The 57,671-nt window shown below is 64.5% G+C and carries 43 protein-coding genes, 1 other RNA gene, 1 pseudogene and 1 riboswitch (2 of these 46 running past the window's edge); of the genes and pseudogenes, 28 read left to right on the top strand and 17 right to left on the bottom strand.

Annotated elements, in window-relative coordinates:
- Nucleotides 1-193: the 5' end (the start) of a DUF721 domain-containing protein gene (locus tag XpruCFBP8353_RS07270; protein ID WP_101362642.1), read on the bottom strand. Its footprint begins 254 nt before the window's first position; only the first 193 of its 447 coding nucleotides appear in the window; the start codon lies at nucleotides 191-193; its stop codon lies beyond the left edge, outside the window.
- Here XpruCFBP8353_RS07270 and XpruCFBP8353_RS07265 point away from each other — a divergent pair, their 5' ends adjacent.
- The 4 genes from XpruCFBP8353_RS07265 to XpruCFBP8353_RS07250 all read left to right on the top strand — a co-directional run bounded on the left by XpruCFBP8353_RS07265 (nucleotide 194) and on the right by XpruCFBP8353_RS07250 (nucleotide 5,923).
- Entirely contained in the window at nucleotides 194-1,135 is a 942-nt protein-coding gene (locus XpruCFBP8353_RS07265; RefSeq protein ID WP_101362641.1) for a M23 family metallopeptidase, read from the top strand.
- 155 nt (nucleotides 1,136-1,290) lie between these two features.
- A complete protein-coding gene (gene secA, locus XpruCFBP8353_RS07260) occupies nucleotides 1,291-4,029 on the top strand; it encodes a preprotein translocase subunit SecA (RefSeq protein WP_101362640.1) in 2,739 nt (912 codons plus the stop codon).
- A 449-nt stretch (nucleotides 4,030-4,478) separates the two neighbouring features.
- Nucleotides 4,479-4,847, top strand: coding sequence for a VOC family protein (locus XpruCFBP8353_RS07255; protein ID WP_101362639.1), 369 nt, complete (start codon nucleotides 4,479-4,481; stop codon nucleotides 4,845-4,847).
- Nucleotides 4,848-4,975: 128 nt separating this feature from the next.
- Nucleotides 4,976-5,923 carry a Nudix family hydrolase gene (locus XpruCFBP8353_RS07250; RefSeq protein ID WP_101362638.1) on the top strand — a complete coding sequence of 316 codons (948 nt, stop codon included), beginning with the start codon at nucleotides 4,976-4,978 and terminating at the stop codon, nucleotides 5,921-5,923.
- Nucleotides 5,924-6,002: 79 nt separating this feature from the next.
- Here XpruCFBP8353_RS07250 and XpruCFBP8353_RS07245 read toward each other — a convergent pair whose 3' ends face one another.
- From XpruCFBP8353_RS07245 to XpruCFBP8353_RS07235, 3 genes are all read right to left on the bottom strand, one after another.
- Nucleotides 6,003-6,632 carry a hypothetical protein gene (locus XpruCFBP8353_RS07245; RefSeq protein ID WP_101362637.1) on the bottom strand — a complete coding sequence of 210 codons (630 nt, stop codon included), beginning with the start codon at nucleotides 6,630-6,632 and terminating at the stop codon, nucleotides 6,003-6,005.
- A gap of 170 nt (nucleotides 6,633-6,802) precedes the next feature.
- Nucleotides 6,803-7,630: a methylenetetrahydrofolate reductase [NAD(P)H] gene (gene metF, locus XpruCFBP8353_RS07240; RefSeq protein WP_101362636.1), complete on the bottom strand. Its 828-nt coding sequence runs from the start codon at nucleotides 7,628-7,630 to the stop codon at nucleotides 6,803-6,805.
- Nucleotides 7,631-7,669: 39 nt separating this feature from the next.
- Nucleotides 7,670-9,052, bottom strand: coding sequence for a glycoside hydrolase family 2 TIM barrel-domain containing protein (locus tag XpruCFBP8353_RS07235; RefSeq protein WP_101362635.1), 1,383 nt, complete (start codon nucleotides 9,050-9,052; stop codon nucleotides 7,670-7,672).
- A 489-nt stretch (nucleotides 9,053-9,541) separates the two neighbouring features.
- On the opposite strand from XpruCFBP8353_RS07235, the gene XpruCFBP8353_RS07225 reads away from it, so the two are divergent.
- Nucleotides 9,542-10,519 (top strand): NAD(P)H-quinone oxidoreductase, encoded by a 978-nt coding sequence (locus tag XpruCFBP8353_RS07225; RefSeq protein ID WP_101362634.1) that lies wholly within the window; start codon nucleotides 9,542-9,544, stop codon nucleotides 10,517-10,519.
- Between the two features lie 241 nt (nucleotides 10,520-10,760).
- Entirely contained in the window at nucleotides 10,761-12,518 is a 1,758-nt protein-coding gene (locus tag XpruCFBP8353_RS07215; RefSeq protein WP_101362633.1) for a S53 family peptidase, read from the top strand.
- Between the two features lie 37 nt (nucleotides 12,519-12,555).
- Here the strand turns inward: XpruCFBP8353_RS07215 and XpruCFBP8353_RS07210 are convergent, their stop codons facing one another.
- Nucleotides 12,556-13,002 (bottom strand): VOC family protein, encoded by a 447-nt coding sequence (locus XpruCFBP8353_RS07210; protein WP_101363066.1) that lies wholly within the window; start codon nucleotides 13,000-13,002, stop codon nucleotides 12,556-12,558.
- A 353-nt stretch (nucleotides 13,003-13,355) separates the two neighbouring features.
- On the opposite strand from XpruCFBP8353_RS07210, the gene XpruCFBP8353_RS07205 reads away from it, so the two are divergent.
- A complete protein-coding gene (locus tag XpruCFBP8353_RS07205) occupies nucleotides 13,356-14,291 on the top strand; it encodes a Gfo/Idh/MocA family protein (RefSeq protein WP_101362632.1) in 936 nt (311 codons plus the stop codon).
- A 406-nt stretch (nucleotides 14,292-14,697) separates the two neighbouring features.
- Here the strand turns inward: XpruCFBP8353_RS07205 and XpruCFBP8353_RS07200 are convergent, their stop codons facing one another.
- Nucleotides 14,698-16,068: an alpha-amylase family protein gene (locus XpruCFBP8353_RS07200; RefSeq protein ID WP_162301001.1), complete on the bottom strand. Its 1,371-nt coding sequence runs from the start codon at nucleotides 16,066-16,068 to the stop codon at nucleotides 14,698-14,700.
- Nucleotides 16,069-16,462: 394 nt separating this feature from the next.
- On the opposite strand from XpruCFBP8353_RS07200, the gene XpruCFBP8353_RS07195 reads away from it, so the two are divergent.
- Nucleotides 16,463-16,538, top strand: a non-coding RNA gene (locus XpruCFBP8353_RS07195) — sX9 sRNA.
- Nucleotides 16,539-16,548: 10 nt separating this feature from the next.
- Here XpruCFBP8353_RS07195 and XpruCFBP8353_RS07190 read toward each other — a convergent pair.
- Nucleotides 16,549-17,187: a hypothetical protein gene (locus XpruCFBP8353_RS07190; protein ID WP_243391063.1), complete on the bottom strand. Its 639-nt coding sequence runs from the start codon at nucleotides 17,185-17,187 to the stop codon at nucleotides 16,549-16,551.
- Between the two features lie 172 nt (nucleotides 17,188-17,359).
- Here XpruCFBP8353_RS07190 and XpruCFBP8353_RS07185 point away from each other — a divergent pair, with 172 nt between their 5' ends.
- From XpruCFBP8353_RS07185 to XpruCFBP8353_RS07165, 5 genes are all read left to right on the top strand, one after another.
- On the top strand, nucleotides 17,360-17,905 hold the full coding sequence (locus XpruCFBP8353_RS07185; RefSeq protein ID WP_101362629.1) for a DUF2058 domain-containing protein: 546 nt from the start codon (nucleotides 17,360-17,362) through the stop codon (nucleotides 17,903-17,905).
- A gap of 231 nt (nucleotides 17,906-18,136) precedes the next feature.
- On the top strand, nucleotides 18,137-18,694 hold the full coding sequence (locus tag XpruCFBP8353_RS07180) for a DUF3228 family protein (RefSeq protein WP_101362628.1): 558 nt from the start codon (nucleotides 18,137-18,139) through the stop codon (nucleotides 18,692-18,694).
- Between the two features lie 150 nt (nucleotides 18,695-18,844).
- Complete coding sequence (locus tag XpruCFBP8353_RS07175; protein ID WP_101362627.1) at nucleotides 18,845-19,531, top strand: sulfotransferase family protein; 687 nt, start codon at nucleotides 18,845-18,847, stop codon at nucleotides 19,529-19,531.
- A 488-nt stretch (nucleotides 19,532-20,019) separates the two neighbouring features.
- Nucleotides 20,020-20,952: a sulfotransferase domain-containing protein gene (locus XpruCFBP8353_RS07170; protein WP_101362626.1), complete on the top strand. Its 933-nt coding sequence runs from the start codon at nucleotides 20,020-20,022 to the stop codon at nucleotides 20,950-20,952.
- 31 nt (nucleotides 20,953-20,983) lie between these two features.
- Nucleotides 20,984-21,766 (top strand): class I SAM-dependent DNA methyltransferase, encoded by a 783-nt coding sequence (locus XpruCFBP8353_RS07165; protein ID WP_101362625.1) that lies wholly within the window; start codon nucleotides 20,984-20,986, stop codon nucleotides 21,764-21,766.
- A 236-nt stretch (nucleotides 21,767-22,002) separates the two neighbouring features.
- On the opposite strand, the gene ahcY is transcribed toward XpruCFBP8353_RS07165, so the two are convergent.
- Nucleotides 22,003-23,445, bottom strand: coding sequence for an adenosylhomocysteinase (gene ahcY / locus XpruCFBP8353_RS07160; RefSeq protein WP_101362624.1), 1,443 nt, complete (start codon nucleotides 23,443-23,445; stop codon nucleotides 22,003-22,005).
- Between the two features lie 31 nt (nucleotides 23,446-23,476).
- Nucleotides 23,477-23,590: riboswitch (S-adenosyl-L-homocysteine riboswitch) on the bottom strand.
- 137 nt (nucleotides 23,591-23,727) lie between these two features.
- Between ahcY and XpruCFBP8353_RS07155 the strand changes: the two genes are divergently transcribed.
- From XpruCFBP8353_RS07155 to XpruCFBP8353_RS07130, 6 genes are all read left to right on the top strand, one after another.
- Nucleotides 23,728-26,247, top strand: a complete 2,520-nt coding sequence (locus tag XpruCFBP8353_RS07155; RefSeq protein WP_101362623.1) for a S9 family peptidase — start codon at nucleotides 23,728-23,730, stop codon at nucleotides 26,245-26,247.
- A 496-nt stretch (nucleotides 26,248-26,743) separates the two neighbouring features.
- On the top strand, nucleotides 26,744-29,458 hold the full coding sequence (ppc, locus tag XpruCFBP8353_RS07150) for a phosphoenolpyruvate carboxylase (protein ID WP_101362622.1): 2,715 nt from the start codon (nucleotides 26,744-26,746) through the stop codon (nucleotides 29,456-29,458).
- A 137-nt stretch (nucleotides 29,459-29,595) separates the two neighbouring features.
- Nucleotides 29,596-30,168 (top strand): TetR/AcrR family transcriptional regulator, encoded by a 573-nt coding sequence (locus XpruCFBP8353_RS07145; protein ID WP_101362621.1) that lies wholly within the window; start codon nucleotides 29,596-29,598, stop codon nucleotides 30,166-30,168.
- Complete coding sequence (locus XpruCFBP8353_RS07140) at nucleotides 30,165-31,202, top strand: Lnb N-terminal periplasmic domain-containing protein (RefSeq protein ID WP_101362620.1); 1,038 nt, start codon at nucleotides 30,165-30,167, stop codon at nucleotides 31,200-31,202. Before XpruCFBP8353_RS07145 ends, XpruCFBP8353_RS07140 begins: the two co-directional genes overlap by 4 nt.
- A gap of 8 nt (nucleotides 31,203-31,210) precedes the next feature.
- A complete protein-coding gene (locus XpruCFBP8353_RS07135) occupies nucleotides 31,211-33,226 on the top strand; it encodes an esterase/lipase family protein (protein ID WP_407071305.1) in 2,016 nt (671 codons plus the stop codon).
- Between the two features lie 188 nt (nucleotides 33,227-33,414).
- Nucleotides 33,415-34,617, top strand: coding sequence for an OmpA family protein (locus XpruCFBP8353_RS07130; protein WP_101362618.1), 1,203 nt, complete (start codon nucleotides 33,415-33,417; stop codon nucleotides 34,615-34,617).
- Nucleotides 34,618-34,762: 145 nt separating this feature from the next.
- Here XpruCFBP8353_RS07130 and XpruCFBP8353_RS07125 read toward each other — a convergent pair.
- Nucleotides 34,763-35,113 (bottom strand): annotated as a pseudogene (locus XpruCFBP8353_RS07125) (hypothetical protein).
- Here XpruCFBP8353_RS07125 and XpruCFBP8353_RS07120 point away from each other — a divergent pair.
- Together XpruCFBP8353_RS07120 and XpruCFBP8353_RS07115 are read left to right on the top strand one after the other, a co-directional pair.
- Nucleotides 35,112-37,883, top strand: coding sequence for a TonB-dependent receptor (locus XpruCFBP8353_RS07120; RefSeq protein ID WP_101362617.1), 2,772 nt, complete (start codon nucleotides 35,112-35,114; stop codon nucleotides 37,881-37,883). The pseudogene XpruCFBP8353_RS07125 and the gene XpruCFBP8353_RS07120 sit on opposite strands and share 2 nt — an antisense overlap.
- A complete protein-coding gene (locus XpruCFBP8353_RS07115; RefSeq protein WP_101362616.1) occupies nucleotides 37,873-39,471 on the top strand; it encodes a histidine-type phosphatase in 1,599 nt (532 codons plus the stop codon). The genes XpruCFBP8353_RS07120 and XpruCFBP8353_RS07115 overlap by 11 nt, the downstream gene beginning before the upstream one ends.
- 452 nt (nucleotides 39,472-39,923) lie before the next feature.
- On the opposite strand, the gene metK is transcribed toward XpruCFBP8353_RS07115, so the two are convergent.
- Nucleotides 39,924-41,135, bottom strand: coding sequence for a methionine adenosyltransferase (gene metK / locus XpruCFBP8353_RS07110; RefSeq protein WP_005910819.1), 1,212 nt, complete (start codon nucleotides 41,133-41,135; stop codon nucleotides 39,924-39,926).
- Between the two features lie 252 nt (nucleotides 41,136-41,387).
- On the opposite strand from metK, the gene XpruCFBP8353_RS07105 reads away from it, so the two are divergent.
- Nucleotides 41,388-42,488, top strand: coding sequence for a metal-dependent hydrolase (locus tag XpruCFBP8353_RS07105; RefSeq protein ID WP_101362615.1), 1,101 nt, complete (start codon nucleotides 41,388-41,390; stop codon nucleotides 42,486-42,488).
- Here XpruCFBP8353_RS07105 and XpruCFBP8353_RS07100 read toward each other — a convergent pair.
- The 5 genes from XpruCFBP8353_RS07100 to XpruCFBP8353_RS07080 all read right to left on the bottom strand — a co-directional run bounded on the left by XpruCFBP8353_RS07100 (nucleotide 42,482) and on the right by XpruCFBP8353_RS07080 (nucleotide 49,641).
- Complete coding sequence (locus XpruCFBP8353_RS07100) at nucleotides 42,482-43,309, bottom strand: methyltransferase domain-containing protein (protein WP_101362614.1); 828 nt, start codon at nucleotides 43,307-43,309, stop codon at nucleotides 42,482-42,484. The two genes, XpruCFBP8353_RS07105 and XpruCFBP8353_RS07100, sit on opposite strands and share 7 nt — an antisense overlap.
- A gap of 27 nt (nucleotides 43,310-43,336) precedes the next feature.
- Nucleotides 43,337-44,335 (bottom strand): tRNA dihydrouridine synthase DusB, encoded by a 999-nt coding sequence (gene dusB, locus XpruCFBP8353_RS07095; protein WP_101363065.1) that lies wholly within the window; start codon nucleotides 44,333-44,335, stop codon nucleotides 43,337-43,339.
- Between the two features lie 89 nt (nucleotides 44,336-44,424).
- Nucleotides 44,425-46,770 (bottom strand): glycoside hydrolase family 98 domain-containing protein, encoded by a 2,346-nt coding sequence (locus XpruCFBP8353_RS07090; protein ID WP_101362613.1) that lies wholly within the window; start codon nucleotides 46,768-46,770, stop codon nucleotides 44,425-44,427.
- 530 nt (nucleotides 46,771-47,300) lie between these two features.
- Nucleotides 47,301-48,251 (bottom strand): ribokinase, encoded by a 951-nt coding sequence (locus XpruCFBP8353_RS07085; protein WP_101362612.1) that lies wholly within the window; start codon nucleotides 48,249-48,251, stop codon nucleotides 47,301-47,303.
- Nucleotides 48,252-48,342: 91 nt separating this feature from the next.
- Nucleotides 48,343-49,641 carry a NupC/NupG family nucleoside CNT transporter gene (locus XpruCFBP8353_RS07080; protein ID WP_101362611.1) on the bottom strand — a complete coding sequence of 433 codons (1,299 nt, stop codon included), beginning with the start codon at nucleotides 49,639-49,641 and terminating at the stop codon, nucleotides 48,343-48,345.
- Nucleotides 49,642-50,177: 536 nt separating this feature from the next.
- Between XpruCFBP8353_RS07080 and XpruCFBP8353_RS23365 the strand changes: the two genes are divergently transcribed.
- The 6 genes from XpruCFBP8353_RS23365 to XpruCFBP8353_RS07055 all read left to right on the top strand — a co-directional run bounded on the left by XpruCFBP8353_RS23365 (nucleotide 50,178) and on the right by XpruCFBP8353_RS07055 (nucleotide 56,410).
- A complete protein-coding gene (locus tag XpruCFBP8353_RS23365; protein WP_133125629.1) occupies nucleotides 50,178-50,393 on the top strand; it encodes a hypothetical protein in 216 nt (71 codons plus the stop codon).
- Nucleotides 50,394-50,850: 457 nt separating this feature from the next.
- Nucleotides 50,851-51,819 carry a potassium channel beta subunit family protein gene (locus tag XpruCFBP8353_RS07075; RefSeq protein WP_101362610.1) on the top strand — a complete coding sequence of 323 codons (969 nt, stop codon included), beginning with the start codon at nucleotides 50,851-50,853 and terminating at the stop codon, nucleotides 51,817-51,819.
- A gap of 252 nt (nucleotides 51,820-52,071) precedes the next feature.
- A complete protein-coding gene (hemP, locus tag XpruCFBP8353_RS07070) occupies nucleotides 52,072-52,311 on the top strand; it encodes a hemin uptake protein HemP (protein WP_207759614.1) in 240 nt (79 codons plus the stop codon).
- Between the two features lie 276 nt (nucleotides 52,312-52,587).
- Entirely contained in the window at nucleotides 52,588-54,819 is a 2,232-nt protein-coding gene (locus tag XpruCFBP8353_RS07065) for a TonB-dependent hemoglobin/transferrin/lactoferrin family receptor (protein ID WP_101362608.1), read from the top strand.
- Nucleotides 54,820-54,824: 5 nt separating this feature from the next.
- On the top strand, nucleotides 54,825-55,457 hold the full coding sequence (locus XpruCFBP8353_RS07060) for a ChuX/HutX family heme-like substrate-binding protein (RefSeq protein ID WP_101362607.1): 633 nt from the start codon (nucleotides 54,825-54,827) through the stop codon (nucleotides 55,455-55,457).
- Nucleotides 55,458-55,486: 29 nt separating this feature from the next.
- Complete coding sequence (locus XpruCFBP8353_RS07055; RefSeq protein ID WP_101362606.1) at nucleotides 55,487-56,410, top strand: DUF6607 family protein; 924 nt, start codon at nucleotides 55,487-55,489, stop codon at nucleotides 56,408-56,410.
- 94 nt (nucleotides 56,411-56,504) lie between these two features.
- On the opposite strand, the gene XpruCFBP8353_RS07050 is transcribed toward XpruCFBP8353_RS07055, so the two are convergent.
- Both XpruCFBP8353_RS07050 and XpruCFBP8353_RS07045 read right to left on the bottom strand, forming a co-directional pair.
- Nucleotides 56,505-56,858: a DMT family protein gene (locus XpruCFBP8353_RS07050; protein WP_101362605.1), complete on the bottom strand. Its 354-nt coding sequence runs from the start codon at nucleotides 56,856-56,858 to the stop codon at nucleotides 56,505-56,507.
- A gap of 82 nt (nucleotides 56,859-56,940) precedes the next feature.
- A protein-coding gene (locus tag XpruCFBP8353_RS07045; protein ID WP_101362604.1) for an ABC transporter permease crosses the window boundary here: on the bottom strand, nucleotides 56,941-57,671 show its 3' portion. 154 nt of this gene lie beyond the right edge of the window; 731 of the gene's 885 nt are visible here — the last part of the coding sequence; its start codon lies beyond the right edge, outside the window; its stop codon occupies nucleotides 56,941-56,943.

The following is a 57,671-nucleotide window of genomic DNA, read 5'->3' as shown; positions in this document are numbered from 1 at the left end:
CTCGGACATTGGCTAACCGGCAACGGGTGGCTAGATGAGGTGGTAACAGGGGGCGCAACTGCCGGTCCAGCGCATCGAGCCACAAGGCTCGGCGCAAGGGGTCGCCAGCCTTTTCCCCCAACGCGGCCTCGATGGCCGGTTGTGGGACGGAAGGGTTGCGTGCGTTGGACTTGGGCTTGGACATGACACTCATATGGCGTTGAACAAAGTTGTAATCAAATCTCGCGAGACCCGGGCGCAGCGGTTGGCCCGACAGTTCCAGGGTTTTGCCGCGGATCGGCCGATGGTGGTGCTTGGTGCGGTACTGGGCCTGGGCATGCTGATCGGCGTTGGCGCAAGCACCGCCACCGGCATGGTGACCAATTCCGCGCTGCAGGCCAAGGTTGCGCAGCAACAGGCCGAGCTGGCCCAGGCGCAGCGCGCCTCGCAGGCACAGGTCAATGCACTGGCCGCCCGTCTGGGCGAGCTGCAGGCGCAGGCCACCCGCCTTAACGCGTTGGGCGAGCGCCTGACCGAGATGGGCAAGTTGAAGGACGGCGAGTTCGACTTCGACGAGCCGGTCGGCGTCGGTGGCGGCGATGAGCCGGTCAGCGACATGCCGGTGAAGGAGTTCAAGGAGGCGCTCGGGCAAGTGGAGCAGCAGTTCTCCGCCTCCGGCCAGCAACTGAATGTGTTGGCCTCGCTGATGTTCGATCATCAGCTCGAGCAGAATTCGGTGCCTTCGCGGATGCCGATCCGCAACACCTATATCACCTCGGGCTTTGGCGGTCGCGCCGATCCGTTCGACGGTGGTTCGGCCTTCCACAAGGGTGTGGACTTCCACGCCAACGTGGGCGACCCGGTGCTGGCCGTCGCCGATGGCGTGGTCAGCTACGCCGGCGTGCGCGGCGGCTACGGCAACGTGGTCGAAGTGGATCACGGCAATGGCTATGTGACCCGCTATGCGCACAACTCGCGCCTGGTGGTGAAGGTGGGCGATCTGGTGCGCGCCGGCCAGCAGGTAGCGCGTGCCGGCTCCAGTGGTCGCTCCACCGGCGCACATGTGCATTTCGAGGTGTGGGCGGACGGGCGCGTGGTCAATCCGCGCAAATTCCTGGGTGAAACCACGCCGGTAGGACGTCAGGGGCGCGGTTGACGAAGGCGCGGGCCGCGCTTGATTCGTGAAGGCCCGCCCCAAGCTACAATAGGGTGTTGCCATCGACAGGGCGCAGTGCGCCCTGTTTCGTTTACGGCGGCCGGGTCTTGGGGACCGGCGTCGGTCAAACCGTTCCTTTTCAACCGGTTTCTTCAATGATCAACAGTCTGCTTACCCGTGTCTTTGGCAGTCGTAACGAACGCCAGCTGCGCCAGCTCAACCGCCTCGTCACCCAGATCAATGCGCTGGAGCCGACGATCGAGAAGCTCTCCGACGCCGAGCTGCAAGCCAAGACCCCGGAGTTCAAGCAGCGGCTTGCCGCCGGCGAGTCCCTGGACAAGATTCTTCCCGAAGCCTTTGCGGTGTGTCGCGAGGCCAGCCGCCGCGTGCTCGGCATGCGCCATTACGATGTGCAGCTGATCGGCGGCATGGTGCTGCATCTGGGCAAGATCGCCGAGATGCGCACCGGCGAAGGCAAGACCCTGGTGGCCACGCTGCCGGTGTACCTCAACGCACTGCAGGGCGAGGGCGTGCACGTGGTCACGGTCAACGACTACCTGGCCCGCCGCGACGCTGCGCAGATGGGCAAGTTGTACAACTGGCTGGGCCTGAGCGTGGGCGTGGTGTACCCGGGGATGCCGCATGGCGACAAGCGCGAAGCCTACGGCAGCGACATCACCTACGGCACCAATAACGAATTCGGCTTCGACTACCTGCGCGACAACATGGCGCTGTCGCGCGCCGACCGTTACCAGCGCAATCTGCATTACGCGATCGTCGACGAAGTCGATTCGATCCTGATCGACGAAGCGCGCACCCCGCTGATCATCTCCGGCCCGGCCGACGAATCGCCGGAGCTGTACATCCGCGTCAACCGCATCGTGCCGCAGCTGACCAAGCAGGAAAGCGAAGAGAGCGAGGGCGATTACTGGATCGACGAAAAGGGCAAGCAGGTGCATCTGTCCGAGGCGGGCATGGGCCACGCCGAAGAACTGCTGATGCAGGCCGGCATCCTGGAAAACGCCGAAGACGGCCTATACGCTGCGCAAAACCTGAGCGTGGTGCATCACCTCAACGCGGCGCTGCGTGCGCATGCGATCTATCAGCGCGACGTGGATTACATCGTGCGCGATGGCGAAGTGGTGATCGTGGACGAATTCACCGGCCGCACCCTGTCCGGGCGTCGCTGGTCCGATGGTCTGCATCAGGCGGTCGAAGCGAAGGAAGGCGTACCGGTACAGCGCGAGAACCAGACGCTGGCCAGCATCACCTTCCAGAACCTGTTCCGCATGTACAAGAAGCTGTCCGGCATGACCGGCACGGCCGACACCGAAGCCTACGAATTCCAGAGCATCTACGGCCTGGAAGTGGTGGTGATCCCGACCAACCGCCCGACCGTGCGCAAGGACCATCCGGACCAGGTGTTCCTCAACCGCAAGGGCAAGTTCAACGCGGTGCTGGCCGATATCGAAGACTGCGCCAAGCGCGGCCAACCGGTGCTGGTGGGTACCACCTCGATCGAAACCTCGGAGATGCTGTCCGAGCACCTGCGCAAGGCCGGGGTGAAGCACGAAGTGCTCAACGCCAAGCAGCATGAGCGCGAAGCCACCATCGTGGCCAACGCCGGCCAGCCGGGCGCGGTGACCATCGCCACCAACATGGCCGGTCGCGGTACAGACATCGTACTGGGCGGTTCGTTGGAAACCGAACTGCATGCCATGGGCGAAGACATCAGTGACGACCAGCGCTTCGCTGCCAAGACCGAATGGCAGCGTCGTCATGACGCGGTCAAGGCCGCCGGTGGCCTGCACATCATCGGTACCGAACGCCACGAGTCGCGCCGTATCGACAACCAGCTGCGCGGCCGTGCCGGTCGTCAGGGCGACCCGGGTTCGTCGCGCTTCTATCTGTCGCTGGAAGACAACCTGATGCGCATCTTCGCTTCGGACTGGGTCCAGAAGGCGATGCGCATGATGGGCATGAAGGAAGACGACGTCATCGAAGACCGCCTGGTCAGCCGGCAGATCGAAAAGGCGCAGCGCAAGGTGGAAGCGCACAACTTCGACATCCGCAAGAACCTGCTGGACTTCGACGACGTCAACAACGATCAGCGCAAGGTGATCTACGCCCAGCGCGATGAATTGCTGGACGCCGAGTCGGTCAAGGACAACGTCGATGGCATCCGCGGCGATGTGATCTATGACCTGGTCGCGCGCTTCGTGCCGCCCAATTCGGTCGACGAACAGTGGGACCTGAAGGGCCTGGAAGCCACGCTGGAGTCGGAGCTGGGCATGGGCTTGTCGCTGACCGACATGGTGCGCACGCAAGAAGAGATCGATGCCGAGCAGATCGCCGCCAAGGTGCAGACGGCGGTGGATGCGCACTTCGCCGAGAAGGAAGCGGCCGTGGGCAACGACACCATGCGCGCGCTGGAAAAACATGTGATGCTGACCGTGCTCGATCAGGGCTGGAAGGAGCATCTGGCCAAGATGGATTACCTGCGCCAGGGCATCTATCTGCGCGGTTATGCACAGAAGCAGCCCAAGCAGGAATACAAGAAGGAAGCCTTCGAGCTGTTTTCCGAGATGCTGGAAAACGTCAAGCGCGAGGTGATCAATTTGCTGGCGCGCGTGCGCATCCGCAGCGAAGAAGAAGTGGCCGAACTGGAAGAGCAGGAACGTCTTCAGGCGCAGGCGCGCTTGATGGCCTCTCAGTTCCAGCACCAGGAGGCGGGCGGCTACGGCGCCGACGAGGAAGTGGAGCAGATGCAGGGCGGCAACGCACCGGTCCCGGTCTCGCAGGTCACCCGCGACGAGCCCAAAGTCGGCCGTAACGATCCGTGCCCGTGCGGCAGCGGCAAGAAGTACAAGCACTGCCACGGTCAACTCAGCTGATGCTGAGTTGACCGTGGTGCAGCCCGCCTGGCGGGCTGCACACCAGGCATCCGCGTAGCGGACGCCTGGTGCACGGTCCTTGCTTCCGATCCCCGCGCCCTTGGCGCGCCCCCTTACCAAGGGGGCTTTGCTTACGGATGGGATCCTGAGGCGGTCTTGAGCAGGAAAGGGGATATCGCAGACCGGGTGCGAGGCTACGCTCAGGTTTCGCCGCCTTTGGCCAACTCCCTGCGAAGGCATGGCTTGCATCGTTGCCAGGCAAGGTCGGGACACCAACCGCATAGACGCTGGAAGCGTCCGCGAGCTGTCTTGCGGTGGGCCTCGGCAGGGCAGGCCAGCCAAGCGTTGTCCATCTCTTGTGGCGGCAACGGCGCCTTCCGCATACAAGCGTCTCCGCCGGTGCCGCTGCTGAGCGTATGCTCGATCCACGTCCTGCGTGGAGTGCGGTCATGGCACTGCTGTCCAGCCAGCAATTGAAGGTGTTCGTGCCTGCGCGTGATTACGCGGTGTCGCAGCGGTTCTATCGTGCGCTGGGATTCGTGCAGGAGGACGAGGTGGGTAACGTGACCTGCTTTCGGCACGGTGCGCACTGTGCGTTCTTGCTGCAGGATTTCTATCTGCGCGAGCTGGCCGAAAACCTGATGCTGCATCTGTGGGTGGACGATGCCGACGGGTGGTGGCAGCACGTGCACGACCTGGGATTGGATGAGCAATTCGGTGTGAGCTTTAGTGCGCCGGAAGATCGGCCATGGGGGGCGCGCGATTTCACCCTGCACGATCCCAGCGGTGTGCTGTGGCGGATCGGGCAGCCGCTGTAGGCCGGGATTGGGGATTGGGGATTGGGGATTGGCAGAAGCACACGCGCTGCGCTTTGACCAATCCCGAATCCCCAATCCCCGCCCTCAAGCGATTGCGTTGAACCGCTCACTCGCGGCACTCTTGTTACATGCCCGATTCTCTTCGATCCATTCACGTCGTTGCCGGCGTGATCACCGACCCCCGCGGACGCATCCTGCTGACCCGCCGTACCGAAACCCGTGATATGCCTGGCCTGTGGGAATTCCCGGGCGGCAAGCGCGAGCCTGGCGAAACCTCCGAACAGGCGTTGGTGCGCGAGCTCAACGAAGAACTCGGCATCGAGGCGCAGGTGGGCGACTGGGTGATGGATGTGCCGCAGCTGTATGCGGATAAGCGACTGCGTCTGGAAGTGCGTCACATCACCGCCTGGAAGGGCAGCCCGCGCGGCCGCGAAGGTCAGGCCATGACCTGGGTGGTGGCAGACAAGCTGGCCCGCTATTCGATGCCGCCTGCTGACGTGCCGGTAGTGGGCGTGCTGCGTCAGCCCGACCGTTACCTGATCACGCCCGAACCGGAGGATGATGTGCGCTGGCTGGAAGGCCTGCAGCGCGCATTGCAGAACGGCATTACGCGGATCCAGCTGCGTGCGCGGCATCTTGCGCCTGCGCGTTGGCAAGCGCTGTTGCAGCAGGTCATGCGCTTGCGTGGCCGCGCGCGCGCGCAACTGCTGCTCAATCGCGATATCGCGCTGGCCAGCGCGCTTGGCATCGGCGTGCATCTGGGATCGGAGCAGTTGGCTGGTTTGCAGGAACGCCCGCTGCCGGCAGAACAACCAGTGGCGGCTTCTTGCCATGGCTTGGACGACTTGCGCCACGCACAACGGATCGGTTGCGACTTCGCGGTGCTGGGGCCGGTGCAGGCCACCGCATCGCATCCGGGCGCCACACCAATCGGATGGGACGGTTTCGAAACCTTGCGCGAACAGGTCTCGCTGCCGCTCTACGCGCTTGGCGGCATGCAGGTTGAAGATGTGCGCGAGGCGCGTTCGCATGGGGCGCAGGGCATCGCGGCAATTCGGTCGCTATGGCCGCAATGACCGCAATGACCGCAATGACGCTGGTGGTGTTCGGCCATCCTGCTGCGATCCCATGCAACCGGGCGATACACCTAGGGCGCTAAAACGTCACCCAAAAGCAGTTGTATTGCCGGCGCAGCCGCAGCACGCTGCGCGCAGGCGTGCCGCTGGCGAGGTTCTGTTCCAGCCGAAGTCCCCAGGGGCGCGGGCGGCTGGGCGGGGTCGGAAGTGGTGCATCGATGGTGCTGCCATCCAGCGACGGTGTGGATGCGCTGGTGTCTGCCTCCCAGGTCGGGGTGTCGCTTTGCGGATACATCGGCACGATCTCCAGCAACGGACGCTGCACGATGGCCTCCAGCCGGCTCAGCACCCGATTGGCGGCGGCATCGGATTGCCCGCTCCACAGATACAGGCTGGACAGGCGGTTGACGTCGCGGCTGTCGACCGCCAATTGCAGCAACGACACCAGTTCGCTCAGCCGCCGCGGGCAGCCGTAGCGATACAGGCCGGTATCGCCCTGCGGGCGGATGGCCGGCGGCGCGCGGCTGGCCGCGTCAACGTCTTCGCAGCGCCGATCGGTGAACATGGTTTGCCCGTCCGGCGAGACGCAGCGATGGATCTCCTGCGCGTGCACACGTGCGGCGGGACAGGCGCAGAGCAATAGCAGCAGGGGCAGAAGGCGAGGCATCAGCGCAGCGTAGCCGGGCGCGTGTGAGCTGGCGAGAGACACGTGCGCTGGCGCTGGGTGACGACTGGCTGTGTCGCAGTCAATGTCGGCAGCCCGCGTTGCGACCCAAGCCTGCGGCTGTGGCGCGCGAGATGCGCTCTTGTGCTGCAAGGCCGGCCAGCTGCACGCGCGCCGTACCTCTCCAAGCGCGCACCGCCATCCGAGGCAGACGCTCAGCGCCCGAGCAGCTGCAACACCTGTGTGGTCGGTTTGGCTAGATTGAGCGTGTAGAAGTGCAATGCCGGCGCGCCGCCCGCGATCAGGCGCTGGCACAAGGCCGCCACGACTTCTGCGCCAAACGCGCGCACCGCGTCAGCGTCGTCGCCGTAGGACTGCATCTTCTTGCCGATCCAGCGCGGAATCTCTGCGCCGCATTGTTCGGAAAATCGACGTAACTGTGAGAAGTTGGAGATCGGCATGATGCCGGGAATGATCGGCACCTCCACGCCCATGCGCTGTACCGCGTCGCGGAAATGGAAGTAGGCATCGGCGTTGTAGAAATACTGCGTAATCGCCGCATCGGCACCGGCATCGACCTTGGCTTTGAAATAGCGCAGGTCGCTCAAGGCGTCGACCGCTTGCGGGTGGGTCTCGGGATAGGCGCCCACCTCGATACGAAATGCATCGCCATGCTCGGCGCGGATGAAGGCGATCAGATCCGAGGCGTAACGCAGGTCACCCGGATGGCCCATGCCCGAGGGCAGGTCGCCACGCAGCGCGACGATGCGGGTACAGCCGATCGCCCGGTACAACTTGAGCAGTTCGCGAATCTCCTGCCGGCTGCCGCCGACGCAGGACAGATGCGGTGCCGCTTCGAAGCCATGCTTCTGCTTGAGGTGGCGGACCGTTTCGGAGGTGTAGCTGAGCGTTGAGCCGCCAGCGCCGAAGGTGCACGACACATACTCTGGCGCGTAGCCCTTCAACCTGGCTGCGGTGCGGTCCAGTTGCGCGCGCTGGTCATCGGTTTTGGGCGGGTAGAACTCGAAACTGAGATGCGTCATCGCGGCAGGTCCGGCAGATCGTGCGGGCATAATATCGCTTCATCGCGATGAATGCATATTTGGTTGCGGCAGTTCCGATTCGCGCTGCACCGATGCTGGATGCGACGGCAGTACGCGGAACGGCAGATTGGCGTAACCGGCGCTGCCGGCGTCGTCGTGGACTTCAACGAACAAGCGGTAGTTGCCTGGCGATGGCGCGGTCAGGCGGACCGCGCCGCCGATATCAGGCACGCCGTTGCGATCATCACCAGCGGGAGCCGGCTCAAGCTTGGCATCGACCAGCGGTGGCAACGTCTCGGGATCGCCGCCGATGCTGCGCGCAGTGCTTTCGGTGCGCACATGCCAGTCGTAGCGCAATACGGATGTGCCACTGGCGTGAACGCTCGCGGTGACGGTCTGGCCCGGGTGAAGACTCACGCTGTCGGTCGCGCGCTGGCCATCCAGCATCAGCGCCGACACCGCTGGCGCACGCGTGGCCGGCCACTGCCCGGTCCACAGCAGTTGCAACGTGTCCACGCTGGGCGTGGCTTCGCCCGAGGGCAGGAACAGGCCATACCAGGTGGGCGTGCGCTCCTGCTTGTCGCCCCACAGGAATACAAACGATCCCAGCCCCTGGTGGGTGTCGCTGGCGATGTAGGTGCGGTAACGCTGTTCCAGCAACAGCGCCTTGCGCGTGCTGTCGTCTTCGATCGGTGCGCCCCAGCGGGTGGTCGGCGATTCCCAATGCCCGGTGGGGCCCCACTCGGTGACCACGTAGGGGCCATGCCACTGGCTATCGCGCAGTTTCTGCGGCAGCGCTGCGATATCGCCGTAAAGCTGCACGGCAATCAGGTCCAATGCCGGTGCGCGCGTCTTGAGCTGGTCGATCAGCTGTTTGTCGAAGCCGGCCAACGTGGTGGTGACCGGGTGGTCCGGATCGACGGCGTGGATCGCCTGGGCGATCTCGCCGACCGCGTTCCACACCTTGGGATTGGTGTAATCCAAATTGAGCTCGTTGCCGACCACCCACATCAACACCGCCGGATGCGCCGCCGATTGCCGCACCTGCGCAAGGATGCGCTGCAGTTGCTGCTGCACGGCGGCCGCATCGTCGTAATCGAAGCCATGTCGCTGGTTGCCGACCTCAATGCCGACCGCCACTTTCAAGCCATTGCGCTGCGCGCGGTCGAGCATGGCGCGCTGGCGTTGCGGGTCAGCGTCCACGCGCCAGGTGCGCAATGCGTTGCCACCGCGTGCGGCCAGCGTCTCCATGCTGCCATTGCCCAGACCGGCGCCCTTGATCACGAAAGGGGCGCCATCCACCAACAGGCGATAGCCGTCTGCTTCCTGCGCAATGCGCACCTGCGCCGCGCGTGCGGGCGTGGCGGCGGACAGTGCGAGCAGGCAGAGGACGGTGATGCGCATACCCCACGGCAACTGCATGGCAACTCCTTGTGGCTAGCAATACGCCAGCATAGGCCGGGACACCGTGGTGCGGGCGAGCGCGCAGCATCTGCCTGGTTGGGGCTGCTTGCGGGCTAGCGCATCCTGTTGTGAGTGGATGTCGCAGCACGCCTGCACTACCGTTCCAATCGTGTCGTCGAAACTCGGCGAACACCGGCTTGCGATGTGTTGTAGGCGGCGCTCGATTGGGCGAAGACTCAGTGATGGCGTCCAGATCCCCGCTGCATGGTGTCGCTGCAGCCAGCCGATTGTTCGCATGAATCTTCGCGATGCTGTCGACGATAACCGCTCGTCCATCTGCGCATTCCCTCGTTCGTACACGCTGCGACACTGCTGCGCAGTTCCACGAAACCACGTCGCCTGCCTCTCGCTGCTGCGGCAACACCTGCACGCAAACGTGGGATGCATCTGCGCCAAGCGTTGACGTCTGCGCCCCTACACTGGACGCACTTTCCACGGAGCGCCGTTATGAGCGATACCACGATGACCGCCATCGCCATCCGCGATGGCAAGGGCGACGCCGATGCGCTGTACGCCACCGAGCAACCGCGCCCGCGTCCTGCGCCGGGGCAGGTGCTGATCCGCGTGCATGCCGCCGGCATCAATCGCCCCGATCTTCTGCAACGCGCCGGGCACTACCCGCCGCCGCCTGGCGCACCGGAAACGCTGGGGCTGGAAATCGCTGGCGAAATCGTGGAGCCGGCTGGTCGCTGGAAGGTAGGCGATCGTGTGTGCGCACTGCTGGGCGGCGGCGGTTATGCGCAATACGCCGCCGTCGATGCGCGCCACGTGCTGCCGATTCCTGCCGGTATGGATCTGGTGCACGCCGCTGCGTTGCCGGAAACCATCTTCACCGCCTACGCCAATCTGTTCGAACACGGCCGGCTCGCGGCGGGCGAGTGGCTGTTGCTGCACGGTGCGACCTCGGGCATCGGCGTCACCGCGATCCAGATGGCCAAGGCGGCGGGCGCACATGTGCTGGCCACCGCACGCTCGGCCAGCAAGGCGGCGCAGGCGCGCGGGCTGGGCGCCGATGTGGCGATCGATTCCACCAGCGAATCGTTTGTCGAGGTGGCCAAGGCGCATGGCGGCGTGGACGTTGCGCTCGACATGGTGGGCGCTGCAGTGTTCGCCGATACCCTGGAAGCGCTCAATCCGCGCGGACGCATCGTCTACATTGCCTCGCAGGCCGGCGCCACCATCGAGGTGCCGATTCCGGTGCTGATGCGCAAGCAGGTGGTCATCACCGGCTCGACGCTACGCCCACGCAATGCCGATGAAAAAGCCCGGCTGGCCGCGGAAGTGGAACGCGTGGTGTGGCCGTGGATCGAACAGGGCAAGCTCCGTGTGTTGCTCGACAAGCGCTTCCCGCTGCGCGAGGCCTCCGCGGCGCATCGTTACCTGGAGAAGGGCAGTCACCTGGGCAAGGTCGTGCTGGAGATGTAGAACGCAGGCAGTCGCATCACCAGGATCGGCGCCAGTGGCTGCAGGCGCCGTGCGAGCTGCGATCGGCGCGTGTCGGCAGCGCCGCCGCGCGCAATCGGACAGGCACTACGGCACGAGGTTCGCGTGTCAGTTCGCGGCCGCATCGTTTCACGCACACCGAGTTCGCACCAGTGAGTCTGAAACCACTGCCGCATCGTGAGAATCCGCAGCTTGTTAACTCACGATCAATGGCGGCCAACGAATGATGACGCGCTCTTTCTGTCAGGCCGTCCTGGTCTGCGCTATCGCATTGGGCGTGACCGGTGTCGCGCATGCAGCCGAACCGCTACCTTCGCAACTCGCCGCCGTCGGTGCCCTCGCGCCGCAACGCATCCTGCAAGTGGGATTTGTGCTCAGGCCGCAGGTGGCCATGAGCCAGCAACATGTGGCGGTGGAGCATTGGTTGATGCGCGACGGCGGCGATCCGCTGTTGCGCGGCCAACTGGCCCGCGCATCGTCTGCTTCCACCAGCGATATCGCACAGGTCAAGGCATATCTGAGCCGGTATGGCATCACCGATGTGCGCCCGGCCACCGATGGCCGCTTGCTGCAAGTCCGTGCGACAGCGGCGGCGTTGCAGGCCGCCCTTGGCACCCAGCTGCGTGCGGTGAGTGCCGATGGCCGCGTCGGCGTTGCCGCGGCGCAGGGCGTGGTCGCAGTGCCCGCCGGCTTGCAGGCAGTAGTGCAAGGTGTGGTTGGCCTGGACGGCACCGCCGGTGCCAAGGTCGCGCCGCACTGGGCGCCGCTGAGCGCCGCGCGCACATCGTTGTTGAACGGCAGCGCCGTGATGGCCGCCAACAGCGGCGGCGCAGAAGTCGTGCGCCACAGCATCGAGGAGCTCAACAGCGCCTACGGCGCCGATATGCTGGCACCGGCCAGCGATATCGTCGGTGCGGTCATTGCCGCCGGCAATCTGGAAAATACCCTCGCGCGGCTGCAGAGCTTCCAGGCCCTGCACGGCCTCCACACCCCGGTCACGGTGGTGACGGTGGGCGACCCCAGTGCATCGGGTTATCAGCCCGATGCTGCCAGCAAGGATTCCGAAGTCGAGTGGGACATGGATACCCAGTTGCTGGTCGGTAGCGCCGGCGGGTTGAAGCGGCTGATCATCTACAACATCCCGGATTTTTCCTGGAAGAGCATCATCGACGGTATGGCACGCGCGGCCGACGACAACCTGGCCCGCGTGGTCAGCATGTCGATCTATGGACAGGAAATCCAGGTCAACGACGCGGTCTTCCAGGCCATGGACGCCAGCCTGACCAAGGCGGTGCGTCAGGGGCAGAACTTCGTGATCTGCAGCGGCGACGACGGCGTCTATCTGCCGCTGAGTGCACGCGGCAACATGCCTTATTACGACACGCTGGCGGGGCATCCGGACCTGCGCCAGGTCGGTTGGCCGGCGTCGCACCGCTACGCGATTGCTGTTGGCGCCACCGAGTTGCTGACGCAGGGCGGCAACCCCGGCAGCTACGCCTCCGAGCGCGTCTGGAATGCCGGCGTCGGCCGTCAACTCAGCCAGGGCGGCGTCAGCAAGATTGCCTATGCGCCGCAGTGGCAGCGCACCCTGCTGCCTGGGCAGACGGCCTCCGGCTACCGCGCTGTGCCCGATGTCAGCTTCAATGGCTCGTTCTACAGCAGTGCGCAGATCCGCGGCACCGATGCACAGGGTAACGAGTCTGCCTGGTATGTGTGGGGTACCAGTGCAGCCACACCGACCTTCGCTGGCTATATCGCCCGGCTGTTGCAGTCGCATCCCAATCTGGGCTTCGTCGCGCCGAAGATCTATCAGTATGCGAGCCAGCGTCACGATGCCCAGCGCGCCCATGACGTCGTGGTCGGCACCAATGGCCTTTATCGCGATGGATACAACGCGAGCTACGGCTGGGACTTCGCGTCGGGTTGGGGCAGCATGAACATCGGCGACCTCGACCGTTTCCTGACGCAGGCATCGCCGTGACCTTCAATGCGCGGTGAGCTTGCCGCGCGTGCGGGGCTCAGACCACCGCCAATCCAGTCTTGCGTAATGGCGATGCCGCTTCCCGTGGCGGCGTACGGTCGACCACCGCTTCGATGTGGTGCCCGTCGGGGTCGATGACGAACGCGGCGTAATAGTCGTCGCCATAGTCCGGTCGCAAGCCTGGTGTGCCATGGCAGCGGCCGCCGCGCGGTAGCGCAGCGCGATGGAAGGCGTCCACAGCTGACGCATCAGTGGCCGCAAATGCCAGGTGGAAGCCGGCCCCCGGGGTGCACTGTGCGGCCTGACGTTGCTTCAACGCCAGGCAGTCTTCGCCGCCGGGCCAGCCGTAGCCGACCGCTTGGTCGAGCGTGCCCGGCTCCAGATCCGACCACACCCGCACATAGCCAAGCGCGCCTAGTGTTGCGTCGTAAAAGGCGACGGAGGCGTCGATCGCGCGAACGCCCAGCGAAACGTGATGCAACATCGGTGCAGCCTTCAACGGCGACGGCACATCGGCATGCCGGTCTTGCGTCAATCGCGGGTTGCAACGCGTGTCGGTGGCGTGGTGGTCAACCCTCGCCACCTGTCGCTGCCTGCCCAGTGCGCCTGCAGTCCATTCACGCCATTCGTGGCGTAGGCGGGCCGGCCCGTACGCAACGACCAGCGCGCAGGTATAGCAAAACAAGCAGGAGCGATGTCTCGCGGTGGGTCGCACCCTGACCTTACACTGCGCCGTCGCGTGGGCTCCGCGCATCGCGCCCCTGCAGCGTTGCCCAAGCAGGGTGCGTGAGCCGGTGCTCGCGCCGCTTGCCACCTCCTACCAGTACGAAGGTTTCGATGAAGCATCCAGACGCATTGCGCATTGTCCTTGTCGGGATCGGCAAGATCGCCCGCGACCAGCACGTGCCGACCATCGCGGCGCGTCACGATGTGCAGCTGGTGGCCAGCGTGAGCCGGCATGGCACGGTCGACGGTGTGCCCGCCTATCACACCCTGGAAGAAGCCTTCGCCGCGCAGCCGGAGATCGAGGCGGTAGCCTTGTGCACGCCACCGGTTGGACGGCACGCATTGGCGCATGCCGCGTTGATGGCCGGCCGCCATGTGTTTCTGGAAAAGCCGCCGGCCGCCACGCTCGCCGAAATTCATGACCTGCAAGACGTGGCGCAGCGTGCGCAACGCAGCCTGTTCACCAGCTGGCATTCGCGCTGCGCCGCCGGTGTTGAGCCTGCCCGCGCATGGTTGGCAAACAAGCGACTCGTGCGCGCGCATATCACCTGGAAGGAAGACATTCGCCACTGGCATCCGGGCCAGGACTGGATTCTCGAACCTGGCGGCATGGGTGTGTTCGACCCCGGCATCAATGCGCTTTCCATCGCGACCCATCTGCTGCCGCGCAGCTTCGCGCTGCGCGATGCCGAGCTGCACACGCCGGACAACCGGCAGGCGCCGCTGTATGCCCGCCTTGCGTTTGTCGATACCGCAGGCGTACCGGTGACGGCCGAGTTCGACTTCCTGCAGACCGGTCACCAGCGCTGGGATATCGAAGTGGAAACCACCGCGGGCATGCTCATGCTCAGCGAGGGCGGTGCCAAGCTGTGCATCGATGGGCAGCCGCAGGCACTGCCCGCGTCCAGCGAATACGATGGTCTGTATCGGCGCTTCGTGCAGTTGGTGCGCGCCGGCCAATCGGAAGTGGATGTCGCACCGTTCGTGCATGTGGCCGATGCATTCCTGCTCGGGGCGCGCAAGGTCACCGCACCGTTCGCTTGGTAAGTCGATGCACCCATTTGATTAGCCGTTGAACGCCGCCGGCTGCATGCCGGAAGTTCTGCAGTCAGCTGCCATCTCTGGAAGTGGCGTTAGGCGCGTGCGTATCACGCGCCATTGCCGTTGCTATTTCAGCCAACTGTCGTGCGTGTTACCGCACGTAACGCCCTGACGGCTGCGTGCGGCAGCAGTCAATCGATGCCAGCGAGCATGCGCTATACCCTCCGTCATCCGGTTGCAGTCAATCAGCGCCGGCCAGAGACGAAGAGCCCCCGCGCATGCGCGCGCGTCGGGGGCCAAGCGTTGAGCATCAGGTAGCGATGCATTGCGGCTTGCAGGGCGCACTGCAATTCACCCTTTCAACCGACGGGAGCACTAGGGCATTGCGTCATTGCCCTATACCAGTGACTGCTCAGCGGCGCCACATGCGTGCACCACGCGCCGGCAGCGTAAAGGTGTATGAGCTGCTGGAAATGCGCACTACGTTCCCGGAGCCCAGCGCGTCCACGTAATCGGCATTCCAGTACAACACGCTGTTGTTCATTCCCACCGTGGTGGTGACCGGATTGCCGCACTTGTTGATGCCCACGATGCCCAGGCTGCCGCGACGGAACAGGATGTGGCAGGAGCTGGACGACAAGACCTGCATGTCGGTGCCCTGCACGCCGTTGTGGAAACCGATCATGCGGCGCACATCATCGCGCAGATACGCGTTGACCCAGCGGTTATCGCCGCTCTCGTTGTTGTCGGTGTAGATCATTGGCATGCCGCCGTTGCGGCCGATCAGATACGCATATGCCAGCGTTTCATCCACCGGGTCGAGAATCGCGTAGCGGAAGCCGGCATTGTTGGGGATGTCGTGGGTGACCGCAAAGGTCACGGCGCGATTGCCCGGCAATGCCTGTCCGGACGCGGCCGGGTCGACTAGCTGCTGCATACTGGCGCCAACGGCGAACGCATTGCGTACCGCATTGAACAGCGGAAAGTCGTAGGCTGCATGCGGTGTGGATTGCAGATAGGGCGCCAGGAATTGATCGTAATCGCCATTGCCCGTGCCGCCGCCGGTGATCACTTCGCCGAAGACATACACACCGGAGCGGATACCGGCATCGAAGACGCGATTGAGATGGTCGAATGTCATGTGCTTGGCGGCATCCACACGGAAGCCGGTTACCCCGATGTCCTTGAGTGCCTGCAGATAGGCACGCTGCTGTTGCACGACCCAATCGTTGCCGACCAGATCTGGCAGGCCGGGATCGCTGCCACCGCCGCAGATGCGGTAATTGCGCACCTGGTAAGCATCGTTGTAGTTGCTGATGCATTGCGCCGGGCCAAAATCACTGGCGCTCAGGAAGTTTGATTGCAGCGTGCCGAACAGGCGCAGCGAATCGTAACGGCCGGGATTGGCGGCGTACTGCGACAGCACCGCGCTACCGGGGTAGTTGAGGTCCGAGCGCGTGGCCGATTCGTTGGCCATATGGTTGAACACGATGTCGGCATAGGTTTCTACGCCGTTGTTAGCCAATGCCTGCACCATCTTTTTAAAAGCAGCGGTGTCGCCGAGCGGGTTGTCGACCAGGCGGATGTCCTGCGGCTGGTAGCGCGCCCACCAGGCGCTTCCTTCGGAGCGGTACGCGGGGGCGACCAGCACCTTGCGATAGCCGGCATCGGCGATCTGTTTGGCGCGCGCTTCAACAGTGGCATACGGCCAGTTGAAGGCATGCAGGATGACATCGGCTTGGACGTTGGCAGTCGCCAGTAACAAGACCAGCGCCGTCAGCAGGAGGCGTGCACTGCGCTGCATGAGCGAAGGCGGACAATGGACAGGCGTGTTGCGCATCGGATCGATCTCCAGTGGGTGGCGCAGGCAAGCGCGCAGTGCGCGATACCCGCATCAATGCCTCCGGCCCCTGTTCCGGAAAGCGCGCGCACGGCGTGCAGCGCGCGGTGATGCTAAGCGCGCATCGCGGCGCAGCATCGGTGTTGTGCATACGTATTCACTGCGTTGCGCCGGCAAACTGCGCGCAGGGTTTCGCTCAAACGAAGGGGTTGGTCGCAAAATGCGGACGAAGACATGGTCGATGCGAGAGTGCCTGCATCGGTTGTAGCACTCTAAGAGCAGCCAACACCCCTGCCGCGCAGTCGCCACACGAGCGCGGCCGGTGCCCGGAATGGGCATGTGCCACTCGTCCATCGCGTTTCCTGTCCGCCGTCCGCACTCACCGGCCAACTGTTCGCCACGTTTTGGTGGCTGCTCTCAGACTCAGCGATAGACGTGGCCAAGCGCATCGCTGGCATGCAGCGTGTGCAGCTTGGCCAGAGGCATCTCGATACGTTCGTCGGTGTAGTAGGCTGGCTGCTTTGCGCTGCTGCCGCCAGCATCGCGCTCGGCGCCTTTCCACTTGTCGTAGCCCTTGTTCGGCAGCGCCAACGTCACGGTCTCACCGCTCACGCGCTCCACCCGCACCACGCCGTAAGCGTGTCCGTCATACGCACCGGGCACCAGGGTCTGCAGGTCGACGGTATACAGGTCGCCTTGGGCGGGCTGCGCAAGCCAGACGTCATCGCGCTTGGAGGTCTGCGAAGCGCTGTAGGCGCCGAATATCACTAGCACCGCAATCAGGCCGAGCAGCACCAGTCCACCGAAACGTCGGTAAGCCGGAATGGGCGGCTTGCCACGGCTGGCCTCGAAGGTCTTGGTGTCCAGCGCGGTGGTGTGGTTGCAGCCGTCGCAGACCCGCAGGTATTGCTTCTTGGTGACCCAGCTGAAGAGGTACCACAGGTGTGCATAGCGATACTGCAGCACGTGGCGAAAGCTGCGCTGCTGCGCGCAGTGGTCGCAATGCGCGTTGTCGGCTGCGCCCAGCGCAATCACGTCGCCGCCTGATCCCCAGATGATCATCATTCGTCCTTGAATTGGTTGGAAGTAGCGGATGATAAGGGCGGCGGCGCTGCTTGGGCAGATGCCTGCCCGCGGCTCCGACAAGCGGTGATGCCAGCGGTCCGATCAGGCCGCGAGGGGGCATGGCGCCAGCCGCGTTAAACTAGCCGCCAGTCCACTGCCTAGCTTCCCGATGCGCAATCCATTGCAAGAACAGCTGCTCAAGGCCGGCTTGGTGAAAAAAGCCCAGGTGGACAAGGTTGCGCGCGAACAGGTCAAGCAGCGCCATGCCAAGGGCGCGGCGGTGCCGCCGGCAGCTGCGGACAAGGTCGATGCGGCGCGCTTGCAGGCCGAGCGTGCCGAGCGCGATCGCGCCCTGGCCGAAGAACGCAATGTGCAGGTGCGCCGGCAGGAAGTGCTGGCCCAGGTGCGGCAGATCGTGGAGACCAACAAGGTCAAGCGCGAAGGCGAGCTCGACTACCGTTTCAACGATGGCAGCGTCATCCGCAGCGTGCTGGTGAACCCAACATTGCGCAGCCAGTTGGCCAGCGGCGCGCTGGTGATCGTGCGGCACGGCGATGGCTTCGAGCTGATCCCGCGCGCCGCCGCCGACAAGGTCTACAGCCGCGATGCCGACACCGTTGTGCTTGATCACGGACGCAGCAGCGCGCCGGCCACGGCCGAGAGTGATGACGACTACTACAGCCAGTTCAAAGTTCCGGACGATTTGATCTGGTAAGCGCTGACGAGTTACTTCAGAGACGGATCTACCCGCACTTGTTCGCGTCAGCGCGACGTGGCGCCTACCTGCACCTTATCGGCGAGTGTTGCGCGACTGCCGAAAGAAAACGATTCCGAAGACCTGTTCGTGCCTGTCCAGTCGCCGCGCAGCGGCTGCGTTGTCCCGCAACGTAGTCGCCCGCCAGCCTGCGCGCTACCCTGACGCTCTTTGTCGCCGCACATCCTTCTCATGTCGATCGTCCTGACCCAGTTCGCACGCACCCGCCTGTTCCCGCGCGATGGCCGTCGCAATGCCATCCAGGACTGCACGCCCGAGCAATTCATCCAGCGCCTCAATGACGAGGCGCCGTTCCGTGTGATCGGGGGCTACGCGCCGTTTTGCCAGCTGCATGTGCACCGCAACTGGACCTCGACCCGCTGCCTTACTGTCCCCATCACCGAGGACAACCGACACCTGCTGTGTTCCGGCTACGAGGCACGCAGCTCGCAGGAATTGGCCGTGCTGGTCCGTTGGTTCGAAGGGGTCGAGCCGCCGGTGGCCGCGTATCTACTGCCCATCCTCTACAGCCGCGATCAGTTGGCCAAGGAAGGTACGCCGATCGATGCAGACTGGGGTGTCGTGGGGTGTCTGTATACCGCAGAGCCGGAGGAGATTCCGATGGCTCCGATCACGATGTTACGCAATGCCTTGGGCGTGGAAGAGGGTGGCTCGGGCACGCCGCTGGATCGCGACGCATACCGGCGCAGCGTGGCGTTTTGGGAACGCAATGCCAATTGGCGTGGGTGAGCGTGTCGCTCCGACGCGCGTTCTTGTCCGCCAATTAAATCGCGCGTGATGCGTGTATTTGCCACATCCATCCTGATTGCCAATGCCGCGACGTACGCCATGGGTGCGTGCTAGGTTGCCGCCCTGCATGTAATGGATCGGAGAATCGCCATGTCCTTACAAGTGCTTGGTGCTGGCCTGGGCAGAACCGGGACGCTGTCGCTGAAGTTCGCACTGGAACATTTGGGATTTGGACCCTGTTATCACGCCACGGAGGTCGCCGCGAACATGCGGACGGCGCTGCCGCTGTGGAATGCTGCCGAACGCGGTGCTGCAGACTGGTCGGCCATCTTCGCCGGCTACCGTTCGAGTACCGACCATCCTGGTTGCTATTACTGGCGGCAATTGATTGATGTATATCCGCAGGCCAAGGTCGTCTTGACGGTGCGCGATCCCGACAGCTGGTTCGAGTCGGTGACCCAGACCATCCTGATGCCGGGCAGAAAGAGCACCTTCGTCGGCCCCGAAGGCGATACATTCAGTACGTTTCTGAAAAAGCAGATGGGTGGGCGCAGTCAGGACCGCGCCTTCATGGTCGACTACTTCAACCGCTGGAATCAGTCCGTGATCGACAAGGTGCCAGCCGATCGTCTGCTGGTGTTCTCGTCTCGGCAAGGCTGGGCGCCACTGTGTAGCTTCCTCGGAGTGCCGGTGCCGGACAAGCCATACCCACACTTGCACGCACGGCCGCGGCTGCGTTGGTTTACGCGCGGCTTGCGTCTGCCGGATGACGTTGCCGCACGTGAGCGGCATGTGCGCGAATATCTGCAGTACCTGCGCGAAGATTTATTCGGATAAGCGCACATTGCACGTCTTATTTTGCGACGCATGCCTGGCAATTTGATTTTAAAAATAAAGTACCAGCCATAATATTGATTGGCCATATGACTATTGCTAGCCTGCATAAGGCGAATGTCGGAATTCGCCATTTCTGAGACTTCCAGAAGAGGTGTGCGCGATGAAAATTGCCAAGAACATGCGGTCACTCGTGTTTTCGAAGATTCTGAAAATGTTTGGTCCGCGCAAGGTGGCGTATATCTATACGCAGTAACTGTAATGCCATGGCAGGCTTGGCCGGGTGGCCCGCACGCACGCGCATCGTCGGCGACGGCGCTGCGCGCTGCGCAGGTCAACGGTGGCCTGCAAGTGCAGTGTGCGGATGTGCAGCGGCGCGTTACGTATTGCCGGGCCTTGGATCCAGGCGCGCATGCGGATCAGGCGGCTGCGAGGTGTTCACGCGTGCACTCCAATGAGCCCGATGCGATGACAACCGACAGGACGCCGATGTGGGCATGCCCTCCAAGCAGCGCGAATATCCCAATCGCTTCTTCGACTCGACAGTCTGGAACGACTTCGCCTTTCGGGACGACGATGTCGTCATCGCCAGCTATGCCAAGGCAGGAACGACCTGGGTGCAGCAGATCGTCGCGCAGCTGATCTTCGGCGGCGCCGAGGAGATCGAGGTCTCGCGGCTGTCGCCCTGGTTCGACTCGGTGTATCCGGACAAGGCTACCAAGCAGCGACTGCTCGCCGAGCAGCGCCATCGCCGCTTCGTGAAAACGCATCTGCCCGCCGATGCGCTGGTGTTGTCCGAACGTGCCCGCTATCTCTACGTTGGCCGCGATGCGCGCGACATCGTCTGGAGCCTGTACGACCACCAGCAGGCGGTTAGCGCGGATGCGCAGGCGCGTCTGGATGCTGAGCCGTCCAGCAACGGTAAATTGAAGGTCATGCCGCCGCCCATGTGCGCGGTCGAGGACTATTTCCAGACCTGGATGCGCGCGGATGGTGCGCCGCTGTGGCCGTTCTGGGAGGGCGTGCGTTCCTGGTGGGCGCTGCGCGATTACGACAACGTGCTGCTGGTGCATTACGCCGCGTTGCTGCACGACTTGCCTGCGCAAGTACGGCGCATTGCCGCATTCCTGGAGATCCCGCTGGATGCCCGGTGTTGCGAGCGTGTGCTGGCGCACTGCCGCCTCGACTACATGCGCGCGCATGCGGCGCGCTACGTTCCACAGGGTGCCGGTTTCTGGCGCGACGGTGGCCAAGCCTTCTTCAATCAAGGTCTCAACGGGCGGTGGCGTGACCGACTGGCGCCGGCGGTCGATGCGGCGTATCGGCAGCGTGTTGTCGCCGAGCTTGGCGCCGAGTGCGCGCATTGGCTCGCCACGGGCGATGTTTCGTCGGCGGCGCACGCGACGACCGGGATGGTTGCGTAGGGTGGCTCGCGAGTCTTTCGTGGAGAGCGGTATGGATGCATCGTCAGCGCACGCCTACGATCGGGTGTCGCAGTACTACGATCGTCTGAGGGACCATTGGGCCGCTGCCAGTGCGGCGCAGTGCGTGCAGGCACTGGCGGCACTGGTCGGTAGTGGCACGGCGCTGGAGTTGGGGGTCGGCACCGGCCGCATTGCGCTGCCGCTGGCGGCTGGCGGCGTGGCAGTCTGCGGCATCGACAACTCGCCTGGCATGTTGGACATGCTACGTGCCAAGCCCGGTGCCGAGCGACTGACCCTGGTCTGCGCCGATTTCGTCGATGTCCCGGTCGCCGGGCCGTTCGACCTGATCTATTCGGTGTATTCGCTCGGCTATCTGTTGACGCAGGACGAGCAGTTGCGTTGCCTGCGCGCCGTGCGCGAGCGCCTGGCAACGTCCGGCGTGTTCGTCCTGCAGACGATGGTGCCGCAGGCGGAGACGTTGCTGGCGGACGGCAAGGTGAGGTCGTTGGAGGCGCCGCCCCTGGACGGGGGCGACGTGCCGGTGATGCTGATGTGCTCCAGCGCCGATCCGGCCCTGCAGCTGATCCAGCAGCGCATCGTGATGATCGGGGAGTCGGCTACCCGCATCTTCGACGATCGCTATCGTTACGTCTGGCCTTCCGAGCTGGATCTGATGGCACGGATCGCCGGCTTGCGCTTGCGAGCCAGATGGGGCGATTGGAGCGGGCAGCCCTATACCGCGCGCAGCCGTAGCCAGATCTGCCTGTATGCGCCAGCCGCCATGGATGCGGACGAGGCGAGCGCACGCGGCTAACGGTGCCGTCGGCGAAGATCGGCCAACGGCGGCTGCAGCAAGTGCCATCGTGTTGGTGGCCTTGACGCTGCGCGGTCTCCACTTTCGGCCGACCACAGCGCACGCGATGACGCACAGCGCGACGCGTGCGCAGATTCAGCTTCGACGTCGCGCCGATCGTGGCCTTGATGCACAACGGGCGCCTTGCGGCGCCCGTTGATTCACCCTATGGAGGATGGGCGACGTGCGCCCATGTCTCAGTAGCGGTAATGATCCGGCTTGTACGGCCCAGCCACGTCCACGCCGAGATAGTCGGCCTGGTCCTTGGTCAGGGTGGTGAGCTTGACGCCGATCTTTTCCAGGTGCAGGCGGGCCACTTCCTCGTCCAGGTGCTTGGGCAGGATATAGACCTTCTTCTCGTAGGTGTCGCGCTTCTCCCACAGGTCGATCTGGGCCAGGGTCTGGTTGGCGAACGAGTTGGACATCACGAAGCTCGGGTGGCCGGTGGCGCAGCCCAGGTTGACCAGGCGGCCGTCGGCCAGCAGGAAGATCGCGTTGCCGTTGCCGAACACGTACTTGTCGACCTGCGGCTTGATGTTGATCTTTTCCACGCCCTTGAGCGCATTCAGCGCATCGACCTGGATTTCATTGTCGAAGTGGCCGATGTTGCAGACGATGGCCTGATCCTTCATCGCCTGCAGGTGCTCGACGGTGATGATGTCCTTGTTGCCAGTGGTGGTGACATAGATGTCGCCGCGGCCCAGAGTGGATTCGATGGTGTTGACTTCGAAGCCTTCCATCGACGCCTGCAGGGCGCAGATCGGGTCGATCTCGGTCACGATCACGCGGGCACCGTAGGCACGCAGTGAGGCGGCGCTGCCCTTGCCGACGTCGCCGTAGCCGCAGACCACGGCGACCTTGCCGGCCAGCATCACGTCCATCGCGCGCTTGAGGCCATCGGCCAGCGACTCGCGGCAGCCGTACAGGTTGTCGAACTTGCTCTTGGTGACCGAGTCGTTGACGTTGATGGCCGGGATCAGCAGCTTGCCGGCTTCGGCGATCTGGTACAGGCGGTGCACGCCGGTGGTGGTCTCTTCGGAGACGCCCTTCCAGTCCTTGACCACGCGGGTCCAGTAACCCGGACGCTCGACGGCCACGCGCTTGAGCAGCGCCTTGATCACGCCTTCCTCGTGCGAGGACGCCGGCTCGTCGACCCAGGTGGAGCCGTTTTCGAGCTCATAGCCCTTGTGGATCAGCAAGGTGACGTCGCCGCCGTCGTCGACCACCAGCTCCGGGCCGGTCTGGGTGCCGTCGGCCAGGGTGAAGGTCAGCGCATCCAGGGTGCAGTCCCAATACTCTTCCAGCGTCTCGCCCTTCCAGGCGAACACCGGCGTACCGCTGACCGCGATGGCGGCGGCGGCGTGATCCTGGGTCGAGAAGATGTTGCACGAGGCCCAGCGCACGTTGGCGCCGATGTCCTTGAGCGTTTCGATCAGCACGGCGGTCTGGATGGTCATGTGCAGCGAGCCGGTGATGCGCACGTCCTTCAGCGGCTTGCTCTGCGCATGCTTGCGGCGGATCGACATCAGGCCCGGCATCTCGTGCTCGGCGATGTCCAGCTCCTTGCGGCCCCAATCGGCCAGGGAGAGGTCGGCGACCTTGTAGTCGTTGTGTGGGGCAATTTTCGTGACAGCGTTCATGCAATAGCTCCGGTAGGCAGATCAATGTCTGCAATTCCGGGCGCCGTTGAACGATGAATGCTTGTCGAGCCTGGCCGTATTTCCTGCACTTTTCGTGCAGTTGGCGGATCAGTCCGCCATACCGGTCGCAGCGCCCCTCGACGAGAGCGTCGATTATATCGGCAGCCCCCCCCTCCGACATGAATTGGCCGGTTTGAATCGGCACGACCCCCAACCAACGGCAGGGGAGTCGCCGACCGACGGCTGCTAAGGTCCAGGGTCGATCGAGACCGGGGAAGGACAATGCAGGCAAGGCCGAATGCGCAGGGCGGGCGGCGGTACACGTGGGCGTGGGTGGGAGTGCTGGCATTGAGCGCGCCGCTGCTGGCAGTGGCGGCAGGCGCACCGGCTGGGCAACCCGCTGCTGCAGCCAGCGGGTATCAGCTGCCCTCCAAGGCGCTGCAGGCGGTGGTCGACGCCCCGCGCGCGCCGCTGCTGCACCTCTCGCCCAAACGCGATCTGGCTGCGATGCTGCAAATGCCGGCGCTGCCGGATATCGCCGAGGTGGCCCAGCCCGAGCTCAAACTGGCCGGCCTGCGCATCCATCCCAAGACCTTCGCCAGCAGCCGGTTCGCCTTCGCCGGCAAGCTGTGGCTGCTGTCGGTCGCCGATGGCAGCGAGCGGCAGATTGCCGGCCTGCCGACGCCCTTGTCGCTGGCCACGCTGAGCTGGTCGCCGGATCAACGCTACCTGGCGTTCCGGCGCGAGGACGCGACCAGCGGCGCCAACGAGCTGTGGCTGGTGGACGTGGCGGCGGGGCAGGCCAAGCGCCTGGTGGCCGGTTTGAACACCAGCGTCAATGACGAGTTGCGCTGGTTGCCCGATGGCAGCGGCTTGCTGCTGCAGCAGCAAGTGGCAGGGCAGGGCGCGCCGCCCACGCGCGACGCGGTGCCGGACGGCCCGGCGATCCAGCAGACCAGCGCCGCCGCAGGCGTGCGCTCGCTGCCGACCTATCAGGACCTGCTGCGCAACGAGGCCGATGCGCGCGTGTTCGAGTACTACGCCACCGGCCAGCCGGTCATCGTCAGCGTCACCGGGCAGATCCGCCCGATCGCCACGCCCGGCATCTACCTCGACCTGTCGGTGTCCCCGGATGGGCGGTACATCCTGAGCGAACGCAGCGAGCGGCCGTTCTCGTATCTCGTGCCGGTGGATAACTTCGCGCGCCGCATCGAGGTGCTGGATCTGCAGGGCAAGCTGGTGCGCCAGATCGCGCAACTGCCCTTAGTCGAAGGCCTGCCGACCGGCAATGACGCCGTGCCCACCGGCGTGCGCGACATCGCCTGGCGACACGACGCACCGGCTACGCTGGTGTGGGCCGAAGCGCTGGACGGCGGCGACCCGGCACGCGAGAGCAAGCTCCGCGACGCGGTACGGATGCAGGCCGCGCCGTTTACGCGCACGCCGGTGACGCTGGCGCAGTTGGGCAGCCGGTTCGAGGGCATCCAATGGGGCCGCGGCGATCTGGCCATCCTCAGCGAGAGCTGGTGGAAGACCCGCCGCACCAAGCAATGGCGCATCGCCCCCGATCAGCCCAAGCACGCGCCCGAGTTGCTGTGGGACCGCTCCTCGCAGGACCGCTACAGCGACCCGGGTACGCCGGCGACGGTGGCCGACGGCAAGGGCCGCCAGTTGCTGCAGACCAGTGTCGATGGCAACAGCCTGTTCCTGCTCGGCAAGGGCGCCTCACCGGAAGGCGACCGCCCGTTTGTGGATCGCTTCGATCTGCAAAGCAAGCGCGCCACACGGCTGTTCCATTCGCAGGCGCCCACCTATTCCGCACCATTGGCCGTGCTGGATGCGCAGGGCACGCAGGTGCTGCTCAGCCGCGAATCGCCTGAAGAACCCGCCAATTATTTCGTGCAGTCGCTGGACGATGCGGCGCCGGCACCGCGTGCGCTGACGCAGTTCGCGCACCCGTTGCCGCAGTTGCGCGGCGTGCAGAAGGAGCAGATTCGCTACAAGCGTGCCGATGGCGTGGACCTCACCGCTACGCTGTTGCTGCCGCCAGGGTACGACCCCAAACGCGATGGCCCACGTCCGCTGCTGATGTGGGCGTATCCGGGCGAGTTCAAAAGCGCCGACACCGCCAGCCAGGTCACCGACTCGCCGTATCGCTTCAATGCGATCAGCTACTGGGGGCCGCAGGCATTCCTGGCGATCGGCTACGTGGTGCTCAACAATCCGACCATGCCGATCGTCGGCGAAGGCGACGCCGAACCCAACGACACCTATGTGCCGCAGCTGATCGCCGACGCACAAGCGGCGGTGGATGAAGTGGTGCGACGCGGCGTCACCGACCACGAGCACATCGCCATCGGCGGGCACTCGTACGGCGCGTTCATGACGGCGAATCTGCTCGCGCACACGCGCCTGTTCAAGGCCGGCATCGCCCGCAGCGGCGCCTACAACCGCACGCTCACTCCGTTCGGGTTCCAGGCCGAGGAACGCAATTACTGGCAGGCGCAACCGGTGTATCAGGCGATGTCGCCGTTCAACTACGCCGACAAGATCAAGGACCCGCTGCTGCTGATCCACGGCCAGGACGACAACAACACCGGCACCTTTCCGATCCAGAGCGAGCGCATGTTCGCCGCGATCAAGGGTCTGGGCGGCACCGCGAAGCTGGTGATGCTGCCCAACGAATCGCATGCCTACCGTGCGCGACAGTCGATCCTGCAGATGCTGGCCGAAAGCGAGCAGTGGTTGAAGACCCATGTGGGCGATCCCACGCAGCAGACGGATGCGGCCCGTAAACGGTGAGCCAGGCAGCGTGGGCAGTGGGCGCGGGTGCGCGATGCGGCGTTGGCGGTCGCGCTCCTCGCGCACCAGTGCGTTGTTGCAGGCGACGGCGGCTGATGCACGCCCAACGAGCGTGCGCCACACATCACGAATGAACGCAATCAATGCCAGCAGGCTCTGCGCGCGATGAGGGGCAGCGGTCGTGCAACATCACGCAGCAGTGAATTGCGCATGGCGATGGCCGCCGGTGTCGGGGCGAGCAGGGCCTGGCACCGTGACAAGCGCGACAACGGCGCTTGGGCGCGTTGGTTTGAGAGCGACGCGTGCGCGATGCGCCTCATCGCGCACGCATGCGCTCCTGCACGCTGTGCTGCTGTCGCGTCCTCGTAAACCTCGGTGCGTTGATCCTGTTCGATGCGCGATGGTTGTGGTTGAAACCGTCGCTATCGTCGCAACCATCTAATCCTTTTGGGTTAGTCTTCGACGACTTTGCGCTTGAAGAGGGTGTGCGTTTCCGATGAACGAGTACCGCAGCAGTCTTGTGTTCGCTACCCCCGATCTTCCCTTGCGCGACGACGTGCGTCGGCTCGGTGCACTGGTGGGTGATCTGCTCGCCGAGCAGGTGTCTGCGGAATTCCTCGATGAAATCGAACGCGTGCGCACGACCGCCATCTCACGGCGCGAAAGCGATGCTCCGCCATCCACGTTGAGCGAACAACTCACCGGGCGCGAGCCGCGTGACGCCGAAGCGCTGGTGCGCGCCTTCAGCACCTATTTCCAGGTCGTCAATATCGCCGAGCGCGTGCACCGCATCCGCCGCCGCCGCGAGTACCAGCGTAGCGGCACCGACACGCCGCAGCCCGACGGCCTGCACGACGCCTTGCGTCGGCTCAAGGCGCAGGGCGTGACCCTGGACGAACTCAGCCAGTGGTTGCCGCGCATCGATGTGGAGCCGGTGTTCACTGCGCATCCCACCGAGGCGGTGCGCCGTGCGTTGCTGGAAAAAGAACAGCTGATGGTCGCCAGCTTGGTCGACAATCTGGACGGCATGCGCACGCCCAACGAACGCGCCAGCGATGCGGCGCGTTTCCGCATGGCCTTGACCGCATCGTGGCAGACGGCCGATTCCTCGCCAGTGCGCCCCACCGTGGACGACGAGCGCGAGCATGTGGGCTTCTATCTCACCCAGGTGCTCTACCGCGTCATCCCGGTGATGTACGAAACGCTGGAACACGCCATCGAAGAAACCTACGGCAGCGTGCCGGCCTTGCCGCGCCTGCTGCGTTTCGGCACCTGGGTGGGCGGCGACATGGACGGCAATCCCAATGTGGATGCCAACACCATCGCCGGCACGCTGGACGCGCAGCGGCGCGCAGTGCTGGACCGCTATCAAAAAGAACTCTGGCAGCTGGCTAGCCTGCTCAGTCAATCGACCACGCTGGTGCAGGTGAGCCCCGAGCTCACCGCGCAGCTGGAGCGCTACCGCGCGCTGCTGCCCGACGCTGCGGCACGTTCGCGCCCACGCCACGGCGACATGCCGTACCGTCTGCTCAACGACCTGATGCGCGCACGCCTGCAGGCCACGCTGGACGACGCCGACGGCGCCTACGCGGCTCCAGCGGAGCTCGAACACGACTTGCAGTTGATCCTGGACAGCCTGCAGGCCAACAAGGGGCTACATGCCGGTTGGTTCGCCGTGCGGCGGCTGTTGTGGCGCGTGCGCAGCTTCGGTTTCCATCTGGCGCGGTTGGACGTGCGCCAGGAATCGAGCGTGCATGCGCGCGCGGTGGCCGATGCCCTGGGCCAGACCGACTGGGACGCACAGGACGCGACGCAGCGTGCCGCCGTGCTCGGCCCCTATGCCTCAGGCGAGCAGGCGTTGCCGCGCGCCGATGACGAAGGGAATGCGCGGCTGGATGCGGTATTTGCCGCGCTCGCCGATGCACGCACGCGCCACGGTGCCGATGCACTGGGCAGCTACATCATCTCGATGGCGCACAACCGTGCAGACGTACTGACCGTGCTCGCACTGGCGCGTCGCGGCGGGCTGGTCGACGCCGCCGGCGCAGTGCCGCTGGATATCGTGCCGCTGTTCGAAACCGTGGACGATCTGCGTGGCGGCACCGGCACTGTGCAGGACCTGCTGGCCGACCCGGTGTATCGCCAGCATCTGACCGCGCGCGGCGATACGCAGATGGTGATGCTGGGGTATTCGGATAGCGGCAAGGACGGCGGCATCGCCGCTTCGCGCTGGGGCCTGCAACGTGCGCAGGTCGAGTTGCTGGAAGCCGCTGCCGAGTTGGGTGTGCGACTGACCTTCTTCCACGGCCGCGGCGGTTCGATCGCAAGGGGGGGCGGCAAGACCAGCCGCGCGCTGGATGCCGCACCGCGCGGCAGTGTCGATGGCCGCTTACGCGTCACCGAGCAGGGCGAGGTGATCCACCGCAAATACGGCATTCGTGCATTGGCCTTGCGCTCGCTGGAGCAGATGACCGGCGCCGTGCTGCTCTCGAGCCTGCGCCCGCGTGCGCCCGAGCCGCGCGAGGAACACTGGCGCCCGGTGATGGATCTGGTGGCAGAACGCAGCACCGTCGCGTATCGCGCCTTCGTTGGCGCGCCGGAGTTCATGCAGTACTTCCGTCTGGCCACGCCGATCGATGTGATCGAACGCATGACGCTGGGCTCGCGCCCGTCGCGGAGGCTGGGCCAGGACGCGGCGTTGTCCAACCTGCGTGCCATTCCATGGGTGTTCGCCTGGAGCCAGGCGCGTGCGGTGATTCCGGGCTGGTACGGCGTGGGCAGTGGCCTGCAGGCAGCGGTGGATGCCGGGCATGAAGACACCTTGCGCGAAATGGCGCAAGACTGGCCGTTCTTCCGCACCTTTCTGGACGACATCGCCATGGTGTTGTCCAAGGGCGATCTGAACATCGCCGAGTTGTTCTCGCGGTTGTCGGGCGACCTGCACACGCGGTTTTTCCCGCTCATTCGCGACGAGCTGGCACTGACCAAGGGCTGGGTCAAAGCCCTGCTGCAGCAGCAATCGCTGTTGCAGCACGATCCGCGGCTGGCGTTATCGATTCGCCTGCGCAACCCGTACATCGACCCCATCAGCGTGTTGCAGGTGGACCTGCTGCAACGCTGGCGCGCCACCGATGGCGAAGACGAAGCGCTGCTGCGCGCGCTGGTGGCCTGCGTCAACGGCGTCTCGCAAGGTGTGCAGAACACTGGCTGATCGAACCGCGCGCTGCGCGGCGGCATAGCGGGCAATCCCACGGCACATCAGCGGCAACCATGCCGTTGGTCGGGGAAGGCGGGTAATCGGCAAGCGAACTCTGGCGTAACCGGACAAATCTGTCCGATAATGCCGGCATGACGACTTCCCGCCCCGATGCCGCGCTGCGCCGCCGGCAAATTCTCGATGCCGCCGACGAAGTGTTCAGCGAACACGGCGTCAATGCTCCGCTGGAATTGGTGGTGGAGCGCGCCGGTCTTGGCCGCGCCACCCTGTACCGCAATTTTCCCGACCGGATCGCGTTGATGACGGCGTTGATGGCGCGTGGCCTGGATGGGCTGGAGCGCATGGCCGCCGACTTGGCCGACCGCCCGGATGGTTTGGCGGTGCTGCTGCACGACGTCGCCGAGCACATCGCACAGTCCGCGCCGCTGGTGGATTTCTGGCGCTCGATCGAACGCGCGCACCCGGCAGTGGACGCAGCGGATCGGCGTGCGGTCAGTATCTTTCTGCCGTTCGTCCATCGCGCCCGCGATGCCGGACTGTGCCGGGCCGATGTCGACGAAGAGCAAGTGCTGCTGGTGATCGACATGCTCGGCAGTTGCCTGCGCGGCAGCAACGAGGCCGAGCGCAAGCGGCTTGCGCATCGCTCGGCCGATCTGCTGATGCATGCGCTGGGCATGCAGGTGCCCGAAGGCGGCACGCGATGACACCGGCCACACGCGCCCGCATCGGTCGCTGGGCTCTACGGGTTGCGCTGGTGCTGGCCGCAGCATGGGGTGGTCTGGCGATCTATTACGCACTTACCGGTAACGCACTAGTGCGCGCCGGATGGGTGACGTCGTGGTGCGCGATGGCATTGGCAGCGCTATGGGGCTTGCGCCGTGGTCGCGAGAACTGGGCGTTGGTCGGCATCTTCAGTGCGGCGTTCGTGGTGCTGGCGCTGTCGTGGTGGATGATGCAGCCCAGCCAGGACCGCGACTGGGCCGACGATGTCGCCCAGCGTCTGCGACCGCAGGTGCAGGGCAACATCGTCACCCTGCACAACGTGCGCAATTTCGATTGGCATAGCGAAACCGACTACGTGCCGCACTGGAAAACACGCCAATACGATCTGGATCGCCTGGTCAGCGCGGATCTTGCGCTGTCGTACTGGATGGGCCCGGCGATCGCACACACGCTGGTGTCGTTCGGCTTCGACGACGGCTCGCACGTGGTGTTTTCGCTGGAAATCCGCAAGGAACGTGGCGAATCGTTCTCGGCGTTGGGTGGGTTTTTCCGCAGTTTCGAAGAAACGCTGGTGGCCGCCGACGAGCGGGACATCCTGCGCGTGCGCACCAACGTGCGCGGCGAGGACATGTACCTGTATCGCCTGGCGATACCCAAGGCCGGGTTGCGCCGCATGTTTATGGGGTATGTGGAGCTAGCCAACGAGCTCGATCGCAAGCCAGCGTTCTACAACACGCTCACCAGCAACTGCACCACCATTGTGTTCGCGCTGGTGCGGCAATTGCAGCCCACACTGCCGCTGGATCATCGGCTGCTGCTGTCCGGCTATGCCGACGAATACGCCTACGACCATCACGGCCTGATGCCCGGTTACGACTTCGCCACCTTGAAGCAGCGCGGGCATTTCACCGCGCGTGCGATCGCCGCCGACAAGGCCGCGGACTTTTCCGCGCGCATTCGTGCCGGCATGCCATTGGCGCCGGCGCCAGGCGCAACAGCGACTGCACCGCGATGATGCCGTGCATGCGTGGTCGCCGCGTCGCGGCACTCCTGGCGGGACTGCTGGCAAGTCTGTGGTTGAGTGGCTGCGCCATGGTGACAGTGCAATCGCGCAACAGCGGCGACTTCATCGCCCAGACGCGTGGCGATGTGCTGAGCACCGGTGAATTGAGTCAGTCCGGCAGCGAGACCTTGCAGGTTGCCGGCCTGCAGCCCAAGGCCTGCCGTGTCGATCCGCTGCCGTGCCTGCAGCAGCTCACCGGTGAGGCCGGTATCGGCGATGAGCGCCGCTTGGCCACGCAGGCAGAACTATGGACTGCGCGCGCCATCGTACTGGGTGGACGCAATCCCACCACGATGAGCGATGCGGCGGTGGAGGCCTGGTTGGAAGCAGCACGGCATGCATATGCGTACCTGTTTTTTACGGCGCGCGCGCCCAGTGCGCGTGCGTTCGAAAACCGCCAGACCCAGGTGCGCGATTACTACAACTACGCCGTGCAGCAGGTGGTAGAGCGCCTGTTCGCACGCTCGCAGCAAGCCGGCGAAACCACCCCAGGGCCTGCCACGGTCGGTCGCTGGCAGCTCGACATCGATCTGTCCGCCTATCGGCTGCCAGGGGACGGCAATACGCCGCGTGCCATCTTTGCCGCCTCGGCCCTGCGCTTCAATGGCTTGCGCAGTACGTATCGTCGCGATGGATTTGGCGCCGAGCTGGTCGCCGAAGTCGACCCGCAATTGGTGGGCGACCCTGCCGGCCTCGCATTAGAACAGGCCGCAGCGGCGGGCGCTCCACCCGATCGCCCGTTACCCACGTTCAGTGAAATGCCGTACGCACCGGCGACCGTGTTGCTGCGCTTTCAGGGCGACACGCTCGCTGAGGTGTTGCGCAGCCACCTGGTCACCTTGGTGCCGTACGACCCGTATCGCCAGAACGAAGTGGTGCTGCATGGTCAGCGCGTGCCGCTGGCCGGCAACTTCACTGCCGCGTATGGATTGTGGCTGGCCAAATCCGGATTTGCGGAACAGTCGCTGCGGTCGATGCTGGGCAGCGCTCGCGGCATCGATCGCCCGCATCTGTATCTGATGCAGCCCTACGACCCCAACCGCCGCGTGCTGTTGATGCTGCACGGTCTGGCCAGCAGCCCGGAAGCCTGGGTCAATGTGGCCAACGAAGTGATGGGCGATGAAACGCTGCGTCAGCGCTATCAGATCTGGCAGGTGTATTACCCGACCAATGCGCCGATGGCGATCAATCGTGCAGAAATTCAGGCGCTGGTGGAACGCAGCCTGCAGCACTTCGACCCATCCGGCAGTGCCATCGCTTCGCACGACATGGTCTTGATCGGACACAGCATGGGCGGAGTCATCGGGCGGCTGCTGGTGTCGTCCTCTGGCGAACAGCTGTGGAATGCGTTGTTGGAAAATTACCGACTCGAGGGCGAGCGCGGTGCACGCGTGCGCGCCACATTGTGGCCATTGCTGCATTTTTCGCCGATGCCGCAAATCGACCGTGCCATCTTCATCGCCGCGCCGCATCGCGGCACGCCCTTGGCCGAGGGCGGGCTGGGGCGGTTCGTCGGTAAGTTGGTACGTCTGCCGGGCGCATTGCTGGATCGCTTCGGCGATGTGATGCAGGACCTGGCCAACAGCGAGCGCGACGATTTGGGCGGCTCTCCTCGCCGCAAGGAACGCGCGCTTGTGCCCACCAGCATCGACAACCTGCGCGACACCGATCCGTTCGTGCGCGCCACGATGGATCTGCCGATTTCTTCAACTGTGCAGTACCACACCATCATCGGGCGCGAAAGACCGCAGGTGCCGCTCGCCGATTCCGACGATGGTCTGGTGCCGTATCGCAGCGCGCATCTGGATGGTGCAGCATCGGAACTGGTGGTGACCTCCTGGCATAGCGTGCAGGAAACGCCGCAGGCCATTCTGGAGATTCGTCGCATCCTGCATGTGCAGTTGCAGGCCGAGGCCGGCGACGTACCCGCGCAGGTGCAAGCACCGGGGGCAGCAGCGTCACCTGCGAAGTTGTGAGCTCGCAATAGGCGGGCGGTGTTGATGTCCAAGGGCGGGCCGCTATCTCCATTCGTGCAGCGTGGCCAGAGACGGCGTGACTGCCAGCACCGGAGCACTCGGCAAGCGGATAGTGGCCCTTAGCGCCTTTTTGACCGCGCTCGTGTTATTAGGCGGATCTGACGATAGGCTCGAACAGGGAAGAGACGATGCGCAAGCTGTCGGTGATGTTGTGGGTGCCAGTGTTGTTGGCCGGTTGTGGGCGCGGTGAAGCGCAGAAGGACGCCACCGATGCTGCCAGTGCAACACTCCCAGCACCTGTGCAGTCTGCGGGCACGTCGAATGCTGCAGCGGGCGCCAACGAAGCCGTACCGGAATTTCCGGCCATCCCGACGATCGTGGTGCCCGACATCGTCGGCGTGACCCCGGCGCAGCGCGCGTTGGAGGCATCGCTGCAGGATATTCTCGACCCGATCGAAGGCGTCAGCGTCGCCCCGGCACGTTGCGGCGATGGCGGTACCTTGATCACCGATGCCGGCATCACCAGCGTCGATGCCAACGGCAATTTATTGCGCAATGGCGATGGCGGCCTGTTCAATCTCAAGGCCGACGGCAGCGGCACTGCCAACTTCGAAGGTGGGTTGGTCAACGTCAACGCCGACGGCAGCGGCACCATCAATGCGACCGGCGAGGGCGGGAAAGGCGGGGCGCTCATCGATGTGCAGTCCAATGGTGGCGGTACCTACAACGGCCCGGCCGGCCTGATCAGCCTGGATGGCAAGGGCGCCGGTACCTGGAACAGCGCCAAGAGCGGGCTTGTCGACAATCGTGGCGACGGCAGCGGTACCTGGAACGGGCCGCGTGGCCTGATCACCATCAACGCAGACGGCTCGGGTACCTGGAATGGTCCGGATGGCCTGGTGCAAAACCACGGTGACGGCACCGGCACGGTGGGTACGCCGCCGCGCGAAGTGCGCATGCCGCCGCTAGCGAAAGTGCCGCCGGCCGGCCGCTTCCCACCGCTGCAGAAGTTCGCACCGCCCGGCGCACCTTGCGGCTATCTGATCACCTTGAACGACCGCATCCTGTTTGACTTCGATAAGTCCGACATCCGCCCCGATGCGGCGCGCGTGATCGACATCCTGGGTGCCGCGCTGGCCAAGGTCAGTGCAAAAGACATGCAGGTGCGTGGACACACCGATGCCAAGGGCAGCGACGACTACAACCAGGCGCTCTCCGAGCGCCGCGCCAATGCCGTGCTGGCGGCGTTGCGCGCCCGCGGTGCCGCGCAGTCGGCCAATGCGAAAGGCTATGGCGAATCGCAGCCGGTTGCGCCCAATACCGTCAACGGCCAGGACAATCCAGGCGGACGGCAGCTCAATCGACGGGTGGAAATCTTCCTGCGCACCTGACGCAGGCGTGGCGAGCGGGGAGCGCGCTTGAGCCGCGCGCGCATTGGTGTGGGCTGCCCTGCGTGCAACCGTGATGCGCGTCGATCGCATGCTGGCTGGGTCGCCAACAGGCTGCCGGCCCCAGCTCGCCGTTCGCGCGCAACCGTCAGGTGATTGAAATGCGTGTCTGCGCCAACATCAGGGCCCGTGCAACGCGTCGCTGGCGTGCATGCCCTGATGTCGGAGGATGTGTGCGCCAGGCAAGCAGCGCAGACCTTCGACAATTTTCGCCTCCATACGCCAACGACTGTGCCGAATTGCGCATGCGTTGCGTGCATTTGTCATGTTCGCCAGCACGGTCACCAAACTGAAATACCGCATCACCACCATGCGCGGCGCCTGCTTGCAGGTGTGATGCAGTTCCGCCTCCGCTGGCTGCTTGGCTTCCCCACATTCGCGGCGGCGCAGCCTTGGCGCGTATCCATGGCGCGCTGCTGCATTCATCGGATTCGATCATGGTCGTTCGTCGTTCGCTGTTGCGTCCTTCGCGGTTGTCGCAGGCGCTGTGTTTGTCGTTGTGCACACTGTGCGGCCATGCCGCGGCACAGGCCACCCAAGCCACGACGCCCGCGCAGGGCGACATGGCCACGCTGGACAAGGTCACTGTCGCTGCCACGCGCTATAACGCGACCGACATGCAGATGGCCGCCACCAATACCGTCAACGTGTTGTCGGCCGACGATCTCAAGACCACCGCCGTGCACAACGTAGCCGAAGCGCTGGGCTTGATGCCGGGCGTCAACGTGATCAATACCGGGCAGTCGTATTTCGGCGGCATCGACGGCGCCGCGCGCGGCGAAGGTATGTTTTCATCGGTGCGCGGCCTCAATGCCGAATACAACGTCAACCTGATCAACGGCATCAATGTCGCGCAGGGCATGCCGTACAGCCGCGGTGTGCAATTGAGCCTGCTGCCGCCTTCGGGCCTGCAGACCATCGTGTTGAACAAGACCTCTACCGCCGACATGGACGGCGATGCGATCGGCGGCACCATCGATTACCGCACGCCCAGTGCATTCGATTCGCCCGATCGCCAGGGTGGCAGCGTGACGTTGAGTGGACGCCTGGAAAGCCGTGCGCGCGACTACGGTGATTCTGGTCTGGGCAGTGGCGCAGCCGGCGATTGGCATGCGCGTTTCGGCGATGCCGGGCAGTTCGGCGTGTCGGTGAGTGCGTATTACGACGAGCGCCATTTCGTGAACAGCGAAGTGGCCTCTGCCTCGGCTGCACGCAACGATGGCGCATGGAAATTCGCACGGGCCGATGCCAGCGGCAATCTGGCGGCCGGCGCCGACCCGCAAGAGGTCTTGCAGAGCACCGGCGTGAATATCGGTTACTCGCAGGGCGACACGCGCCGCTACGGCGGCAATGCGGCCTTCGATTGGCGTGTGGATCCCAGCCTGCATCTGTATGCACGCATGACCTACGCCTTCGCCAAGACCGAGCAGAACACCGGCTACACGCAGTTCGTGCCGGCCAATGTCAGCTTCACCCAGATCGGCAGCAGCGGCGTGTATCAGCCGCAGATCAATCGGGTTGCGGTGCGTTACTGGTACGAAACCAATCCCGAGCAGGCCGATCTGGCCACCGTGCAGTTCGGTGCAGAAAAGCAGCTCGGCCACTGGACGTTCGCGCCGAACATCTTCTACGGCACCGGCAATAACGATCGCCCGGATCACGTGGAAATCTCCGCGCGCAACGACCAGTACAGTTCGACCAACTTCGCCTACGGCGCCAACCGCTTCATCAGCTACGACGGCGACGGTTTCCCGATCCCATTGCTCACCCCGGCCATGCAGGCGCAGGCCTCGGACGTGGGCAGCCTGTATGCGCGGCGCACCGGGCAGATTTCCAAGCAATACAGCGGTCAGGACAAGGGCGGCGGCAAGTTCGATGTGGCATATGACTTCGATGCGGGACTGCTCAGCCGCATTGCCTTTGGCGTGAAGTATGTCGACAGCTCGCGCAGCTTCACCGATCGCGATTGGACCAATGCCAAGTACACCAACGGCACCTTGTTGCGCGATACCGGCCTGATCGCGCAGCGCTACGATGCGGTATATCCAGGCCAATACGCGTTTCCCACCGTGCGCCTGAGCAATGCAGCCCTCAACGACCTGATCGCACGCACGCTCACGCCCGCCAGTTTCGACAGTTGCGGCCAGTTGGCGACCAACAACCTCAACTGCAACACCATGCGCGCGACCGAAGCGGTGAGCGCTGCCTACGCGATGGCCACCTTGCGCACCGGCAACTGGGAAATCCTGCCGGGCGTGCGCTTCGAACATACCGCCATCACCAACACGTTCTGGGCACAGCCGGCCGCCATCAACGGTGCCGAGCAGGTCGGCGCGTTCGCCAATAACCACACGCGCTACAACGTCGCCTTGCCCAGCGTGTTCGTCAATTACCGGCCCGATGGCGATGGCGCGGTGTATCGCGGCTCGGTGTGGACCAGCTACACGCGCCCGGCGTTCGTGCAACTGGGCGGCGGCCGCTCCACCGACATCTCCAGCGATGGCCAGACCACCATCACTGAAGGCAACCCGGATCTGAAACCGATCAAGTCGCTCAACGTGGACCTGTCGGGCGAATGGCAGAACGACAGCGGCGGCCACGCCATGTTGGCAGGCTATTACAAGCGCCTCACCGATTACATCTACGAGAGCGGTTCGAACGCCGCCAATGCCGGCGAAAGCGAAAGCGGCAACATCCGTTTCGTCCGTCCGCAAAACGGCGGCGACGGCCGCGTGCTGGGCATGGAAGCGGCCGTGCGGCAAACCTTCCAGGGCCTGCCCGCACCGCTGGACGGCTTCGGCATCGGTGCCAACCTCACCCGCCAGACCACACGCGTGGATCTGGGAGAAGAGGGCTTCTCGCACGAACGTATCCAGAACGCACCGAACCTGCTCGCCAATGCGGAGCTGTTCTACGAAAAGGGGCCGTGGTCGGTCAACCTGAGCTATCACTACTCCGGCGAATACGTGTCGGTGTACGACTATCTCAACAAGGGCGCAAATTGGGACAACCTGTGGATCAAGCCGATCACCCGCGTGGACCTGCATCTGGGCTATGCACCGAACGAGCACCTGCGTGTGGATCTGTCGGTGGCCAACCTCACCAAACAGCACAGCTATTGGGCACATGTGGGCCACGAGACCGATGCGATTTCCGACATCGTCGATTCCGGCATGACCAGCCTGTTGACCGCAAAATATGTGTTCTGATCGCGCGAAACTCGCATGCGACGACCCGACAGGCGCACAGCAAGATGCAAACGGCATGACGGACGCGCAACACCGGGCAGGGTCCGCCGGTGATTGCCACGGAACCGGGCAGGGGGCACCGCGACGCGCGCTGTGGGCCGGCGGTGGGGCGCCGCGCTTGGCCGACCGCGCTGTAGGTAGCGTAGGTGCCGCGATGGGGATCGCGGCACCTACGCGGCAGGCAAGGCGCAGGCACTGCGTCGGCACTGCGCCGAGGTCCAGCACGCCCCGTGGCATGCTGGTGGCAACCGGCAGCATGTGGTGCCTGGTCTTGGCGGCTGGGTTGGCGTTGGGCGGCTGCGCCGCTTCGATTCCAAGCGCCTCCACAGCGCGCGGTGGCGATCAATCGACCGGCACCGCCGGCGACCAGGTGGGTACCGGCGCGCCGGCATCCGCGCAGACCGCGCAACTGGAGCGCGTGGTGGTGGTGTTCCGGCATGGCGTGCGCGCACCACTGCAAGGCGAGGCCGCCGCCGCGCACTATGCCGACCAACCCTGGCCGCAGTGGTCCACGCCTGCCAGCCTTCTCACCCCGCATGGTCGCAAAGGCGTGCGCTTGAGCGGCGAGTATCTGCGCCAATGGTTGGTGCAGCACGCGCTGTTGCCGAGCAGTGGATGCCCCGCAAACGGCAGCATGTCGGTGTGGGCCAATACCGATCAACGCACCATCGATAGTGGCGCGTTGCTGGCCGATGCGCTCGCACCCGGCTGCGGCGTCGTCGCCGGGCATCGGGAGGCTGGCAGCAACGATCCGCTGTTCCGACCGATCGAAGCCGGCACGGTGCCGTTCGATGCGGCCGCAGCGGTCGCATCGATCCGGCAACAGACCGGTGGCCCTGCCGCCTTGCTGCAAGGCCATGCCGCCGAGCTGCAGGCACTGCAGCAGATTCTGGGCTGCACGCAGACGCCCTGCGATTTCGCGCAGATGCCTTCCACGCTGGCGCCGTCGGCCAATGGGCGCGGCCTTGCATTAGGCGGCCCGATTGATCTGACGTCCGGCACCGGCGAGGTGTTGCTGCTGCAATACGCAGAAGGCCTGCCGCTCTCGCAGGTCGGTTGGGGCCGCGCCACGCCCGAGCGCCTGGCCCAGGTCTCCCGCTTGCACGCCTTGCTGTTCGACATTTACGCACGGCCGCACTACATGGCCTCGCGTTCGGGTGCACCGCTGGCGCGCGAGGTCTTGCAACGTTTCGGTGACGCGCAGGCGCCGAAGATCTCGTTGTTCGTCGGCAGCGACACCCATATCGCCGCATTGAGTGGCCTGCTGGGTGTGCATTTCCATCTGCCTGGCTACGGCGCCGACGATCCGCCACCGGGTGGCGCGTTGCTGCTAGGCCTGTGGCGCCAACCCGACGGAACGCGGGTGGTGCGTGCCCGCTATCTGGCGCAATCACTGGATCAGCTACGCACCCTGGCACTGCTGGATCTGGCCCACCCGCCGTTGCAGCAGCAGTTGGCGCTGGGTCTGTGCGCTCCGACGCAACGGATGGCCTGCCCATTGCCTGAATTTGCCAAGGCGCTTGAACAGCAGTTGCTGCTCGATCGGTGATAGCGCGCTTGTGATCGCGCGTGTTGGAGCCCTGTGAGGGACTTTGCCCTTACTTAAATCAGGGACGTGCTGCTTCCTTCTCCCCTCGAGATGTTGCCCTCCTTCATGGGGAGAAGGTGCCGCCCAGGGGCGGATGAGGGTGTGCCGCAAGAGTCCCTGGTTTCGGCAATGACCAACCCGTCGCCACGCGCCTTCGACGGTGACGCACCACTGCCTCGCCCATACCCTCGCCCCCTCTTCCGCGTGGAGCGTGGCTTTATCCGCGACGCCGGCAAGCGCGCGGCCAATGAGCGAAACAATCCCGGCGCTCTGGCTATCCAGCGGCAGACAGCTGGATCAGGCAACTGCAACAGCATCGACTGCATCCTGCCGACACACTCCCAAAACGCAACTGGGCCGCATCAGCGGCCCAGTCATCACGCATCTCGCTTGCTCCGGCAGGAGCAGCGTGATTATTTCAGCTTGGCGGCCGCACGCAGTGCGTCGGCGCGGTCGGTCTTTTCCCACGAGAAGGAGGTCGCGCTGTGCTGCGCGCCGGTACCGTCGGTGTAGGTGAAGTCCTTCGGCTTGCGGCCGAAGTGGCCGTAAGACGCGGTCTGCTGATACATCGGATGGATCAGGTCGAGCATCTGGATGATGCCGAACGGGCGCAGGTCGAAATGCTTGCGGATCAGCTTTTCGATCTGCTCGTCGGCGATCTTGCCGGTGCCGAAGGTGGTGACCGAAATCGAGGTCGGCTCGGCCACGCCGATGGCGTAGGAGACCTGCACTTCGCAACGGTCGGCCAGGCCCGCAGCCACCACGTTCTTGGCCACGTAACGCGCAGCGTAGGCTGCCGAACGGTCGACCTTGGACGGATCCTTGCCCGAGAACGCGCCGCCGCCGTGACGGGCCCAGCCGCCGTAGGTGTCGACGATGATCTTGCGACCGGTCAGGCCGCAGTCGCCCACCGGGCCGCCGATCACGAACTTGCCGGTCGGGTTGATGTGGAACTTGGTGCCCTTGTGCAGCCACTTGGCGGGCAGCACCGGCTTGAGGATTTCCTCGCGCACCGCTTCGATCAGATCTTTCTGCTTCACGCCCGGATCGTGCTGGGTCGACAGCACCACCGCATCGATCGCCGTCGCCACGCCGTCTTCATAGCGCAGGGTGACCTGCGACTTGGCGTCCGGACGCAGCCAGGACAGCGCCGAGTTCTTCTTCTTGCGGATCTTGGCCTGCTGCTCGACCAGACGGTGCGAGAGGTGGATGGCCGCCGGCATGAAGCTGTCGGTTTCGTTGGTGGCATAGCCGAACATCAGGCCCTGATCGCCAGCACCCTGCTGCTCGGGATTCTTGCGGTCCACGCCCTGGTTGATGTCGGGCGACTGCTTGCCGATCAGGTTGAGCACGCCACAGGTCTCGCCGTCGAAGCCGACGTCGGAGCTGTTGTAGCCGATGTCCAGGATGACCTTGCGGGTCAACGCTTCCAGGTCGATCCAGGCACTGGTGGTCACTTCGCCGGCCACGATCGCAACGCCCGTCTTGACCATCGTCTCGCATGCCACGCGGGCGCGCTTGTCCTGGGCCAGGATGGCGTCCAGCACTGCGTCGGAGATCTGGTCGGCGATCTTGTCCGGATGGCCTTCGGAGACCGATTCGGAGGTGAACAGGTAGCTGGACATCAGGCTTATATCCCTTTATTCGGATGAAAAGATGGGTGCGGATGATACACGCACCGTGTTTCGGTTGCATTGTGCGCCTGAATGGATCGCTTTGGGGTTAAGCCGGTGTCGGTGCCTACCGGCCGGACGCACGGCCCCCCGCCCCACGCATCGGCGCGAGGATTAACTGCCCGGTGACGGACGGGTGCCGACCGGCCAACTGCCGCGCCCGACACGCCTACCCGTGCATGTCCGGCCTGCTAGCATCGGCCGATGGATTCATTGACCCAGATCGTTCTTGGCGGCGCCATCGCTGCCGCCATCGCGCCGCCCGGGCAGCGGCGTGCCGCCTTGTTGGCCGGCGCGGCGTTGGGCACCTTGCCCGACCTCGACGCATTGGCGCTGTTGCCGCTGACCGACGACCCGGTGACGCTGATGACGGCGCATCGTAGCGTCAGCCACTCGTTGTTCGTGCTGCCGCTGGTGGGCTGGTTGATCTGGTGGCTGTTCCGCAGCTACGGCAACGGACGGGTGGCCGCTGCGCCCACGCGCTGGTTCTGGGCGATCCAACTGGCTCTGATCACGCACCCGCTGCTGGATGCATTCACCGTCTATGGCACCCAGCTGTGGTGGCCGCTGCATCCGCATCCGACGATGTGGTCGAGCGTCTTCATCATCGATCCGGCGTACACCCTGTGGCTCTTGCTGGCCTGCGTGGTGGCATGGTTTGCGCGCGCGCGCCCGTTTGCGCGGCACGTGCTGGTGATCGGGCTGGTGGCGAGTACCGCGTATCTGGGCTGGTCGTTGATCGCCAAGCAGCTGGTGGACCGCGAAGCCGATCGCGCGCTGGCGGCGATGGGCCTGGCCGATGCGCCGCGGTTCTCGGTGCCGATGCCGCTCAACACGTTGCTGTGGCGCGTGGTGGCGATGACGCCCAGCGGCTATGTCATCGGCGAGCGTTCACTGGTGGCAGATACCGGTCCGATGCACTTTCGCGGGTTTTCCAGCAATACCCAGGCCTTGGGCGAGGTGGCCGCGTTCGACTCGGTGCGCCGGCTGACCTGGTTCAATCGCGGCTTCATGCGGGCGCGCCTGGTCGATGACGACCTGATGCTGAGCGACCTGCGCATGGGCCTGGAACCGGACTACAACTTCAACTTTGTGGTTGCCCATCGCGACAACGGCCAGTGGCAGCCGATCGTGCCGCGGCAGGTGCAGGCGGCGTACCGCGCGCCGGTGGCACGCGATCAGATCGGTGCGGTGCTGGCGCAGATGTGGCAGCGCATCTGGCATGAGCCCCGCAGTACCGTGCTGACCGGCGACCTGGAACACGCCAGCGCTCCGGCCGCCGCGCCCGCATCGGCAACTCAATAGACCGTGGCGCGCGCCTGCACGAACGAATAGAAGAACACCGCGTTCGGGTCGCTGTGCACCTGCGCCAGCTCGCGGCGCATGCCATCCACGGTGGCTGCGTCGACCGCGCCGGCTTGCAGCAATTGTTCGGCCGCCGATAGCAGCACTTCTTCCCAGAAGCCGATCATGGTCTTGCGCCGGCCCGGCTCGCGGTTGTCCAGATGCAGCGTCTTGATCTCGGTCTGCACGTCACGGAAACCGCCCGCCAGCAGCAGGTTACCCAACTTGGCACCGACGAACGGGTCGCCACCCTGGTCATGCTGGAAATCGTTGAACGCCATCCAGTAGCGCCACAGATTGGGCGAGTACGGATGCAGCAAGAACGAGGCATTCATCACCTCGGTCACGTAGACCGGCGAGCCGGGCAGCAGCACGCGCCGCACTTCGTTGAGCACGCGCGCAGGCGAGGGCACGTGTTCAAGCACCCAGCACAGAAATGCCGCATCGAACTGACGCGCCTCGAACGGTAGGTCGCTCGCATCGGCCTGTTGCAGGCTGTAACGCTCGCGGCACCACGCCAGCCGTTCGAGATTTGCCCGCGCCGCACCCAGCTGTGCCTCGCTCAAGTCCACACCGGTGACATGCAACTCGGGAAAACGGCGCAGCAGGATTTCAGTCTGCGCGCCGACGCCACTGCCCACTTCCAGCAGGCGCCGTGCGCCGCTGTAATCGATCTGATTGAACAACGTGGCTTCCAGCAAGCGCGCCTGTTTGAGCAGACGCGCCTGTTCGGTCGCTGAAAATCCGTGCAGATAGGTTGGGGTGTCGCTCGGTGTGCTCATGCATGCGGCTCCAGCAAGCAGAAAAACTCAGGCAGCGTCCGACAAGGCGGGCGGCACGCCGGCGATCAAGGCATCGAAGTAATCGCGCGTCAGGGCCAGTTGCGCTTCCGGTGTTTCGGCACGATTGACCACCGCACGGAAGTCGGTGCTTTGCGGGTGGTCCTTGGCATACCAACCCAAATGCTTGCGCGCGATGCGTACGCCCTGCGGTTGGCCGTAGAACGCGTGCAGCGCTTCCAGGTGGCTGAGCAAGGTGTCGCGTACGAACGCCAGCGACGGCGGCGGCAATACCTCGCCGGTGGCGAGGAAATGCGCCACTTCGCCGAAGATCCACGGGCGCCCTTGCGCGGCGCGGCCGATCATCACTGCATCGGCGCCGGTGTCGCGCAGCACCTGCGCGGCTTTTTGCGGCGAATCGATGTCGCCATTGGCAACCACCGGAATCTGCAGCGCGGCCTTGATCTGCGCAATCGTCGCGTACTCGGCGCTACCGGTGTAATGCTGGTCGCGGGTGCGCCCGTGCACGGCGAGCGCGGCGATGCCGCAGTCCTGCGCGATGCGCGCAATCACCGGGCCGTTGCGGTGGTCGTAATCCCAACCGGTGCGAATCTTTAACGTCACCGGCACGTTCACCGCCTGCACCACCGCGGTGAGGATGCGTGCCACCAGGTCTTCATCGCGCATCAGCGCCGAGCCGGCCCAGGCATTGCACACTTTCTTGGCCGGGCAGCCCATGTTGATATCGATCAGTTGCGCACCGTGGTCGACGTTATAGCGCGCCGCCTCGGCCAGTTGTTGCGGCTCGGTGCCGGCGATCTGCACGCTGATCGGGTCCGGCTCGCCAGCATGATCCATGCGGTGCAGCGACTTGCGCGTGCCCCAGAAACGCGGGTCGGAGATGGTCATCTCCGACACGGCCAGCCCAGCACCCAGCCGCTTGCACAGCAGCCGGAACGGCTTGTCGGTGACACCCGCCATGGGGGCGAGGATCACCTTGGGGACAATGGAGTAGGGGCCAATCTGCATGGCCATAGTGTATCGGCAGGCGTCCTTGCCTGCCGTGTGTTGCCGCCTGCCGCCACCGCGGGCGGGCCGCTAGCGACGGTGCAGTGCCCTTATTGCGAGATGGCCAGATTATCCAGATAGAGCTTGGTCTGCGCGGCGGCGCGCGCGCGATACTCGACCACGTTGTTGCCGGCAGTCAGCGTTGCCGTCTGCGGGCTGCTGGCCCACTCGCTGGCCGAGCTGGTCTGCGTGAATGCCGGCGTCCCGACCCGCACACCGTTGACGTAGAGGTCGACGGTGCTAAGGCTCCCGCCGGGGGCGGAATAGCGAGTGCTCAACGTGTAGGTCCCAGTCGCGGGAACAGTGACGGTGGTCCGCAGGCGTGCGCCCGGGTTGCCCCCGAAGTCCACATATCCCATGCCCTGGTAATTGCGGACTGCGCCGTAGAGACCATTGGCGACCAGGCTGCCGATACTCAGGAAATCGAAGTTTTCGGCCTCGTACTGGCGGACGCCGGTGTAGGTTGCTGGTGCGGCCGGTGCCTGGATGTTGGCGGTCGGGAACGTACTCAGGCGCCCGGTGGCAGGGCCGGAACATTTCACGGTGATGTCCAGCGGGCCGTTGTGGGCGACGTTGAGTGTCAGCCCAGCGCTGCTGGGTGTGGCCGTGATCTTGCTGGCCTGGTGCTCGCCGCGATCGGAGAAGGTGTAAGTGGGGGGAGCACTTGCGCCGCTGATGGCGATCGTGTCGGTCTTGAGTGGGCCGGTTTCGGAATCGAAATTGGTCAGGTAGATCGACAGCGCGTCGGAGAATTCCTTGATGACGCCGGTGGTGTAAGGCCCGTAGGTCAGTTTGACGGATGCGCAGGTGTTGTACTTCAGATCCAGCGTGCCGCTTGCGCTCTGATTGGTCTTGTACGGGTTGTAGGTCACCCAGGTGTTGTCCTGACGCCCTGCGTAGATATCGCCGCTGTATTCCTGCGGAAACAGCGCGTTCAACTCCTGGGTCTTGGCCGCGATGCTGGGCCAACGCGTGGCGTATTCGCTGCGCTTGATCTGCACCGGAAACGATTTGGCCGCATCGTCCGTGAGTTGCCACACGGTCGGAATGGCCGGATAGCGGCCGCTCTTTTTGTACCAGCTGTGCTGGTTGAGATACGTCCCGTCGTCGTCCATCACATACAGGCCGGAGAACAACGTTTCCGGCGATGCATACAGTGTCTGGTCGCTGCCGCTGGTGGTGTCGTCGACCACCACCACCTTGGTCCGGTCGATCACCTGCTGGCGGCTGGGGATGCGCAAGGTGCCATCGATGATCTTGCGGTAGACATCCATGTGGATGTTCTTGAACTGCGGGAAAAATTCCCAGCGCCTGGTGCTGTAGCCATCGGCGGTCAGCCCATTGGGCAGGCTGTGCACGGTGTCGGCGGTGATCAACTCCGGGCCGTCGAAATAGGTTTCGCCGGTCAGCGTTAAGTGCTCGATCAAGTGCGGCGCACCTGCCTGCACCGGATAGCTGCTGCCATCGGCGGCGTACCAGCCGGTGCGGTCCGGGCGGATGCCGTAGTGGCCAGCGAAACCGGACAGGAACATGCCCAGGCTGAGGCTTTCGATATCGTGGAAGCCGTAATTGGCGGTGAACTTTTCTTCGATGATGAAGTTCTTGGAGTAACTTCCGAGCGCGCTGCGGAGCGCTTCGTTGCGTTTGACCATCGCCAGTGGATTGATGTTCGCGCCCCAGTAGCCGCCGGTGAAGCTCACCGCCAGGTAGCCGCCGTACTTGTTGGTGAGCTTGAGCAGGTTGGACCAATGCTCCCAGCGCTGCGCCGCCGACACCGAGCAGGGCTCATCGAATCCCCAGAACTGCTCGGCATAATTGAAACCGAGGAAGTTCGGATAGTCGCGGAAGAATTCGCCGTAGACGGTCGATTCCAGGTCGGTGCCGGCAGGGTAGTCGGGGAAGTGGCTGAAGCCGCCGCTAGAAGGCTGGATCATCGCCCAGACCCCGTTGGCGGCCGCCGTCTTGATCCACGAGCGCGCGGTTTCGATGCCGTTTTCCACTTGGATCCAGTTGCACTGATTCCCTGTGGCACCTTTGTGATTGATCGACAGCGAGATCAACAAAACCGAATACGGGCGTAGATCGGCGGGAATCAGGTCGATGATCTTCTGCGGGTCGGCAGCATTCCAGGTGTCGGCGGCGATGACGAACATCGGCTGGTCGGGCGAGAGAGTGCGGCGTAGTGACGGATCGGGACGCGTGTTCGCCGTTGTCGTGGCAGCCGGCGTGGTGGCGGACGTCATGGCGCGGGGAGCACTCACGGTGACCGTTGCCGCGGGCGATGGTGTCGCAGCGGCGCTGGTATCGGGGGCATCTTGGCCGCCACAGGAACTGAGCAGGCAGGAAAGTAAGACGCATGGAAGCAGCAGTTGCTTGCGCGAGCGACGCAGGATCATCGGTTGTTCCGTTGAGCTGGGAGGGGCAGGGCCAGGCGCACGCTGCACTGCCGACTGCTTGGCGTGGAGTGCGCCAGCTCGGCGATGCAGGCCGCATGTTGGCAAGCCGCGCCGCCAAAGGCGGCCTCGCATGACAACAGGCAATGGTCGTGGTGCGCCCGGTGGTGCGGCGATAGTAGTGAACCCGTGACAACGCGCTAGCGCGCGCAGCAGGTCAGCACGCTTTATGCAATGCGCTTTCGCTTTTCGAGCACAGAAAGCAGCGCTCGGTCACGCCTGGGCGCGATGGCGCATCAGGTGGCGTGCCGATAGCAGCAGAGCGTGCGCAGCGCTGCGAGAAGACGATGCGGTCATCGCAGTGTCACCTCGTCGAGCGCAATGCCGTGCGACGAGGTTGCCCGCTTGTTGCAGTCATCATGGAGCGCGAGACACGCGCATGCATTCTTCCAGGAGACCTGGGTGCACCGAGGTGGGTGCTGTATCGACGGCGTGCGCATGCGGCGCACGCCGAACCGCCATGAAACGCGGCGTCAGTCGTCCGCGCGCAGCCGCGGCATCGATACAGCCGCGCCTTCTACCTCGGTAGAGCGGGCCGCATAACGCGTGGCAAAGCGCACGTGGGTTGCGAAGCTTGCAGCCGGCAGCTGCGCCAGCGATGCCACCAGCGCGCCGTTGAAGGCATCGCCGGCACCGGTGGTGTCGATGGTCTGCGCGCTTTCCGCACCCACCCGATAATGCGCTTGGTTGTCGCCACGCAGTTGTTCTTCGGCGTGCGAAATAAAGGCGCCCACTGCGCCCAGGGTGACGACCACGCTACCGCCAGGCAACAACTTGCGGCACAGCGAGTGCAACGTATTGCCATCCAGCGCAGCGACATCGTCGGCGTTGATGCGTTCGCCGACATGGCGACCGAGCAGGGCGGCAAATTCGGTTTCGTTCGGGGTCAACACATCCGACAGTTTGAGCAGGCCGATCGAGGTCGGGGCATTGGCCGGTGCGGCATTGAGCACGGTCAGCACGCCGCATTCGTGCGCCAGCGCCAATGCCGACTCGATGGTCTCGGCTGGCGATTCCAGCTGCGCCAGCAGCACCTTCGCCGCAGCAATCAGCGGACGCTGATTGTCGATGAAGGCAGGGCTCAACACGGCGTTGGCGCCGGCACCGATCACGATGGTGTTACGGCCGTGCCCGTCGACATAGATGCCACCGGTGCCGGTGGGTTCATTGCTCGGCTCGGCGATCAGCGCAAAGCCATCCTGCGCGGCCAGCGAACGCGCCAGCGCACCGCCGGCGTCGTCGCCCAACGCGCACAAGAAATGTGTCTTGGCGCCAGCACGTGCGGCCGCAACTGCCTGATTGAAGCCCTTGCCGCCCGGGCCGGTGCTGTAGCGCCCGGCGATGGTGGCACCCGGCACTGGCAAGGCATCGCAGCGCCACACGTGATCGACATTGAATGACCCGACAACGACGACCGAACTCATAAATACCCTTGCCTTGAATGACTGACTTGAATGACTGGATGAAACGCGGCGTGCAGTGATTAGACCGTTACGCCGATGAACCCGCGCCGCCTCAACCGAAATGCGACAGCACGCCGGCGATGGTCGCGGTCATGAAGGTGGCGATCGAACCGCCGAGCACCGCACGCAGGCCGAACTTGGCCAGATCGTGACGACGCTCTGGCGCGAGCCCGCCGATCCCGCCGATCTGGATCGCGATCGAACTGAAATTGGCGAAACCGCACAACGCGTAGGTGGCGATTAGGCGGCCCTCTGCGCTCAGGCCCACGCCCGGCACTTCACCCTTCACGATGCGCGACAACTCGCTGTAGGCGACAAACTCGTTGATCACCACTTTCTGCCCGATCAACGAACCTACCGTGGTCGCATCCATCCATGGGGTGCCGATCACCCAGGCGATCGGCGCCAGCACGTAGCCGAAGATCGTCGACAGGTTGGTCGGGCGGCCGAGCAGCGCGGCCGCGCCGGTGACGTCCCCCAGCCAGGTCAGCGGTGCGTTGATCAGCGCGATCAGCGCGATAAAGGCCAGCAGCATCGCGCCGATGTTCAGCGCCAGGCGCAAGCCGTCGCCGGCACCGGCCGCAGCCGCATCAATCACATTGCTGGTGGTTTTTTCCACTTCCATCTTGACCGTGCCGCGGGTCAACGGGGTGCCGGTTTCTGGCACCAACAACTTGGCGACCACCAAGGTGGCGGGCGCGGCCATGATGCTGGCGGCCAGCAGATGCTTGGCATAAAACGCTTGCTGTGCAGGATCGCTGCCGCCGAGCATGCCGACGTACGCCGCCAATACACCCCCGGCGATATGCGCCATGCCGCCGATCATCATCGTCAACAGCTCGGACTGGGTCATCTTGGGGATGTATGGGCGCACCGTCAGCGGTGCTTCGGTCTGACCGATGAAGACGCTGGCGCACACGCTGGTGGTTTCCGCACCGGACACGCGCATCACCTTGGTGATCGCCCACGCCATCGCACGAACCACCACCTGCATGACGCCGAGATGGTAGAGCACGCCCATCAGCGCCGAGAAGAAGATGATGGTGGGCAGCACCTGGAACGCAAAAATGAAGCCGTAGCTGTCGATGTTCATCAGGTTGCCGAAAATGAAGGTGGACCCTTCATTGACGAAACTCAGCACCTTGACAAAACCCTTGCCCAGCGCGTCGAACACGTCGCGCCCGCCCGGCACCAGCAACACCACTGCGGCGAACGAAATCTGCAAGGCCAGACCGGTGGCGACCAGCTTCCAGTCGATCGCGCGGCGGTTGCTCGAAAACAGCCAGGTGATGCCGATGAGCACCGCCAGACCGAACAGGCCGAAACCGATCCTCCCCAAACCTTCGACCATTCCAATCCCCGAAGCTGCTGACGGCAAAACAGGAAGCCTAGAGCAGGGGGTGACAGGGGGCAAGGTGAGCGGCATTCAGACGCTCCCGGTTGGCCTGCAGCCGAGATGCGGCGGGCCCGGGCAGACCTGCGCTAGCGAGCTGGTGGGCTGTGCTTGCGCAAAGTCGACAGTTCACGGCGCTGACGGGGCGGCGTCTCACATCGTGGCCGCGCTGCCGGCTGCGGTCGTGGCATCAGCACAGGTGAGGTGCGCACCAGACCACGCGCGCGTGCGGATGCCTGGCCGGTGGGACTCGGATTTGTCGGGGTGAGTGCAGTCGATCTGTCGCAGCAATCACTGTTGCCGGTGCCGCATCAGCCGCAGTGGCCAAAGGGTGTCTGCTATCGAAGACCGATTGCGATCGGTGGCGATGGTGTGCGTGCCGGTCGTGCTGGGATCCCACGCATCCGTGTCTGCCGGCGTCATGGGCTGGTTTATCGAGGCGCGGCGCCGCATCCGGTGTGAGGATACGCCGTCAATCCATCCATGGAGCCTCGATGGCGGCAGACACGGCGCCAACGATCCCGCCTCCGGATGCGATGCCACGCTCCCAGGATTTGCGGCCGGTGATCCGCAATCAATCGCTAGAGGACGGCATCGCATCAATGGATGCTGCAATTGATGTTGCCGCACCGCTTGTGCTCGCCGGCGAAGGCCACGTCAGGAGCACATCCAGAAGCACGGCCAATGATCTGGATGCCGCTTTGTCTTGAGCTGCCGACAACCAATACTGGCGCTTGCGCGCTTAACGGCGTGGACCTTACGCGGCATGGATGCCGGGTAGGAGACGACACGGACATGCGCGCGGTGTGTCCCTCACTGGCTGAGGGTGCAAGCGCCTGCAGTAGACCGAATCACGCGCGCAGAACTTGCAGAGAACGCAAGGGAGACAACGCACGCATCAGCACCGACGCACCGGGCGAACAGGTGTCGAGCCGAGAAGAGGTCGATGCGCAGCGCGCATCCACGTTGGGACACGCCACCTGTTTTGCCGTGGGGCTCGATCGCCAAACGCTCCCGCCAGGTGTGACACCGCGCTTGCAGAGTGCGACGGCTGACGCTGCTCAACGCAGCGCTGGACACGCCACGTGCTGTTGCCTACACGACGCCACGGCCTACACTGCGCACGCCGGTCCGGGGCAGGTGCCCTGGAGGTTGCGGGAGTTCGCCATGCTTTACCGTCGTCTGGGTTCCACCGGGCTGCAGCTATCGGCCTTGTCGTTCGGTGCCTGGGTCACCTTCGGCAAGCAGATCGGGCGCAGCGAAGCGCGCAATCTGATCGCCGCCGCCTGGGACAACGGCATCAACTTCTTCGACAACGCTGAGGTCTATGCGCGCGGCCGCGCCGAAGAAGTGATGGGCGACGTGATCGCCGATCTGCGGCTACCACGCGATGGCTTCTGTGTGTCGAGCAAGGTGTTTTTCGGCGCGGTGGACAGCCCGCGTCCAACCCAACGCGGGCTCTCGCGCAAGCATGTCACCGATGCCTGCCACGCCGCGCTCAAGCGCCTGCGGGTGGAGTACCTGGATCTCTATTACTGCCATCGGCCCGATCCGGACACGCCGATCCAGGAAACCGTCCGCGCCATGGATACGCTGATCCGCCAGGGCAAGGTGCTGTACTGGGGGACCTCCGAATGGAGTGCCGAGCAGTTGCGCCAGGCCATCGCCATTGCCGAGCGCGAACACCTGCATGCGCCTGCGATGGAGCAGCCGCAGTACAACCTGCTACACCGCGAGCGGCTGGAGCGCGAATACGCGCCGCTGTGCGAAGGCGGGCTGGGCACCACGATCTGGTCGCCGCTGGCGTCTGGCCTGCTGACCGGCAAGTACAACGCCGGCGTGGAGGCCGACAGCCGTCTAGGCCAGCCGGGCAATCAGTGGTTGCAGGACGAAGTGCTGGGCGCACCAGAAGCGCGCCGGCTCGAGCGTGCGCGCGCGTTCTGCGCGCTGGCCGCCGAGCTTGGGCAGTCGCCGGCACGGCTGGCCATCGCCTGGTGCCTTCGCAACCCGCATGTGTCCAGCGTGATCCTGGGCGCCAGCCGGGTGATGCAATTGGAAGAAAACCTCGGCGCCCTGGACACCTTGAATCAGGTCGATGAGGCCGATTGGGCGCGAGTGGAGTCGAGTACGCGCTGAGTCACCGGCTTGTTGTCCGGCTGATGCGTGTGGGCGCGCCTTCGTCATCCACGCCTGTGCGCGTGCCAGATCATGGGCGACGCCCAGCCGACCCAATCGGGATGGGCGCTACGACGACACACTGAGCGAGATCCGTGATGCCCGACGTCGGTTGGCTGCGGGCATTTTGATTGGCTGTGTGAATCGAAATGCGTAAAACAATCCAAACATCAAGCCCTTCAAATGAGAATGGCTCTTGATCAATAAATGAGAATGGTTATTATTTGTTGTGCCAACCGACTGGAGATCCAGATCATGACCGCTCACCCCGTGCTGCTTCGTTCCGAACCGGTCAACCTGCGCGACCGCGCCACGCCGCGTGCTGTGCCTGCAGAAGACCTCATCAGTAGCGAAGCGCTGCTCAAGGGCCGGCGTGAAGTGCTGATCCAGCATGGCGACCGCGTCTATCGCCTGCGCCATACCAGCAACGACAAGCTGATCCTGACCAAGTAATCCAGCAAAGAGCTCAAGGCTGCGCACCACCGAGTGGGTGCGGCCGCTGTTGCAACGCGATCGTGCGCGCACCCCGAGCGCCGCTCACGCGATCCTTTGCCGCACGCAACGCTCGGTCGCCATCGCACCTCATACCGCCGCATTCGCTGAACGCGAGTGCCGGATGATCGCAACGGGCGCTGCCGCCGCCGCCCGCCACTCAACGCTCCACCCTCGTTTGCCACTAGCGGCATGTGCCGCGGTGCGCGCCGCCGAGGGTTTTCGCAAAGGTTTCTGATGATTCGCCTGCATCCGCTGGTGGTCGCGCTGTCGCTTGCGCTGCCTGCTGTCTCGTTGTCTGCCTACGCCGCCGAACTCGATGCCGGCGCCGAGACTGCGCGTGAAGTGCACGACTTCGCCCGGTTGCAGGTCACCGCCACACGCACCCAGCGTGCGCTGGTGGATGTGCCGAGCACGGTGGATGTGATTGATCGCGAACAGCTCGATAACCAGTTGGTGCGCGAACTCGAGGATCTGTTCCGTTACACGCCGGGCGTCTCGGTCACCAGCACCAGCGGCCGCTTCACCGGTGCCAACGGCATCCGTATCCGCGGGCTGGATGGCAATCGCGTGGCGATTCTGGTGGACAATGTGCCTGTCTCGGACACCTTCAGTTTCGGCAGTTACCTCAACGCTAACCGTAACTTCGTCGACCTGGAAACGCTCAAGCGCGTGGAAGTGGTGCGCGGGCCGGCCAGCTCGTTGTATGGCTCCGATGCGCTAGGCGGCGTGGTCGCCTTCGTCACCAAGGATCCGTCGGATTATCTGAGCGCCGACAAGCACCGCTACGTCGGCCTGAAATTCGGCTATGAAGGCGACTGGAACGGCATGTTCGCCGGTGCTACCGGTGCGTTCGGCGGCGAGCGCTGGAGCGGCATGGTGGCGGTGAGTCATCGCCAGGGCCAGGAGACGCAGAACCAGGGCGACAACCGCAGCCGCGATTTCACCCGTACTGCGGCCAATCCGCAGCGCATTGATGGTCGCAGCGTGCTGGCCAAGCTGGTGTACGCGCCAAGCACGCAACAGCGCTTTAAACTCACTGTCGAAGGCAACCAAGACTACGGCAGCATCGATGCGCTGACGGGTATCGACATGCGTAGCCCGACTGCATCGCTGCGCATTTTGTCGCAGGAGGGGCGCGATCATCAGACCCGTGCGCGGGTATCGCTGCGGAATGAAATCGATGCGCTGGACTCCGCCCTGGCCGACGATCTGCAGTGGCAGCTGTATCGCCAGGACAGCGAGAGCCTGCAGCGCACCAACGAGTTACGCGGCAACAACACGCGTCGGCATAACGAACACACCTTCGATCAGCGCGTTTACGGGCTGCTGGTCAACGCGCATAAATCCATCGACACCGGAACGCTCAGCCACGAGATCACCTATGGCCTGGACGGTACCTGGACCGATACGCGCGCCAAGCGCGATGGCTATTCGGTCAATCTTGCCAATGGTGCGGTAAGTAACCGCGTCGGCCAGGACGTGTTCCCGGTACGCGATTTCCCCATGAGCGAAACCACCAAGCTCGGGGTGTATGCGCAGGACGAAATCGGCCTGCTCGATGGGCGTTTGTCGCTGACGCCGGGTGTGCGCGTGGATTACTTTCGCCTGTCGCCGCAGGTAGACGACATCTTCCGCGAAGACAATCCGGGGGTGGCAGCCGAGACCGTCGACGAAACCCAGGTCTCGCCCAAGTTCGGCGCGGTGTGGCGGTTCTCCGATGCATGGTCGGCGTACGCAAATTATGCGCATGGCTTTCGTGCCCCGCCGTACAACGACGTCAATATTGGCTTTACCAATCTGCAGGCCCGCTACACCGCCATCGCCAATCCGGACCTGAAATCGGAAACCAGTCGCGGCGGCGAACTGGGGCTGCGTTTCAACGACGCGGTCGGCTATCTCGGGCTCGCGGTGTACTACACCGACTACCGCAACTTCATCGAATCGTATGCGCCGGCCGGCGTGAACGCCGAGGGGCTGGCACTGTTCCAGTCGCGCAACGTGGACGATGTGGTGATCAGGGGGGCCGAAGCGCGAGGGGGAATCGATCTGGGCGCGCTGGCGGACTGGCAGGGCTGGTCGGTGAACAGTGCGGTTGCCTATTCGGAGGGCGACAACCTCACCGATGGTACCCCGCTCAATTCGGTCGACCCGTTGCGCGGCACGCTCGGCGTTGCCTTCGACAGCGAGTGCTGGGGGGCGGAATTGATCGGCACCTTCGTGGCCCGCAAACGTCGTCCGCAGTTGGACAGCTATTACGCGCCGGCCGGCTACGCCACGCTGGATCTAATGGGCCACTGGAAGTTCGCACCCGGCGCCAACGTCACTGCCGGCATCTTCAATCTGGCCGATCGCCGTTACGTGGACTGGAACGCGCTGCCCAACGGCACGCTGGCCAGCAGCATGGTGCTCGATCGTTTCACCGGTGCCGGGCGCACTGCCTCGATCAGCCTGGCTGTGAGCTGGTAGCGGCCATGCCAAACGTCCGCGCATTGCCGCTGTCCTCGCAGGCCCGTGCCAGCCGCGCGGCGTTGCCGCGACCGCAGCAGCTGGCGGCCCTGGGCAAAGTGCTATGCCTATATCGGCCCGCGTTGGGCAACGAACTGGATGGTTGGCAGCACGCGGTTGCAGCGGCGGCGTGCCGTCAAGTCGACAGCGACGGCGTGCGCGAAAGCATCTGGTTCTTCGATGCCGCAGGACACTGCTGTTGGCGGCTCTGCCTGTTGCCCGACAGCGATTTCCTGAACTGGGACCGCCTGGTGTCGCGGCTGCCACCACTGCCAACGGACACGCATGAGCTGGGCGTCGGCGAACGGCTATGGCGCCGCCTGGCCGGACGCCTGCGCGGCGACGCATGGCGTTTGAGCGCACTTCGCTTGCAGCCTGCGGCCGGCCACGATCACCCCATCACCGCCAGCCTGGCTACCGTCTCGGCACTGGGCGCGGAGGTCGCCGCTCGGCTCGCACGTCAAGAGGGCATCGACGGCCGCGTGGCGGTGGACGATTGCTGCTGTGCACATGCTGCGGCGCTGCGCACTGCCGCTGCAAACGCACGCGGCTCCGATCCCACCGATATGACGACGTCGCTGCTGCGCTTGCGCCGCTGACGTTCCCAAGATCAACAAAGAGACTTCCAATGCGCCGACTGTTTCCCCGCTGTATTGCCGCCACGCTGAGCCTGTTGCCGTTGATTGCCGCCGCCGACGCCCAGCGCGATCGCCAGAGCATCCTGGCGATGCAGGGCGAATACGCGGTGGATTTTGCGTTCGACGAAACCGTGTTGCTCAAGCCCGGTTACGAGCGTGCGTCGGCCATGCGCAGCGGCGCCAGCGAAGTGGTGATCGTGGTGGAGGATTTACCGCGCAAGCTGGTGCTGCAGCATCTGCTGGTCGACGACAAGACCAAGCACGTGACCAAGCATTGGCGGCAGGACTGGATCTACGAGGCGCCGCAGCGTTTCGAATTCAGCGCCGAGCAGACCTGGACCGTGCATGCGTTGCCGCCGGCAGTCACCACCGGCGCCTGGACCCAATGCGTGTATGAAGTCAGCGACGCGCCGCGCTATTGCGGCACCGGCCGCTGGGACTACGCCGATGGCCATCCCACCTGGACCAGTGATCTGAGCTGGCGCCCGTTGCCGCGGCGCGAGTACACCAAGCGCAGCGACTACAACGCGCTGTCGGTGATCAACCGCCACACGCTCACGCCGAACGGTTGGACCCACGAACAGTTCAACACCAAGGTGTTGCGCAAGCCGGACGGAACACAGGAAGCGATTGCGCGCGAGTTCGGCTTCAACGATTACCGCAAGACCACCGAGATGGACTTCGCCCCCGCCTATGCGTACTGGAAAGGCACGCAGGGATATTGGGCCAAGGTGCGCACGCGCTGGTCCACATTCCTGGAAACACCATCGGGCCTGCACCTGAAAACCAAGCCAGATGGCATGGCGATGATCATGCCGATGTTCGAGCAGGCCGAGTCGGTGCAACGGGGCAAACGCGTCAAGGACGCACACATCGATGCGGTGTTCGCGCAGTGGGTGGAACGCGCGAATTGAGCCCATCGCATGATGCGTAGGAGCGCGCTGGCGCGCGATGAGGCTGGATCGGTAACGCCTCGGCGCGCGCCAGCGCGTTCCTACAGGGAATTGCTTATTCCTTGAACATCAGAAACGCCGCCACCAAGATCAGCCCAAACGCCGCCCAGTGATTCCACTTCAACGACTGCCCCAGGTAGAACGTGGAGAAACCGGCGAACACCAGCAGCGTGATGACTTCTTGCATGCCCTTCAGCTGCGGCGCCGAATACACTGCGCTGCCAAGACGGTTACCCGGCACCTGCAGGCAGTATTCAAAGAACGCGATGCCCCAGCTGACCATGATCGCGATCATCAGCGGCGTGCTTTTGTACTTCAGATGCCCGTACCAGGCGAAGGTCATGAACACATTGCTGGCCAGCAACAGCAGGACCGGGTAGATGTAGGCAGTAAAGGGGGCGGTGGGCATGGCGGCGGCGAGCGGCAGAGAATGGGGGGCGAAGCATAAGCCAACTGCGTTAAGCGCACGCGACCGTGCCGACGCCGCCGCTCTAGCGCTGCATGCCCCAGCGGCGCACGGTCAGCCGCTCAATCGCCTGAAACACGACGCCTTCCACCAGCAGCCCCAGTACAATCACCATCGCCAGCCCGGCAAAGACCTTGTCGGTGTAGAGCTCGTTGCGGTTTTGGAAGATGTACCAACCAAAACCGCCCTGGCCGGAGGTGGCGCCGAAGACCAGCTCGGCGGCGATCAACGTGCGCCAGGCGAACGCCCAGCCGATCTTCAGCCCGGACAGGATCGCCGGCAGTGCCGCCGGGATCAGCAGCTGCGCCACATAGCGCGGCCCGCGCAGGCCGTAATTACGCCCGGCCATGCGCAGTGTCTCCGGCACAGCCTGGAAGCCGGCGTAGGTGGTCAGGGCCAGCGGCCACAGCACCGAATGCACCAGCACGAACACCAGGCTGCCGGTGCCCAGTCCGAACCAGAGCAAGGCCAATGGCAACAGCGCGATGGCGGGCAGCGGGTTGAACATGGCGGTCAGCGTGCCGAGCACGTCGCGGCCCCAGCGCGTGGATGCGGCCAGTGCGGTCAACACGAAGGCCAACAACACCCCCAGCGCATAGCCTTGCGCCAGCACGCGTAACGAGGCGCCGACACGGCGCAGCAATTCGCCCGATAGCAGCCCGTCGTAAAACGCGCGCGCGGTCTGCAGTGCACTGGGTAGCATCAGGTCGTCGCCGACCACGCGCGCGGCGACTTCCCAGACCGCGACCAAGACCG

Origin of the sequence: Xanthomonas prunicola (assembly GCF_002846205.1) — a bacterium.
Taxonomy (GTDB): domain Bacteria; phylum Pseudomonadota; class Gammaproteobacteria; order Xanthomonadales; family Xanthomonadaceae; genus Xanthomonas; species Xanthomonas prunicola.
The sequence above is the reverse complement of the archived record's forward strand: the minus strand, read 5'-3'. Positions and strand labels throughout refer to the sequence as shown.

Bases quoted from the DNA above. Each gene is read 5' to 3' on its own strand.
- XpruCFBP8353_RS07265 (WP_101362641.1), top strand. From the start codon at position 194: ATGGCGTTGAACAAAGTTGTAATCAAATCTCGCGAGACCCGGGCGCAG.
- secA (WP_101362640.1), top strand. From the start codon at position 1,291: ATGATCAACAGTCTGCTTACCCGTGTCTTTGGCAGTCGTAACGAACGC.
- XpruCFBP8353_RS07255 (WP_101362639.1), top strand. From the start codon at position 4,479: ATGGCACTGCTGTCCAGCCAGCAATTGAAGGTGTTCGTGCCTGCGCGT.
- XpruCFBP8353_RS07250 (WP_101362638.1), top strand. From the start codon at position 4,976: ATGCCCGATTCTCTTCGATCCATTCACGTCGTTGCCGGCGTGATCACC.
- metF (WP_101362636.1), bottom strand. From the start codon at position 7,630: ATGACGCATCTCAGTTTCGAGTTCTACCCGCCCAAAACCGATGACCAG.
- XpruCFBP8353_RS07235 (WP_101362635.1), bottom strand. From the start codon at position 9,052: ATGCAGTTGCCGTGGGGTATGCGCATCACCGTCCTCTGCCTGCTCGCA.
- XpruCFBP8353_RS07225 (WP_101362634.1), top strand. From the start codon at position 9,542: ATGAGCGATACCACGATGACCGCCATCGCCATCCGCGATGGCAAGGGC.
- XpruCFBP8353_RS07215 (WP_101362633.1), top strand. From the start codon at position 10,761: ATGATGACGCGCTCTTTCTGTCAGGCCGTCCTGGTCTGCGCTATCGCA.
- XpruCFBP8353_RS07210 (WP_101363066.1), bottom strand. From the start codon at position 13,002: ATGTTGCATCACGTTTCGCTGGGCGTTCGCGCGATCGACGCCTCCGTC.
- XpruCFBP8353_RS07205 (WP_101362632.1), top strand. From the start codon at position 13,356: ATGAAGCATCCAGACGCATTGCGCATTGTCCTTGTCGGGATCGGCAAG.
- XpruCFBP8353_RS07190 (WP_243391063.1), bottom strand. From the start codon at position 17,187: ATGATCATCTGGGGATCAGGCGGCGACGTGATTGCGCTGGGCGCAGCC.
- XpruCFBP8353_RS07185 (WP_101362629.1), top strand. From the start codon at position 17,360: ATGCGCAATCCATTGCAAGAACAGCTGCTCAAGGCCGGCTTGGTGAAA.
- XpruCFBP8353_RS07180 (WP_101362628.1), top strand. From the start codon at position 18,137: ATGTCGATCGTCCTGACCCAGTTCGCACGCACCCGCCTGTTCCCGCGC.
- XpruCFBP8353_RS07175 (WP_101362627.1), top strand. From the start codon at position 18,845: ATGTCCTTACAAGTGCTTGGTGCTGGCCTGGGCAGAACCGGGACGCTG.
- XpruCFBP8353_RS07165 (WP_101362625.1), top strand. From the start codon at position 20,984: ATGGATGCATCGTCAGCGCACGCCTACGATCGGGTGTCGCAGTACTAC.
- ahcY (WP_101362624.1), bottom strand. From the start codon at position 23,445: ATGAACGCTGTCACGAAAATTGCCCCACACAACGACTACAAGGTCGCC.
- XpruCFBP8353_RS07155 (WP_101362623.1), top strand. From the start codon at position 23,728: ATGCAGGCAAGGCCGAATGCGCAGGGCGGGCGGCGGTACACGTGGGCG.
- ppc (WP_101362622.1), top strand. From the start codon at position 26,744: ATGAACGAGTACCGCAGCAGTCTTGTGTTCGCTACCCCCGATCTTCCC.
- XpruCFBP8353_RS07145 (WP_101362621.1), top strand. From the start codon at position 29,596: ATGACGACTTCCCGCCCCGATGCCGCGCTGCGCCGCCGGCAAATTCTC.
- XpruCFBP8353_RS07140 (WP_101362620.1), top strand. From the start codon at position 30,165: ATGACACCGGCCACACGCGCCCGCATCGGTCGCTGGGCTCTACGGGTT.
- XpruCFBP8353_RS07135 (WP_407071305.1), top strand. From the start codon at position 31,211: ATGCGTGGTCGCCGCGTCGCGGCACTCCTGGCGGGACTGCTGGCAAGT.
- XpruCFBP8353_RS07130 (WP_101362618.1), top strand. From the start codon at position 33,415: ATGCGCAAGCTGTCGGTGATGTTGTGGGTGCCAGTGTTGTTGGCCGGT.
- XpruCFBP8353_RS07120 (WP_101362617.1), top strand. From the start codon at position 35,112: ATGGTCGTTCGTCGTTCGCTGTTGCGTCCTTCGCGGTTGTCGCAGGCG.
- XpruCFBP8353_RS07115 (WP_101362616.1), top strand. From the start codon at position 37,873: ATGTGTTCTGATCGCGCGAAACTCGCATGCGACGACCCGACAGGCGCA.
- metK (WP_005910819.1), bottom strand. From the start codon at position 41,135: ATGTCCAGCTACCTGTTCACCTCCGAATCGGTCTCCGAAGGCCATCCG.
- XpruCFBP8353_RS07105 (WP_101362615.1), top strand. From the start codon at position 41,388: ATGGATTCATTGACCCAGATCGTTCTTGGCGGCGCCATCGCTGCCGCC.
- XpruCFBP8353_RS07100 (WP_101362614.1), bottom strand. From the start codon at position 43,309: ATGAGCACACCGAGCGACACCCCAACCTATCTGCACGGATTTTCAGCG.
- dusB (WP_101363065.1), bottom strand. From the start codon at position 44,335: ATGCAGATTGGCCCCTACTCCATTGTCCCCAAGGTGATCCTCGCCCCC.
- XpruCFBP8353_RS07090 (WP_101362613.1), bottom strand. From the start codon at position 46,770: ATGATCCTGCGTCGCTCGCGCAAGCAACTGCTGCTTCCATGCGTCTTA.
- XpruCFBP8353_RS07085 (WP_101362612.1), bottom strand. From the start codon at position 48,251: ATGAGTTCGGTCGTCGTTGTCGGGTCATTCAATGTCGATCACGTGTGG.
- XpruCFBP8353_RS07080 (WP_101362611.1), bottom strand. From the start codon at position 49,641: ATGGTCGAAGGTTTGGGGAGGATCGGTTTCGGCCTGTTCGGTCTGGCG.
- XpruCFBP8353_RS23365 (WP_133125629.1), top strand. From the start codon at position 50,178: ATGGCGGCAGACACGGCGCCAACGATCCCGCCTCCGGATGCGATGCCA.
- XpruCFBP8353_RS07075 (WP_101362610.1), top strand. From the start codon at position 50,851: ATGCTTTACCGTCGTCTGGGTTCCACCGGGCTGCAGCTATCGGCCTTG.
- hemP (WP_207759614.1), top strand. From the start codon at position 52,072: ATGGTTATTATTTGTTGTGCCAACCGACTGGAGATCCAGATCATGACC.
- XpruCFBP8353_RS07065 (WP_101362608.1), top strand. From the start codon at position 52,588: ATGATTCGCCTGCATCCGCTGGTGGTCGCGCTGTCGCTTGCGCTGCCT.
- XpruCFBP8353_RS07060 (WP_101362607.1), top strand. From the start codon at position 54,825: ATGCCAAACGTCCGCGCATTGCCGCTGTCCTCGCAGGCCCGTGCCAGC.
- XpruCFBP8353_RS07055 (WP_101362606.1), top strand. From the start codon at position 55,487: ATGCGCCGACTGTTTCCCCGCTGTATTGCCGCCACGCTGAGCCTGTTG.
- XpruCFBP8353_RS07050 (WP_101362605.1), bottom strand. From the start codon at position 56,858: ATGCCCACCGCCCCCTTTACTGCCTACATCTACCCGGTCCTGCTGTTG.